Here is a 55,030-nt window from a genome sequence, read left to right on the forward strand (position 1 = left end):
TTTTCGTTGGAAATACGCGCCTCCTTCAGGCTCATACCTCGTTGGACAAGGCTCTCCTTTGACTTTTTTCTTCATCCGGTTCAGGATGGAGTAATGCACATCAAATTTTCACCCTCACTGTTTGCGGCAATTGCTGTTTCCATTTTCTTGCTCGGTTGCCAGTCCACGGGGCAACCCGCCGGCAAACCGCCCTTCGGTTCGTTGGCGCAAATCACGGCCATCTCGCCCGACACAAGCCAGGTCTTTCACCCGGGCCAACAAGTCAGGCTGAAGGTCGACGTCAGTTATGTCCTGACTTCGGCAACGGGAACGATCAAGCTGGTCGTTCTGGCTGCCGACAGTTCGGACCTTGGCCAGGATGTCAAGGTGATCACAAAGGGAAACGGAAAAGCCACGCTGGAAACCCAGTTCACCGTCCCGGCCACCACCGAAATTCGCGTGTTTGCCCCGTTGATTGTTCAGGGAGAAAGCTCGGGCTCCGCAGCGGATGGCCGATCCTACAAGGTGGTGCCCCGCTGAGGGGGGTTCCGGCATTTCCCGGCACCTGACTTCCGGGAATTCTTGTCAAGGATGTCGCTACGCTGACGTCACGGCCGCTTGGGCGGCTTCGCCACCTCCGCCTGCCTCGCCTTGGCAAACAGATCCCAGGCCGCCATGAACATCGCCGCGATCACGGGGCCGATGACAAAGCCGTTCAGCCCAAACAGCGCCATGCCGCCCAGCGTGGACACCAGCACCACGTAGTCGGGCATCTTGGTGTCCTTGCCGACCAGTATCGGGCGCAGGATGTTATCGACCAGGCCGATCACCAGCACGCCGAAGGCGATCAGCACCACGCCCTGGACGATGGCCCCCGTGGCAAGGAAATAAATTGCGACCGGCAGCCACACCATGGCGGCGCCGACAGCCGGCAACAGCGACAAGAAGGCCATCAGCGTGCCCCACAGCACCGGCGCATGCACGCCCAGCACCCACAGGATCAGGCCGCCCAGCGAGCCCTGGATCAGGGCCACCACGACGTTGCCCTTGACAGTGGCGCGAATGACCGTGGTGAACTTGGCTGCCAGCTTGCGCTTGACCTCTGCATTGAGCGGCACGGCATCCTTGATGCGCATGACCAGGGCCGAACCGTCGAGCAGCAGGAAGAACAGCAGGTAGAGCATGACAAAAAAACTGACGAAAAAGTCGAAGGTGCCCTGCCCGATGCTCAAGGCCTGTGTGGCAAAAAACTGGCTGCCCTTGGTCAGCCCTTCCGTGATCCGTTGCTGCACCAGCCCGAAGTTGTTCATGCCGAAGCGGTCAAGCAAACTGGTGATCCAGGCCGGCAGGGCATCGTAGACCTGCTGGAAGTAACGCGGTACGCTGAGTTCACCCGACTGCATGCGCTGGTAGACGCTGCCGCCTTCCTGGATCAGCAGCCCGGTCACGATGCCCACCGGCAAAATGACCGCCACCAGGATGACCAGCAGTGTGAGCAGCGCGGCGCCAACACGCCTGGCCGGCATGGCCCTGAGCACGCGCAGGTACAGCGGCTCGAACATGATGGCCAGCACCGCGCCCCAGAACACCGCCCCGTAAAACGGCCAGAGTATCCACAGGAAAGCCACCGAGACGGCCACCAGCAGAAGCAGGAAGGTCTTGTTTTCAAGCGCGGTGGATGTCGCTGCGTCGGGGAGGTTCATGGCTTGGCGGTTCCTGCTGGATGGGGGGTATCGCCCGCCGCACAGACGGCCACCGGGAAGTCCGGTTTTTTGTTTGCGCGGTGATGCTCTGCCTGATGATCGCCATTATCGAATGGTTCGCGCGCCAGCCCAGAGGTTTGCTACTTGTGGGACAGGTCGGACAGCTGCCGTCAGAGGGCAGCCCGAACGGCCTGGTCAGCGCAAAAAAAATGTGTCCCGTTGCCACAGGAATGTAAAGTCACGCAACACCGTGCAACCTTGCTGGCGCCAACTGGTCTATTGGCGTTCAATGGTACTCATGTTTACCCATACCGTCAGGAACCCCATGACTTTGACCACCGCCTCACGGGGCGCACCCCCTACCCACTTCGCCCTCGCCATCGCCACCGCAGCAGCGGCCTTGCTGGCGCCGGTGGCACACGCCCAGCCGGCGGCGGTTCAGGCCCAGTCCGCGCCGTCCACCTCCGTGGTATCGACGGTCTCGGCCGCCACCGAACCCAGATACACCGCCGGGGACATCGCGCGGGCATTCAGCTTCATGGACACCAACAAGGACGGCAAGATCAGCCGCGAAGAGGCGTCCGGCTTTCGCGGTGTGGCCAGGCACTTTGATGAAGCCGACACGAACAAGGACAGCACTCTGTCGCACCAGGAGTTCGAAAGCGCATTGAACCAGGCGAAAAGCCGCTGACGGGAAATTGAGAGGAGAACGCTCCCCGATTGATAGCGCCTCCCGCTTTCCTGTATTGGGCTGCAGCCCTTTTTGGCATCACGTTCCGCGACCTCCGGCATCCGCGCATCAGCGCTCTCGATCGGCAATTGCGATGACCTCAGCTGCCTGTGTGCCACAGGCTGTAAACCCTGGTGAGCGACTCGGCGCGCCTCGCGCGACCGGCTCCTGGCTGTAGGACAACATCGCAGGAAGACCCCATGTCAGCCAAAAGGCCAACGAAATCCAAGGTGACGCGTTATAAAGCAGTCACCCAAGCACCGGACCCAGGCCCGGCCGATTACCCAGCGACCAAGGTCACCTCATGAACATGAATCCATTGCATCCCCTTCGCGCGGTGCCCCTCGTTTTGGCGTTTGCGTTCTCGGCAGGTTCCACCTGGGCCCAGAAACCCGAATGGGCCGGCCAGGGCAAAGGCGGAAAGCAGGAGCAAAACGAACGTTCCGGCGGCAAGTCGGACAAAGCCGACCGCGGCGACAAGGGCAACGGCAACAACAAGGGAGCCCAGCAGGCCCGCCCGGTGCAACAGGATGTCCGGGTAGGCGCCTACTTCGGTGACCAGCAGCGCGTGGTGATCCGCGAGTACTACGGCAAGCAGTACAAGGCAGGTCGCTGCCCTCCCGGCTTGGCAAAGAAAAACAATGGCTGCATGCCTCCGGGCCAGGCTAAAAAGTGGGCCATGGGCCAGCCGCTGCCGCGTGACGTGGTTTTTTACCCGGTGCCCAATGCCGTGTTGATCCAGCTGGGAACTCCCCCTGCCGGCCACAAATATGTGCGCGTGGCCAGCGACATTCTGCTGATCGCCGTGGGCACCAGCATGGTGGTGGACGCCATCCAGGACCTGGGACGGCTGTAAACGCCCTGAGGCGGGCTTGCTGCTGCAGGCCCGCCGCCTGAAGGCGGCACCCTTCCTTCGATCAGCGCGTCTGGCTCAGGACCCGCTGCAGCGTCTGCAGCAGTTCAGCGTTCGAGGTTTGCGCCTTGACCAGCACGGCAGCCGCCCGGGTTCCCTGGGCGCGGTCCACCTCGCTGGCCGAGAAAACCACCACCGGCGGCGGCCGCTCCAGCGCTTCGATGTCGGCCAGCAGATCCCAACCTGATTCACCGGGCAGGGTCAGATCGAGCAGGACCAGGTCGTAGGTCCGCGCCAGCAGGCACGCGCGGGCTTCCTGCAGCGTGGCGGCAAATTCAAAGGTGGCGAAGTCCTGCACGATTGCTGCCGTGATGCGCTGGATATCCAGATCGTCTTCAACATGCAGGATGCGGGGCTTGCCCTCGGCCATGCCTGTTATCGCATGGCGCAGACTGCGGATCAGCAGGTTTTCATCAATCGGCTTTTCGAGCCAGTCGGAAACCGTCAGCGGCTGGTTGTTGAACTGGATCTGACCCTCCCCGGCCATGGCCGACACCACCACAATGGGCAGATCACGCGTGCCTTCCTGGCTACGCAGGGTGCGGATGAGTGTGACGCCATCCTGGTCGGGCAGCTTGAGGTCCAGCGTCATCGCTGCATACCGGTTGGCCGCCAGATGGGCCATCGCCTCGGAGGCGCTGTAAACCATGTCGCTGTCAAAGCCGCCCTTGTCCAGCATCATCGCGATCAGGCGGGCGATGTCTCTGTCGTCTTCGCAGATCAACACGCAGGGCCGGGTGAAGACCCCGGCTTGCGGGGGAAGGCGCGGCGCAGCTTCTTTCCACTCGGGAAGTTCAAAGAAAAAGGTGGAGCCCACGCCGACTTTGCTGTCAAAACCCACGCTGCCGCCAAGGCGTTCGACAATCGCCCTGGAAATATTCAGGCCCAGCCCGGTGCCGCCCTTCTGGCGCGTGTCGGACGAATCCGCCTGGGAGAATTTCTGGAAGATGCGCTTGCGGAATTCTTCCGGAATACCCGGCCCGTGGTCACGCACTTCCACCCGCACGCCGAGGCCTGCGCGTTTGACATGGACCTCGACCACCCCGCCCGGCGGTGAAAATTTCACCGCATTGGACAGCAGGTTGGTCACGACCTGGGCCAGGCGGTCGCTATCCACATGAACCCGCAGGTCACCCTCGGGGAAATCCAGGCGCAGGCTGACGTTTTGCGCCGCCCCAAAACCTTCGTTGGCCGCCAGCACCTGTGCCAGCAAGGGCTGGAGGTTGACCACCTGCAGGTCCAGGTGCATCTTGCCGGACTCGATTTTTTCGATGTCCAGGATGTCATTGATCAGACGGATCAGGCGCTCGCAGTTGTTCCTGGCAATGTCCACCAGGGTCTTGACGCGCGCCGGCAACTCGCCGGCCACGCCGCCGGAGATGAGCCCCAGCGAACCGCGGATGGAGGTAAGCGGCGTGCGCAGCTCGTGACTGACCGTGGAGACAAATTCGCTTTTCATGCGGTCGATGCGCTTGAGCTCGGTCACATCGGTCGCCAGCGAATAAAACCCGATGACCTCGCCTTCCTCCTTGCCGTCGCCGTAACGTGGAAAATAATTGACCACATAGTCGCGGTGGTCGCCGCGTGCGGTTTTCTGGGTGCGCTCGTAGACCACCGGGTAACCCGACAGGACCTCGTCTACCTGGGCGCGCACGACCTGGTAAAGCTCCTCGCCCATGACCTCGAGCAGGGTTTTGCCGTCGATCTGCTCATGCGACAGGCCAAACCCTTCTTCATAGGCCCGGTTGTGAAAGCGAAAGCGCTGCGCCTTGTCGACATAGGCGATCAGGGCCGGCACGGTGTCCGTGATCTCGCGCAACTGCATCTCGCTGTCCCGCAGCGCGTTACTGACGCGGCGCATCTCGGTGGTGTCGCGGCCGGTTCCGTGGTACCCGGTAAAACGACCGGACGAATCGAAGATCGGCTCCCCGCTGATGCTGATGTAACGAACATTTCCCTTGCGGTCAAGCAGGGAAATTTCCATGTCGCGAAAAACCTCGTGCCGCGCGAGCATTGCCTTGTGGCCCTCCCAGACACGGTTATCCATGTCCACATGGTTCAGCTCCCAGGGCGCCTTGCCGATGGCGTCGCGGGAAATTGCCGACAGCCGGGTCGCCTCGCCTGGAACCGGAACAAAACGGAAATTTTCATCCTGCTGCCAGAACCAGTCGGACGACAGCTCGGTCAGTGCGCGAAAGCGCTCTTCACTCTCGCGCAGGATGCGTTCGGCCTCTTTTCTCTCGGTGGTGTCCTGCACCTGGACAATGAAGTGCAGCGGCTTGCGGTCGGGGTCGCGCACCAGCGAACACGTCAGAGAGCCCCAGACAATATGTCCGGACTTGTGGATATAGCGCTTTTCCCGCTGGTAGGTTTCAATCTCGCCGTCCAGCGCCCTTTTTCGCTGCAGCAGATCCCATTCGATGTCGTCCGGATGGGTGAGGTCGTGCACGGTGCGGGCCAGCATCTCCGCTTCGGAGTAGCCGAGCATCTGGCAAAAGGCACTGTTGACCCGGATCCGGCGCGAGTTGATGGCGATCAGCGCCATGCCGATCGCTGCATGCTCGAAAGCACTGCTGAACTGCTGGTCACCGGCGGAAAAAATATCGTTGTCACTGCTGATCAGCGAACCCGCCGTATCCCGGGCCGCCGGGCCGGTGTCCCTGAACAGGTGGCGTGAGCGGGGCAGGGCCAGCGCAATGCCCACGTCTTCTCCGGAAACATCGTCACCCGGCAAGGCATTGCCCTGGTCGCTTCCGAGCGTGAAATAAAACGTGCTGCCCTCATCCAACACGGAACTTGCCCAGATCCGCCCGCCATGACGAATGATGATGCGTTTGACCGTGGCCAGGCCGATGCCGCTGCCGGCAAACTCTTCCGGCGAATGCAGGCGCTGAAAAGTGCCGAACAGCTTGTCGGCATAAGCCATGTCGAATCCCGCGCCCTTGTCCCGGACAAAATACACCGACGGTTGGTCGACAACGGTTTCCCTGCCGATCACGATTTCCGTGCGGCTCTTTTTCGCACTGAACTTCCAGGCGTTTCTGATCAGGTTCTCAAGTACCTGCCGGATCAGCGAGACGTCCGCCCTGACCAGCATGCCGGGCTCGACGGTCACCCGAACGTCGCGTCCGGGCTCGGCCTCCGACAATTGTGCGACGACCCGGGCCGCCTCGGCCCCGAGGTCCACGGTCTCCCAGTTCAAGCTGGTGCGCGACAGCTTGGCAAGCAGCAGCAGCCCGTCGGTCAGTTCACCCATGCGCCGCACACCGCCGCGTATCCGGTTCAGGTAGTGGCTCGGGCGTTCGTCGGCCTGCGGCGACACCGCCTTTTGCAGCAAGGCACAGTAGCCGTCGATGGAACTCAGCGGGGAACGCAGGTCGTGCGCCACGGAATAGGAAAAAGCCTCCAGTTCCGTGTTGGCCGCCTCCAGCTGGGCTGTCCTGCGCGAGACCCGGTTTTCCAGGTCGACGTTGAGCCGGACAATTTCCATCTCGGCGCGCTTACGCTCGGTGATGTCAGTGAAAGTGCTGACAAACCCGGACGGGGCGTCGCCGGCGCGGTCAAAGAGCGGCCTCACATTGATCAGTACCCACAGATCCCTGCCGTCGGGCTTGCGGTAACAGACCACCACGTTGGACTGCGGCAAGCCCGTGCGCTTGGCCACCGCACTGGGCCGTTCGTCCCCGGCCATCAACGAACCGTCTTCGCGCAGCGTCTGCCACGCCGGCCCCACCAGGGTCTGGCCTCGCATCTGGGCCAGAGTCAGGCCAAGAATGCGCTCGGCACTGGCATTGCAGTCGAGGATTCGCCCCTCGGCATCACGCATGATGACACCTTCAGCCAGCGCACCGACCACACTGCGAAAGCGTGCCTCGCTGGCCACCAGCGCTGCTTCGGTCTGCTTGCGCACAGTGATGTCGGTGCCCACGCCGCGGTAGCCCGTGAATTTACCGTCCATGTCAAACACGGGCTCGCCGCTGATGGAGAAAAAGATGCACTGGCCGTCCAGGTCCACGCGCTCGTATTCGAAGTCGCGGAAGGTTTCATGGTTATCCAGCTGCGCGCGATGCACCGCCCAGGCTGCCTTGTTGCGTGGGCTGTCGTCGATGTCCCAGCGTGTCCGGCCGATGTATTCGCTGATCCGGGCCTGGTCTCCCGGGCCGGCCGGAAGCCTGCCAAAGCGGGCCGCGCCGCTGGACATCCGGGTGAAGCGGAACTGGTCGTCCAGCTCCCAGTACCAGTCGGAAGAAAGCTGGGTCAGGCTGCGAAAACGTTCCTGGCTATAGCGCAGTCGGGCCTCGGCGGCCAAGCGTCCGGTGACATCCCCGCTGGTGACCAGAATATGGGTGACGGCCCCGCTGGCGTCCTTCAGCGGGACCTTGCGCATGTGAACGCGAATGGCGCCGCGGTGTTTTGTGGCGGCCTGCCGGTCGGGCAGGTCCTGCATGACGCCTGCTGCGATCAGCTCCAGGTCGGCGGCGTGCATGCGGTCTGCGTCCTCTTTCGGCCAGAGAGCGTGCACCGTGCGGCCCATCGCCTCTTCGCGGGTCACCCCGTACAGAGCCTCGGCTGCCTTGTTCCAGCCCACAATCCTGAATCCGTCCTGCACGGACTTCAGTTGCAGGGCAATCGGCAGGTTGTCAACCACCTCATCGAGGAAACCCGCGGCCTGCCGCCCGGCCTCTTCCGAGCGCTTGATCGCGCTGATGTCATGCACCGTCCCCCGGTAACCGAGGAAGCGGTTCTGGTCGTCAAAGACCGGGATGCCACTGACCGACAGGTAGCACGCCAAATCGTCGCCGAGCTTGCGCATGTATTCGAAATTGCGAAACGGCTGATGCGCATCCAGCAAAGCGCGGTGCGCCTCCCAGGACCCGCTGAGAGGCACCGCACCGGCGAGCTCCCAACGGCGCTTGCCGGTGTTGCTGTCCCGCTCAATGTCGAGATCGATGGCCGCCTGCCCGCCGGAAAAGCTGACGAAGCGATGCTCTGCATCCTGTTCCCAGTACCAGTCCGCCGATATCGTGGCCAGATCGCGCAATCCCTGCACACTGCTCCTGAGCAGTTCAGCCTGGCGCTTCTGTTCGTCAAGCTCAAGCCCCAGACGGTCCTTGTCGGCGGCCAGTTCGGCCAGGCGGGCCTGCAAGCGCGCGTTGGCGTCCAGCAGTTCCTCTTCACGGCTCATGGCTGGAGCCCCCTGTCGACCGCAGCACAGGAGGAGCCGGACAGGCCGGCTGACGAAGCAGGAAGAGATTGGTGGTGCATGGGTTACCTGATATCTCGTTGGAAATGCCGTGAAACCCAAGCATGGGGATTTGGGCAATTTAGAACCAAAGTATCCATCGCTCCCCGCCCGGTTGCTATCGGGGTAGTCCCCTGCATTTTTGTTGCTGGCAGGAATGTCGCAAACCGGCGGTCAGGGCACAAGCACTTCCCCTTGCCCGGGCAAGATCTGACAGCAAGGCTGCCACAGAGAGACAAACGCCCCTGTTTCGTTCAGTGTTTAACACGATGGAATGACACATATCCCCATATAACGGCTGAGTATGCGATTTTATGAAGCCTTTTTCATTCTTTTTTTCCGAAAGCCCGTCACAACACCAGCACCCTGGCCGAAGCGGAACTCAAGGCTGCAACGGAATCTTCATCGCACGATCAACAGGAACCGCCGCGACACTGTTTTGCGGCGAGCCTTCAATCACCCGGTCCGAGTACGTCAGGTACACCAGGGTGTTGCGGTCGGCATCGACCATGCGCACGATGCGTATCCTCTTGAAAACCAGCGATATCCTCTCGCTGAAAACCTCTTCCTGCTGCGGCAGCGGTTTGACAAACGAAACCGGCCCTACCTGGCGGCAATCAATGGATGCCTCAGATTTGTCTTCAGCCAAACCCACGGCCCCCTTGATGCCGCCGGTTTTGGCCCGAGACACGTAACAGGTGACACCCCTGACCTTGGGGTCATCATGGGCATTGACCACGATCTTGTGATCGGGTCCGATGAATTTGAACACGGTGTCCACCTCGCCGATGCTCTGGGCATGCACGGGTGACAACACGCCGAGCAAGAGCACGGACAACAACGGCGACAGGGCGGACTTTTTCATGGGGTTTCCTTCAGCGTGAACATGCCCCACTATAGCCACGCTGCCCCTCAATAGCGGCGCGGTTTTTCCGGCCGGCGCCCGGCAAGGGGCCAAGCGGCAAGGGAGTAGCATTGACCCTTCCGCCCCCCTCCCATCCATTGCCTCTGAGGAAGCCCTGATTGCGAAAACTGCTTTTCACTGCCTGCCTGCTCATGGCCGCTCCCCTGCTGCAGGCTGCCGGCGAGCCCGCGCCGGCGAACGCCCACCCCCTGACAGGCACCTGGTCCTGGTCGCTCTTCGGCGGCAGTTGCACCGAGACGTGGCAATACCGCAGCAACCGCACGGTGCTCAGCACCAGCGGACAGGAAGTAGCCGAAAAAACATACGTGGTCGCGAAGCTGCCCGACGCCAGCGGTTTCTACAAGCTCGTGGAAACCGTGGTCCGGCAAAACGACAAGAAGGATTGCTCAGGGGCGCTGCTGGACGGGCCGGGAGAACAGATCACCCGCTTCATCCAGTTCAACCCGCAGCGCAACAAGATGCTGGTCTGCGAGAAGGCCTCACTCAAGGCCTGCTTTGGGCCCGTGTCCAGGATGGAGTGATCGACACCGGCAGTGGCGAAATGCGAAGTGAAAATGCCCCGGCCCGTGAGGCCGGGACATGGTCTCAGCCCGGATCCCGCTGGACGCCCGCGCGCCGGCGCCGTGTCGCCGCTGGCCTGAGCGGCGTCACAGGCGGGCTGCGCCTGCTGGCGTAGTGGCGATAAAGCCTGGCCGCCAGCCCGGAGGTGATGGCGAAAACAAGCAGTTTACGCAGCATGAAGAACCTCCCCGACTTAAAAAACGCCGAACAACATCAGGAGGATGATGACGGTGATGGGGACACCGAGTAACCAGGCAATGATGGGCATGTGACTTTTCCTTGTTAAGTACGAAACCCAAAGATAAACACCTTCCGCAGACGCGGGTGCCGGAAGCGGACCCCAACAAAGGTAGGGCCAGACCTACATTGCAGCGTTGAACGCCACACCCGGTCGCTGGACGCGCCACAGAGCTTCGGTATATTGGGGGACTTCGCTCACCACCCTGCCCGGTCCGACTTTTCCCTTTTTGAAACCACCATGAAAAAGCTCTACAAATATTTCTTCCGCGGGCTGATCACCATCCTGCCGCTGGCCCTGACCCTGTACCTGCTCTTCATCATGCTGGCATGGATGGAGACCCTGACGCTGTGGATACTGCGGCCGCTGTTCGGCGACTTCTACATACCGGGCATGGGGCTGGTGGTCGGCATGCTCGGCATTGTGCTGATTGGTTACCTGGTATCCGACCCGCGCGTGCGCAAGGCGCTGCTGTTTGTCGAGCTGCCGTTCACCAACCTGCCTGTCGTGAAAAGCATTTACTCGTCGCTCAAGAGTTTTGCCGATTACTTTTCGCCCACAGGCAAGCAGGGCGAACAAAGTGTGGTGATCCTGCGCATGCCGGACAACGGGCTCGAAATTGTGGGACTGATCACGCGCCGCAGTTTTGCGGATCTGCCCGCGGGCTTTTTGCCGGGGGAACGTGTGGCGGTGTATTTGCCGATGGGCTACATGATTGGCGGTTACACCGTCTTTGTGCCTGTCGAATGGGTCCAACCGATTGCGATGACGGTTGAGGAAGCGATGCGCTCGTCGATGTTCGCATGGATGGCGCGGCCGCCGAGTTCTGCGGACAACGCGCCCCGGCCTTGAGCCGGCTTTTGACTGCTATCAATAAAATAGCTATTGGCGCCCGTCCTTCAAGGGCTGGCAGCCAATATGATCTAAAAAAACTTAGTGACTGCGCGAAGGGCCCGGGCCGCGGCCGGCAATGTGCCGGAACGTGATGCGGCCCTTGCTCAGGTCGTAAGGCGACAGTTCCAGCGACACCTGGTCGCCCGCCAGAATGCGGATGTGGTTCTTGCGCATCTTGCCGGAGGTGTAAGCCACCAGCTTGTGGCCGTTGTCCAGCGTCACGCGAAAGCGCGAGTCCGGCAGCACTTCGTTGACCAGTCCGTGCATTTCAATCAGTTCTTCTTTGGCCATGATGAAAACTCCTTGCGAATTTGAAAATAATCTGTGGTGCAGGCGATGGGGCTGAGCCTGTCAGGCGCAAACCGGCGACGTGCGCTCGTGAATCCAGCCGAGGGCGTGTTCCGTCGCGTAATGCACGGCAGCCGCCGCGCTGTCAAAAAGCCCGCTGAACCGCAGCACGCGGTCATGCGTGGCACTGCCGCGCCCGGAGCGGATGGAGACCGACGCCGCGTAAAGGCCTTCGCCCTGCGGTTTGGCGAGCGGGGAGACAAGGTACTTGCCCACCGCGATATTGGTGTGATCGATGTTCATAAAGTCTGTGCCGGGTATTTTTCCCGGCTTGATAAATAAGGAAATAACGGCTTGCAAGCAAGCCCGCGCGTGTTCGGGTCCTGACCGCCAGGCTTTACAAAAAAGGACTGGCTGGTTGAGCCTTGCGTGGGCACCGTTGGGGGAGGTGCTCGCCGGAAATGGAACAGTGTTTGAGAGGGTTCAGCGCTGTAGGGGCACTGAAAACACTGTGAATTCGGGCTCTTGGAAGCGCCGCATTTGAGAAGGAAGCCGCGTGGTAAAGGGGCTTCGATGTAAAAAGCTGATGCTTTACCGAATCCGCTATTGTAACCGTTACCACGCCAGCCTGCACAAAGCCGGTTCCAGGGCCAGAGGAAGCAATGTGCAGCGAGCATGCGCGGGGCTGGGCTCTTCAGGCCAGCCGGGGCCGCGGATCTGGCTCTGCCAGTCCGCAGGCGCAGCGGCCCCCGCGGGGCTGGAGCCTGCGGCTCCAAAGCTGCTTGAGCAGCTTTGGACAGGCGACAGAGGCGAAGCGTCTCGCGAGCCGCGGCCTGCAAGGCCTCGGGAGCTACGCGCAGCGAGCGACCGTGGGGGCCCCCGACCTCGGGGCGCTACTGTTCAAACTGCGGGTGCAGCAGCCGGATGCGGCTCATGGCCATGCCGGCCGCAGCCGTGCGGGTTTCCACCCCGAGTTTGGCAAACACCCGCTCCAGGTGTTTTTTCACCGTCATGGGGCTGGTGCCCAGAATGTCGCCGATATCCCGGTTGATCTTGCCCTTGACCACCCAGTACAGCACCTCGGCCTCGCGCGCGGTGAGCTTGAAGCTCAGGCTCATGGCCTGGATCACCGTGTCGTCGGACTCCTCGCGCATGATGATCAGCCAGTCGTCGTCGCCAGTCTGCTGATGCAGGCGAAAGGTCAGACGGCGCGCGACCGAGGCGGCACTCTCGCACACTAGCCGCGGCGGCTCGATCTGCCGTTCGGCATCGGCCAGGTTGCGCCGCAGCCAGGTCAGCACCGCTTCCGGCGTCTGCGGCGCGCAGGTAGAGTAATACTGCTGCAACAGCTCGCGCGCCAGCGGCGTCTGCCACATCAGCTTGCCGTCACTGGCGCGCACCGTGATGGTGGCGTAGCCGAAGGCATCCAGGGCGTTGCGCGCCTGGCGCTTTTCGCGCGCGCTCTGCAGGTGCACACCGATGCGCGCCAGCACTTCCTTGGGCTTGATCGGTTTGGTCACATAGTCGACGCCACCCGATTCCAGCGCGGCGACCAGGTACTCGGTCTCGGTCAGCCCGGTCATGAAGATGATGGGGATGTGCGCCGTGCGGGCATCGGCCTTCAGGCGCTTGGCCACCTCGAAGCCATCCATGCCCGGCATCATCGCGTCGAGCAGCACGATGTCGGGCAGCGCCTGGGCGGCGCGCTGCAACGCCGCCTCGCCGTGGGTGGCCACCAGCACGGTGTAGCCCGATTCATCGAGCGCATCGTGCAGCACCGACAGGTTGTCGGGCACGTCGTCGACGATCAGCACCACGTCGCTGTTGGCGCGGTCCAGGGTCTGCGCGAGCACACGGCCGTTCATGTCGGCACCTGGCTGAGCTGCTGGCTCATGGTCTCGAACTGGAACTGACGCGCCAGGCCGCGCATCTCGGCGGCAAAACCCGTGCTTTGCGGCTGTGATTTTTCGATCTCGTCCAGGGTGTTCATGATGCCGCGAAAATAACCGAGGTTGACCACCTCGCGCAAGGCGTCGAGTTGCGCCACGGGCGGGTAGATGCGCGGCAGCGCAGCCTGTCCCGGTGCGGCCGGCGCCTGCGGCGGCGCTTCCAGCCAGACAAGCGCCAGGCGCCGCTCCAGCCAGTCCAGCAGCTCACTGTGGCGCACCGGCTTGAGAATGAAGTCTTCCAGGCGGATGCCCACATCATTGTCCAGCCCCTTGTCGAAGGCGTTGGCCGACACAATCGCCAGGTGAATATCGGCATGGCCCGCCGCACGCACGCGGCGCAGGGTCTCCCAGCCGTCGATGCCGGGCATGGCCAGGTCCATCAGGATCGCCTCGGGCCGGTAACCTGCGGCCAGCAGGTCCAGGCAGTCGTGGCCGCTGGCGGCCGTGCGTATCTCGAAGCCCAGCGGCTGCAGCACATTGGCCAGCAGCTCGCGGTCGGCCTCCTCGTTGTCCACCACCAGCACGCGCCGGCGCGGCCCCGCATAGCCGTAACGCGCCTTGTGCGCGCGCGACGACGGCACCGGCAGCGCGGCGCCGGGTGCCAGCCGCACCTCGGGCAAAAACAGCTTGACGCGAAATACCGAGCCGACGTCCGGCTTGCTGGCCACCGTGAGTTCGCCGCCCATCAGGTCGGTCAGCATCTTGGCAATCGTCAGGCCCAGGCCCGCGCCGGGTGCGGCGGGGCCGGGTGTGGACGCGCGCGTGAAGGGTTCGAAAATGCGCTCGATCTCCTGCGCCGACAAACCGGGGCCGGTGTCCTCGATTTCGATGCTGGCCATCTCGCGCGCGTATTTCAGCCGCAGGCTGATGCGCCCTCTGGCCGTGAACTTGACGGCGTTGCCCAGCAGGTTGATCAGGATTTGCCGCACGCGTTTTTCATCGGCGCGCACCACCACCGGCAGCGTGCCTTCGGACTCGAAGTGAAAGCTCAGGCCCTTGGCCTGGGCTTCGAGTTCGAACATGCCGGTCATCTCCTGCACAAAATCCACAAAGTGCATGGGTTTGACATTGAGCGTGAGTTTGCCGCTTTCGATGCGCGCAATGTCCAGCGTTCCCTCGATCAGCGAGAGCAGGTGTTCGCCGCCGCGCTTGATGACGCCAACCGCCTGTTGGCGGTGCAGCGGAATCGACGTGTCTTCCCCCATGAGCTGGGCGTAACCCAAAATGCTGTTGAGCGGCGTGCGCAGCTCGTGGCTGATGGCGCTGATGTATCGGCTCTTGGCCTGGTTGGCGAGGTCCGCCACGCGTTTGGCCTGCTGCAGCGCCTCGTCGGTCTGGCGGTGCGACTCGATTTCTTTCATCAGCAAATGCGTCTGGCGATTCGACTCCTCCTGCGCCACCTGCCGGCTTTTGTGTGCCAGCACCAGCCACCAGGCCACCAGCCCGGCGATCACCAGCAGCGCCATATAGGCCTTCAGGAAGCCGGAGCGCAGCGCCGACTCGGAGGCGGCCTGCAGGTCCAGCAAGGCGCGCATTTCCTGGTGGTAGAGCAGGCCGAACACGCTGGCCAGCAGCGGCACGATGACCAACATGAGCAGCAGGAAGTGGCCCAGGCCGGTGTCCAGGTAAGGCCAGATGCGGCGCGGCAGCAGCCAGCGCAGGGTGGCCGACCATTGCGCCGACAGGCTGGCCTGCGGCTTGCACAAATCGCCGCAGCGCGCGTCCAGCGTGCAGCACAGCGAGCAGATGTGACCCTGGTAGGCCGGGCAATGCGCCATGTCCGGGCCTTCGTAGTCGCGCTCGCAGATCACGCAGCGCTTGAGTGCATAGGGTTTGTAGTGGCCCTGGGCATCGGCCTCGGGCGCTTCCCCCTGGCGGGCGATGTAATAACGCCCTTTCGTGGCCCAGGCAATCAGCGGCGAGGTGATGAAAGCCGTGCCCAGTGCAATGACCGCGGAGAAAGCCTGGGCCAACGGGCCGAACAGTCCCAGGTGGGCGCTCACCGACAGCAGCGAAGCCAGCGCCATCGCCCCCACACCGACCGGGTTGATGTCGTACAGGTGGGCGCGCTTGAACTCGATGCCCTTGGGCGACAGGCCCAGCGGTTTGTTGATGACGAGGTCGGCCACCACCGCCATCATCCAGGCAATCGCGATGTTGGAATACAGGCCCAGCACATCACCGAGGGCCTGGAACACATTCATCTCCATCAGCATGAAGGCGATCAACGTGTTGAACACCACCCAGACCACACGCCCCGGGTGGCTGTGCGTCAGGCGCGAGAAGAAGTTGGACCAGGCCAGTGATCCCGCATAGGCGTTGGTGACATTGATCTTGAGCTGCGAGATCACCACGAACAGCGCTGTGGCGGCCACGGCCCAGCCGTAGTGCGGAAACACGTATTCATAGGCCGCCAGGTACATCTGGTTGGGGTCCACCGCGCGCTCCAGCGGCACCATGTGCTGGATCGCCAGGTAAGCGAGAAAAGCGCCCCCCAGCATCTTGACCACGCCGAGCAACACCCAGCCGGGGCCGCCGGCCAGCACGCCGGCCCACCAGCGGCGGCGGTTGGCCGCCGTGCGCACCGGCATGAAACGCAGGTAGTCGGCCTGCTCACCCATTTGGGTGATCAGCGCAATACCCACCGTCAAGGCGGCACCAAACAAGTGCAGATCAAAGCCCGAATTCGCGCCCTTTTCACCTTTGTAGTGCGTTATTCCGGCAAACGCTCCCGGATCACGCACCAAAACATACACAAACGGCACGACCAGCATGATCAGCCAGAGCGGCTGTGTCCAGACCTGCAGCCGGCTGATGGCCGACACCCCGTGGGTGACCAGGGGAATCACCACCAGCGCGCAAATCAGGTAACCCCAGCTTGGCGGAATGCCCAGTGCCAGTTCCAGCGCATAGGCCATGACCGCCGCCTCGAGCGCAAAAAAGATGAAGGTGAAAGAGGCGTAAATCAACGAGGTCAGGGTCGAGCCGATATAGCCGAAGCCGGCGCCGCGCGTCAGCAGGTCCATGTCCACACCGTAACGCGCGGCATAAATGCTGATCGGCAGGCCGGCCATGAAAATGATCAGCCCGGTGGCGACGATGGCCCAGAAGGCGTTGGTGAAGCCGTACTGCACCAGCAGGGTGGCGCCCACCGCCTCCAGGATCAGAAACGAGGCCGCGCCGAAGGCGGTGTTGGCGACGCGCCACTCGGACCATTTGCGAAAACTCTGCGGCGTGAAACGCAGTGCGTAGTCTTCCATGGTTTCACTGGCGACCCAGCTGTTGTAGTCGCGCCTGACCTTGATGATGCGCTGCACCGGCGCCTCGGGCCCCGCCTGCGCAGGCACGGCAGGCGCCCACGGCGGAACCGCCGGGGTCGGCAGGGGCGGCGTGGCGGTGGCGTCCATGGGGTGTCAATACGTCATAAGGCGGAGCCTCTTCAAGTGCAGGTTCCATGCCACAGAGGGAAAACCAGTGCTGCGCGCCGTTCTCCTGTGGCACCATTCTTGCACCCCGGCAGAGCGCTCACTGCTGCAGCCGACCCCGGAGAACCCATGGAACTGACCCCCAGAGAAAAAGACAAGCTGCTCATTTTTACGGCCGCGCTGCTGGCCGAGCGGCGCCAGGCCAGAGGCCTGAAACTGAACTACCCCGAAGCCGTCGCGCTGATCAGCGCCGCCGTGATGGAAGGCGCACGCGACGGCAAAACCGTGGCCCAGCTCATGAGCGAAGGTCGCACGATCTTGACCCGCGCCGACGTGATGGACGGCATTGCCGAGCTGATCCCCGACATCCAGGTCGAAGCCACCTTTCCCGACGGCACCAAGCTGGTCACCGTGCACCAGCCGATTGTGTGAATCATCCACCCTTGCAAAAAGCCCGCACCATGAAAACCAGTTTTGCTCTCAAAACTATAGCTACTTGCGCAATAACAACGTGGGCTGGAGCCTCATTTGGCCATGACGGTCATCTGATGGCCGGCGCCCACTGGCATGCCACCGACGCCTGGGGTTTTGTGGCCCTTGGCGGCCTGGTTGTGCTGGCGATCTGGCTGTCCAACAAAGACAAGTGAGACGGTCATGATTCCAGGCGAAATATTCACCGATGGCCCTGACCATCCGCTCAATACCGGCCGCCGCACACTGAGCGTGGTGGTGCAAAACACCGCGGACCGGCCCATCCAGGTCGGCTCGCATTACCACTTTTCCGAGACCAATGGGGCGCTGGCCTTTGACCGAGCCGCCGCGCAGGGCATGCGGCTCAACATCGCGTCCGGCACGGCGGTGCGTTTCGAGCCAGGGCAGCAGCGCACGGTGGAGCTGGTGGACTTCGCCGGCGAACGAAAAATTTACGGCTTTCGCGGCCTGGTACAAGGAAAGATCTGATGCCCCCACGTTCATCACTTCGTGTATTCACTGCCCCCCGAGGGGGCGCTGGCCTCCCTTGGGGCGGCCCTACGGGAGTCCATTGATGGCCACGATCGGACGACAAGCCTATGCCGAAATGTTCGGCCCCACCGTGGGCGACCGCCTGCGCCTGGCCGACACCGAGCTGATGGTCGAGGTCGAGGCCGACTACACCCTGCGTGCCGGCAGCTACGGCGAAGAGGTGAAGTTCGGCGGCGGCAAGACGATTCGCGACGGCATGGCCCAGTCGCAGAAAACGCGGGCCGAAGGTGCGATGGACTGCGTGATGACCAACGCGCTGATCATCGACCACTGGGGCATCGTCAAGGCCGACATCGGCCTCAAGAGCGGGCGCATCGCGGCCATCGGTAAGGCCGGCAACCCCGACACCCAGCCCGGCGTCGAGATGATCATCGGCCCCGGCACCGAGATCATCAGCTGCGAAGGTTTGATCGTCACCGCCGGCGGCATCGACTCGCACATCCATTTCATCTGCCCGCAACAGATCGAGGAAGCGCTGACTTCGGGCATCACCACCATGCTGGGCGGCGGCACCGGCCCCGCCACCGGCACCTTCGCCACCACCTGCACACCGGGGCCTTGGAACATTGAGCGCATGCTGCAGTCGGCCGATGCTTTCACCATGAACCTGGGTTTTCTCGGCAAGGGCAATGCCAGCCTGCCGGCCGCGCTGCACGAGCAGGTCGATGCCGGCGTGATCGGCCTGAAGCTGCATGAGGACTGGGGCACGACGCCCGCCGCGATCAGCAACTGCCTGGACGTCGCCGAAGAAACCGATGTGCAGGTTGCCATCCACAGCGACACGCTCAATGAAAGCGGTTTTGTCGAAAACACGATTGCCGCCACCAAGGGCCGCACCCTGTGCGCCTTCCACACCGAAGGCGCGGGCGGCGGCCATGCACCCGACATCCTCAAGGTGGTCGGTGAGCAGAACTTCCTGCCGTCATCCACCAACCCGACCATGCCCTACACCGTCAACACGCTGGACGAACACGTGGACATGCTGATGGTCTGCCACCACCTGGATCCGGCGATTGCCGAGGACCTGGCTTTTGCCGAAAGCCGCATCCGCAAGGAAACGATTGCCGCCGAAGACGTGCTGCACGACCTGGGCGCCATCAGCATGATGAGCAGCGACAGCCAGGCCATGGGCCGCGTCGGCGAGGTCATCATCCGCACCTGGCAGACCGCGCACAAGATGAAAGTGCAGCGCGGCTGGCTGGCCCCATCAATTACCATCGCAGCCCCTCACCCTCCATCCCTCTCCCAAGGGGAGAGGGAAGCGTTCAGAGGTCAGCCGAGTACGGCAGACCACAGTGATCGGGCGGACAACTTCCGCGTCAAACGCTACATCAGCAAATACACCATCAACCCGGCGATTGCGCACGGCATCGCGCACGAGGTCGGCTCCATCGAACTCGGCAAGTGGGCCGATCTGGTGGTCTGGAAGCCGGCCTTCTTCGGCATCAAGCCGGCGCTGATCGTCAAGGGCGGCTTCATCGCCATGGCCGCCATGGGCGACCCGAACGCTTCCATCCCGACACCGCAGCCGGTGCACTACCGGCCGATGTTCGGCGGTTTCGGCGGCGCGATTGCCAGGGGCTCGCTGACTTTTGTCTCGCAGGCCGGCCTGGCCGGCGGCATCAAGGAGCGTTTCGGCCTGGCCAAGAACCTGGCGGCCGTGAAGAACATACGCGGCGTGCAGAAGCGGCACATGATCCACAATGACTACGCGCCGAAAATGGAGGTCGATGCACAGACCTACTCGGTGCGCGCCGACGGCCAGTTGCTCACTTGCGAACCAGCCGTCAGCCTGCCGATGACACAACGCTACTTTCTTTTCTGAACTGAATTACCGATGCTCCAGGCTTCCAAAATCATGCCGCAGGGCGCCGGCCTGGCACCCGTGTTGCTCAAACGCGCCGCCACGGTCGAACTCGACTGGGACATCCGCCAGAAAAGCCGCTTCGAAGCGACCGACTCGCTGGGCCGCCAGCTCGGCATCTTCTTGCCGCGCGGCACACTGGTGCGCGGCGGTGATGTGCTGGTGGCCGAAGATGGGTCCATGGTGAAAGTCATCGCCGCGCCGCAAACCGTGTTGCGCATCACCGCCTGCCCCACCCACGGCACGCCGTTCGACCTGACGCGCGCGGCCTACCACCTCGGCAACCGCCATGTGCCGATTGAACTGAAGCCCGACCACCTGAAGATAGAACCCGACCATGTGCTGGCCGACATGCTGCGCTCCATGCACCTGATCGTCAACGAAGTCAGCGAGTCCTTCGAGCCCGAAGGCGGCGCCTACAGCGCTGGCGGCCATGGCCACGCGCATGAGGGCGGAGATGCTCACCCGCACGCGCCGGTCGCGGCACCCGCGCCGCATGTGCACGGCCCAGACTGCAACCATGGCCACGCTCACGGCCATGAGCACAAGCACGACGAAGTGCGGCCGGTCGCGATCCAGATCCACCCACACAAGCCGCACAGCCATTGAGCACGACGGCCCAGCCCCTGCCGGCCGCCAGCCTGCTGCAGCTGATCTGGCTGGCCTCGCCAGCCTTGCCGGTCGGCGGATTCTCCTACTCAGAAGGGCTGGAAGCCGGCGTGGAACGGGCGGGAGTAGCTACCGAAAGCATAGCGTCTGACTGGCTCAGCGACCAGCTGCAGCTGAGCCTGGCGCGCGGCGACCTGGCGGTGATCGCACAGGCGATTCCGGCCTGGCGCAGCGGCACGCTCGACCAGGTGAAGGCCCTCAACGACTGGGTGCTGCAGACCCGTGAGGCCAGTGAACTGCGGGCGCAGGCCGAACAGATGGGGCGCTCCCTGCTGGAATGGCTGCGCAACCACCACAGCGTCAGCGAGGCGAATATCGACGCCTGCGCGAAGTTGCCACCGACCTACCCCGTCACCTTTGCACTCGCCGCCTCGCCGCTGACCGCCGGGGTGTCCGACTGCCTGACCGCCTACGCCTTCGGTTGGGCCGAAAACATGGTGCAGGCCGCGCTTAAATCGGTGCCACTGGGCCAGAGCGCCGGCCAGCGCATACTGGCCCGGCTGGCGGCGGAAATCCCGGCGGCCATTGCCACAGCCATGGCGCTTGAAGACCACGAACGCCAGGCCTTTTCGCCCATGCTGGCGATTCTTTCATCGCAACACGAAACCCAATACTCCAGATTGTTCCGCTCATGAGCATGCACCACATCGCCAACCGCACCAAGAAACTGCCACCACTGCGCGTCGGCATAGGCGGCCCCGTCGGCTCCGGCAAAACCACCTTGCTGGAAATGCTGTGCAAGGCCATGAAGGAGAAGTACGACCTGGTGGCGATTACCAACGACATTTACACCAAGGAAGACCAGCGCATCCTGACCGTCAGCGGCGCGCTGGCGGCCGAACGCATCATGGGTGTGGAAACCGGCGGCTGCCCGCACACCGCCATCCGCGAAGACGCGTCCATCAACCTCGAAGCGATTGACCGCATGCTGGAAGACTTTCCCGACGCCGACGTGGTGTTTGTCGAGTCCGGCGGCGACAACCTGGCCGCCACCTTCAGCCCCGAACTCAGTGACCTGACGATTTACGTGATCGACGTCGCCGCCGGCGAAAAAATCCCGCGCAAGGGCGGCCCCGGCATCACCAAAAGCGATCTGTTCGTGATCAACAAGACCGACCTCGCTCCCTACGTGGGCGCCGACCTGGCCGTGATGGAAGCCGACACCATACGCATGCGCACCACGGCCAAGGGCCTCAAGCCTTTTGTCATGACCAACCTGAAGACCAAGACGGGGCTGGCGGAAGTGGTGGCGTTTATTGAAAGCAAAGGCATGCTGCAAAGCGACTGAGTTCTTTTCCAGCGGCATTCAAAGGGACTGCCTCGACTGCAGTTAAAATAACAAGCTTGGAAGCGTGGCAGAGTGGTCGATTGCACCGGTCTTGAAAACCGGCAAAGGGAAACCTTTCGTGAGTTCGAATCTCACCGCTTCCGCCAGCTGCTGGTATTTCTTCAAGCCGGTGACAGCCCGGACCGGGCCCTCCCGAACACCTCCCCACTCGTTGGGAAGCCAACCTGCCAGCCTCGCATGCGTGACTATCTGGTGCTGGAGTCACCTACCGGAGCGACCCGGGCTGAGGCTTGTTTGCGCGAGGAATCCTGAACATCGTAAGAGCCGAAAACTTCACGGGCCGAGCGGGTTTCCGGCAATATATACACGATGCCATTGGTTCCGGTAAACGACGGGCTCACCACGGTTTCATAGAACTTGACGGGTACATTGATGCAACCAAAGGAAATGCGGTTGTCCAGTGGGCTCGGCGTGGCCAGGCGCTCTGCCCGGCGCTCCTTGGGCTGCCCCGCCACGACCCGGTGCAGCGACAGGGCACTGTCGTAGTCCACCCAGAGAACCTCTTGGCCGTGAATATCCCGGTCCAGTGAAGCCACGAAACGACCGGCAGGCGTGGTGCGCTCCGCTGGAAGAATGCTCGACAGCTTGCGCTGGCCAATGCCGGGAACGGTGTGGTCGCCCACGGCCAGCCCCAGCAGGGCAGCAGCAGCGCCTCGAAGCTGCCCTTGTGCATTGAACATGAACACACGGGCCTGTACCTTGTCGATAATCATGAAGGGCAACTTGCCATTGTCGGCTGAGTCGACCACCCAGTCGGCCAGTTTCCGGGACTCCGGCGAAGCCACTTCCTGCCCAAAATTGGCGAGCCTGACAAGCTCAACGGATGCGACCTGCGATTCGGCGGGTGCCGAGGCACTGGCATTGTCACGCGAGCCTGCGGCAGGGTCCAGCGTGCTCAAGGGGGGGGAGTTCGGCGCGGCCACGGCCGGAAGCAACAGTGTGTTCAAAGCGACTGCGCCGAGCAGTACCGCTCTGGCCAGAAATGCGGCCAACGAACGTGGGAAGCTGGCTTGCGACAACCCAGCCCAATACATGCGTTGATCTTTTTTTATCTGAGTTGCCATCGTGGTTTGCCTGTTCACGAGATAGTAACCTGTCAAGACGGGTTGGACCGTCGGATTGTGCAGCGTGACCCTGACAGGCCAGAGGCTTTTCCTGGCTTTTTATCCAATGGCAGAGAGCCCGACACAACCCCGAATGGCTCGTGTTGCTCTTTGTTCAGCCTGACCTTTTGCCGATTGCTGAATCAGCGGACATCCCGCCGCTTCAGCTCAAGCGAGGGGTCGCGGAAGTTTCCACCCCCGTGCCCCCCATACCTGACTTTAGTTGCGACCCTGTTTCGCCGGACGGGCTGGTGGCTCGTAAGCGGGCGGCGGAGCGACATAAACCGGGGCAGGTGGCGCCGGCGGAGCGACGTAAACCGGGGCCGGTGGCGCCGGCGGAGCGACGTAAACCGGGGCCGGTGGTACGTAGGCTTGCGCGACAGGGGTCTGGGCTTTGGGGCCAAAACGGTAGACCAGGCCAAGGGATGCCATGTCGATGTGGCCGCGGTTTCTGACCGGGTCATTGATGCGGTAGCGTTCCAGTTCGGCACGCACAGCCAGCGCTTCCGTGATGGCGTATTGCATGCCCAAGCCTACTTTAAGGTTGGTGTCGTTGCGACGCGGATTGGAGGTGTTCACAGGTACGGCGCCGGTGCTGTTGAAGCTGGCCCTGCTTTGCGCATAAGCGGCACCAACGCGGCCGAATACGGAGAAACGATCGGACACAGGCAGCATTCCTACCAGATCCAGGTTCAGACCACGAACGCGAGTTTCCCCGTTGAATGTGCCGGCTGCGTTATCGGTAACTCGGTTGGCGTTAACCGTGTAGCTTGACTTGCCCAAATCAAAATAACCACCTTCCACCGCGAAATTGCGGTTGAGCTGGTAGCCGCCGAAAAGCTTGTAGCCCGTGCCGCTGTTGTCCTCAGTCGCGGAACCGACCCTCAAGCCCTGACCGACCAGCGTTTGGTTGATGGAATCGTTGTTGAAGTTTGCGCGGGTGCGACCCACGTTGCCGCCAATGTACGGACCGGTGGTCTCGTCTTGCGCAACGACCCAGGAGCTGGAAACAGTTCCCAGTACCGCCAGAGCGATAAGCCCTAGCCCGCGCCTGGCTGATGGAAATTTTGATGCTGTCATGATATGTCGTCCTAAGGGTTGAGACAGGTTGTAAATTAAAGAGCTGGTGATTCATCGCTGGTCGGGCTCGTATTGACAAATTCGAGTCAAACCAAGAGTGAAATCAGTTGCCAATTTGCTCTTTCTTCCATCGTCCGTTTGTAGGAAGATGACTACGACCAGCGTCATTTTTCAAGAAAACAACAGTACTGAATCCGCAAAGGAATGCCTGGTCAGATGTCTTTCGGCGCGCATCTCCGGTCTGCGATGCCCTTCGTCAGGGACACCGCTTCCGTCAAATCCGGGCACCGCGCAAAAGGCGAAAACGGTTTTTACTGTCGGGACTCGAGAAACAGCATCTGCAGATCGTTCAGGAAGTCAAAACCGCGCTCTGTCGGCTTGATACGCGCAAAGTCGCGCTCGATCAGTCCCTTGCGTTCGGCCTCGTCCAGCCCGGCCTGGATCGCCGTCAACGGCAAGCCTGTTTTTTCGGCAAAGTCCTGCAGCTTGAAGCCCTCGCGCAGGCGCAGGGCGTTGAGCATGAACTCAAACGGCAGGTCGGCGCGGCTGACCTCGCCGTCCTGCGCCACCGGGGTTCCGGCGAGCGCCTTGTCCATGTAAAGCCTGGGCTCACGAAAGCGCACCTGGCGCACCACGCGGTGCGCAAAACTGAGCTTGCTGTGGGCGCCGGCGCCTATGCCGAGGTAGTCGCCGAACTTCCAGTAGTTCAGGTTGTGCAGGCAGCGGTGGCCGGGCTTGGCGTAAGCCGACACCTCGTACCGGTCCATGCCCGCCATACCGGTCAGCTCGGTGATGCGGTCCAGCATCGCGTAGGCGTCGTCGTCTTCCGGAAGCGCTGGCGGGTATTTGGCGAACCAGGTGTTGGGTTCGACCGTCAGGTGGTAAATCGAGATATGCGGCGGCTGCAGCGCCAGCGCCTGCTGCATGTCCTGCGCCAGGTTCTCCAGCGTCTGGCCCGGCAGCGCGTACATGATGTCGAGGTTGAAAGTATCAAAGGCCTGTGCGGCCTCTTCGACGGCGGCTATCGCCTGGGCGCGGTCATGCACGCGGCCCAGGGCTTTCAGGTGCCTGTCGTCAAAGCTCTGCACGCCAACCGACAGCCGCGTGACGCCGGCGCCGCGAAAGGCCTTGAAGCGGTGTTTCTCAAAGGTACCGGGGTTGGCTTCCAGCGTGATTTCGCAGTCCGGCTCCAGCCGCAGCCGCGCGCGGATGTCGCCCAGCAGGCGGTCGATGGCCTGCGGCGAGAACAGGCTGGGCGTGCCGCCGCCAATGAAGATGCTGTGCACCGTGCGGCCCCAGATCAGCGGCAGCGAGGCTTCGAGGTCGGCCATCAGCGCGTCGAGGTAACGCTGCTCGGGCAGTTCGCCGGAAACTTCATGCGAGTTGAAATCGCAGTAGGGACATTTCTTCAGGCACCAGGGCAGGTGCACGTAAAGCGACAGCGGCGGCAAGACGCTGAGCTGCAGCGTGCCGTCGCGCATGTAGTGCTGGATGTCCTTGAGCCCTGCCCCGGTTTCCTCCCCGGGCGACGCGCAGACAACAGGAATGGGGAAAGTCATAAGAAGAAACCGAAACTGCTCACAACCAGCGCTCGCGCATCAGGTCCATCATCTGGCGCGCCGCCATGCCGCGGTGGCTGTTGGCGTTTTTGACCTCAACCGGCAATTGCGCAAAGGTCTTGCCGAAGGCTGGAATGAACATCACCGGATCAAAACCAAAACCGTTGCTGCCCACCGGCTCGCGCGCGATCTCGCCGCTGACACGGCCCACCGCAATCAGGGGCTCGGGGTCGTCGGCTGAACGCACCGCCACCAGCGTGCTAACCAGCGCGGCGCGGCGCTGCTCCATGCCGGCCATCTGCTCGAGCAGGGCGCGCACGTTGTTGTCGTCGCCTTTGTCGTAGCCAAATTGCGTGGCGTAAAAAGCCGTGTCCACACCCGGCAGGCCGCCAAAGGCATCGACACACAGGCCGGCGTCGTCGGCCAGCGCCGGCAGGCCGCTCAAGCGCGACGCGTGACGCGCCTTGGCCAGGGCGTTTTCGACAAAGGTTCGAAAGGGTTCCTCTGCCTCCGGAATGCCCAGGCCGGACTGCTTGACCAGCGTCACGCCCAGGGGCGCCAGCATGGCTTGCAATTCGGCCAGTTTTCCGGGGTTGTTCGATGCAAGTACGATTTTCATAAGAAAAATATGGCTTCAGCCCAATCAGGACGGGCGCAAACAGCTATCAATTCAGGAGCGACTGCTGCTGCAGCGCGACCAGCTCGCTGATGCCTTTTTCAGCCAGCAGCAGCAGCGCGTCCATTTCCTGGCGCGAAAAGGCGGCACCTTCGGCGGTGCCCTGCACTTCGACGTAATGGCCGGCGCCGGTCATCACCACGTTCATGTCGGTATCGCAGCTCACGTCTTCAATGTATTCGAGGTCCAGCAAGGGCGTGCCCTGCACGATACCGACGGAAATGGCGGCCACGTGCCCGATGATCGGCGTTTCCTTGAGCTTGCCTTCGGCCAGCAGTTTGTTGACCGCGTCCTGCGCCGCAACAAAGGCGCCGGTGATGCTGGCCGTGCGTGTGCCGCCGTCGGCCTGGATCACGTCGCAGTCGAGGTGGATGGTGCGCTCGCCGAGTTTTTTCAGGTTAAACACCGCGCGCATCGAGCGGCCGATCAGGCGCTGGATTTCCTGCGTGCGTCCGCTCTGCTTGCCGCGCGCGGCCTCGCGGTCGCTGCGGGTGTGGGTGGCACGCGGCAACATGCCGTACTCGGCGGTGACCCAGCCCTCGCCGCTGCCTTTTTTGTGGCCCGGCACTTTCTCCTCGACCGAGGCCGTGCACAACACCCGGGTCGCGCCAAACTCGATCAGGACCGACCCTTCCGCATAGGCGGTGTAGGCACGGGTGATGCGCACCGGGCGCAACTGGTCGGCGGCACGGGCGCTGCTTCGCGAAAATGAACTCATGGTCAGGGCTTTCTGGCGTCGCTACGCCCGGGAGACAGAAAAAACAGGAAGCAGAAAAGAAGGAGAGAAAAGGGAAAAGTCAGGCACAAGGCAGCACCTGCAGCGGAAGCGACCAAGCGGGAACTCAGACCTTTTTTGCCGCAGAGCGGCGTATCGCCTCGTTGATTTCGGCGATGGAGCGTTCGATCGCCGCATCGTCAAGGTCTTCGACGCTGGAGTCGAGCACGCCGGCCTGGATGGTCGATGCAAAAACGCCGTCCATGATGCTGTCGGTCGATACGCCGCGCGTCGATTCGAAAGCGTCAGGTGTTTCCCACTCCATGGCCAGCACCGTGACGTTGTCGCTGTGCTCGCCGCCATTACGCAGCGCATGCTCGACCATGTCGGGCACAGCATCAGACACGCTGTTGCCAGCCATGTGGCGCACAATTTCAGCGTCGGTCAGTGTCCCCCACAGGCCGTCGGAGCACAGCATCAGTTTGTCGCCCTGCTGCAGGACTACCGGGCCGGCGATGTCAAACACCGGCTTGGACGGTGAACCCAGGCAGGTGAACAGGATGTTGCGATTCAGGCGCTCGAGTTTGATGATGCCCGCGTTTTGCTGCTCCAGGTAGGAGTGGTCGCGCGTGCGGGTCAGCAGCTCGCCGTCACGCACCACGTAGAGCCGCGAGTCGCCGCAATGGACCCAGGTCGCGCCCGAGCCCTGCAGGATGGCCGCCACCACCGTGGTGCGCGGTGTATCGAGCATGCCTTTTTCGCTGGCATAACGAATGATCTGGTGGTGCGCCGCCATCAGGGCCGACGAGAGGAATTCGGTGGTGTCCCTGACCAGTGGCCGGGCTTCCTTTTGATACAGCGCAGAAATGGTCTGCAGCGCCAGCTGGGCCGCGACCTCGCCTTCAGGGTGACCGCCCATGCCGTCGGCCAGCACAAACAGGCCCGACTCGCGCGTGTAGCAATACCCCATGCGGTCTTCGTTTTTCTCGCGACCGCCCTTGCGACTGACCTGAAAGACCGAGAATTTCATTTGAATTTCGTCGCAAAGCCAGTGGCCTTGCGCGCGGTTTTCTTGGTGTCTGACACCATGTTGTCAAACTGCAGCCGCATTTTCTCGCCGACCGTCAGCTTGGTGTAGCGCCGCTCACCCTCGCGGCTGAGTTCTTTCTGCAAGGCAAAAACCGATTGCGGCCGCGACAAGGGATCGAGTGACATGCACCATTCAACCACTTCAATGAGGTTGTCTGAATACACGCCGCGCAAACGGGAGAGTGCAAGCGACAGACGGTCTTTTTCCAGTCGTTGCGGCGCATCATTGGGCGGGTAGCCCTGCATGGTCGCGTAAATGCAGGCGCCGATGGCGTAAATGTCGGTCCACGGCCCCATCGACGAATCACGCCGGTACATCTCGGGCGCGGCGAAACCGGGGGTGTACATGGGGCGGATGAAGTTGCCTTCCTTGCTCAGCACCTCGCGGGCGGCGCCAAAATCAATCATCACGGCCTTGTTGTCGTCGGTCACGAAGATGTTGGCCGGCTTGATGTCCAGGTGCAGCATCTTGTGCTGGTGCACGATGCGCAAGCCCCGCAGGATCTCGTCAAACAGGGAGCGGATGGTCGACTCGCGAAACACCTTCTGTTTTTTGAGCTCGCGCGCGGTGATGATGAAATCCTGCAGGGTACCGCCCTCCAGGTAGTTCATCACCATGTAGACGGTTTCGTTTTCGCGGAAGAAATTAAGCACGCTCACCACGGACGCGTGCGAGATCTGGGCCAGCGAGCGCCCTTCCTCGAAGAAACTTTTCAGGCCCAGGCGGTACAGCGAGAGCTTTTCAGGCTGCACCTGGGGCAGCAATTCGCCCGGCGGGCGGCTGGCCAGCGAGGACGGCAGGTACTCCTTGATGGCGACCTGCTGGCCTTCGTTGTCAACAGCCAAGTAAACTACCCCAAACCCGCCGGCCGACAGCTTGCGCACGACGCGATAACCGCCAATGACTGTATCGGGTGGGAGTGGCGCGGGCTTGACCTTTGACATAATTCGGGATTAAGCAAGGTGACGGGATCACCAAGTCCTGTTTACTCTACGAAAAGCGTATTACTAAATGTCAGTTTACAGCATGACAGGCTATGCAGCCGTCCAATCCACCCCTGCGAGAAATACCCCGGAAACGGACGCCGGGACGGACGCCAGTGCACGCCTGGGTGTGGAGATACGCTCGGTCAACAGCCGCTTTCTGGATCTGGCCTTCCGCCTGCCCGATGAGCTGCGTCAGGCCGAGCCTGCCCTGCGTGAACTACTGACCGGCAAGCTCAAGCGCGGCAAGATTGAAATGCGCGTCTCGCTGGAGAGCAGCTCCGGCAGCAGCCTGCGTGCCCCGGCGGCAAGCACGCTGCAGCGACTGGGCTCCCTGGAAGACACGGTGAAATCGTGGCTGCCCCATGCCGCCGCCCTGAGTGTGGCCGATGTGCTGCGGCTGGCGGGCGGCGAAGACAAAACCACCCACGACTACAGTGACGAGTTGCTCAAGCTGTCCAAAAAAGCCCTGAAGGACCTGCTGGCGGCCCGGGAGCGCGAAGGCGCCCGGCTGGCGCAGATGCTGCTGGACCGCACAGCCCAGTTGCGGGTCCTGGCGGACTCGGCCGTGCCCATGGTGCCCAAGCTGGTCGAGCAGCAAAAAATCCGCTTCATGGAACGCTGGCAGGAAGCCATGGCGCTGGGCGGCGGCAGCACCCTGCCCGAAGCGGCACAGGACCGGGCCCTGACGGAAGCCACCTCCTTTGCGATACGCATTGATGTGGCGGAGGAAATCACGCGGCTGTCCTCCCACCTGGACGAAATCGACCGGCTGCTCGCCGCCGGCGGCGAAGTCGGCAAACGGCTGGACTTCCTGATCCAGGAGCTGCACCGCGAAGCCAACACGCTGGGTTCCAAATCCGGGTCGCTGGAACTCACCCATGTCTCGGTGGACATGAAGGTGCTGATCGAGCAGATCCGCGAGCAGGTCCAAAACATCGAATGAGGCCTGCCCGGCTCTGAATCAACTCATCTACAAGAACCTGACGCCATGGATTACCCCGGAAACCTGTTTGTTGTCGCTGCTCCCAGTGGGGCTGGCAAATCCAGCCTGGTCAAGGCCCTGATGGAGCTCGATGCGCGGGTGCAGCCGGCGGTGTCGCACACCACCCGGCCACCCCGCGGGCAGGAAAAACATGGCCGAGAATACTTCTTCATTTCGCCCGAGGAGTTTGACGGCATGGTGCTGCGGGACTCCTTCCTGGAATGGGCGCATGTCCATGGCCAGCGTTACGGCACGTCGCGCCAAACGATCGAGGAACGCGTGGCCACCGGTGCCGACGTCATTCTGGAAATCGACTTTCAGGGCGCGATCAACATCAAGCGTATTTTCAACAACGCGGTGCTGATCTTCATTCTGCCGCCCAGCTGGGAGGAGTTGCGCTCGCGGCTGGAGCGGCGCGGCGAGGATACGCCGGAAGTGATCGAACTGCGGCTTAAAAATGCGGCCATCGAGATGGCCCAGGCCCACGAATTCGATTTCGTTATAATCAACGAGTTATTTGAACGAGCAGTTTTCGACCTGAAAACCATTGTCCATGCCCAGCGGCTCAAGTTTGCAGCCCAAAGACGTGCCCGCGCCGAGACCTTCCAGGCCCTGCACATTGCCTGACTTGCTGCTTCATTCCCCTACTGCATTTAACCCGGAGATCATCATGGCCCGCATCACTGTTGAAGACTGCCTGGAAAAAATCCCCAACCGCTTCCAGCTCGTTCTGGCTGCGACCTATCGCGCGCGCATGCTCAGCCAGGGCCATGCACCCAAAATCGAGAGCAAGAACAAGCCTGGCGTGACCGCCTTGCGCGAAATCGCCGAAGGCAAAATCGGCCTCGAAATGCTGAAAAAAGTCCCCAGCTGAGGCTCCCTCCCCCTCCTCCAAAAAAGCACCGCCTGCGGTGCTTTTTTTTGTTTCCCCAAGGTCGTGTAATGCCCGCTTTTTGCATGTTTTATCGGCACCACGATACATTTAAGGCATGAGCGCCCTGGATTTCCCCATCGCAACCGTCACCTCCACCCCGGCTGCCGCCAACGCAGCCGCGGCGAGTTTTGCCGCGCTCACGGCGAAACTGGACTACATGAGCGCCGAGGACGTCAACAACGTCCGGACCGCCTACCGCTTTGCCGATGAAGCGCATCTGGGCCAGATACGCAACGGCGGCCTGCCCTACATCACCCACCCGATCGCCGTGGCGCAACAGTGCGCCGAATGGAAGCTCGACGCACAGGCCCTGATGGCCGCCCTGCTGCACGATGCAATCGAGGATTGCGGCGTCACCAAGCCCGAGCTGATCGAGCGTTTTGGCGCGCCTGTCGCGGAACTGGTGGACGGCCTGACCAAGCTGGAAAAGCTGGAATTCAACACCCGCGAGGAAAACCAGGCCGAATCGTTTCGCAAGATGCTGCTGGCAATGGCACGCGATGTGCGCGTCATCCTGATCAAGCTGGCCGACCGCAGCCACAACATGCGCACGCTCAGCGACGTGCCGCGCAGCAAGTGGAACCGCATCTCGCGCGAGACCCTGGACATCTATGCGCCGATCGCGCACCGCCTGGGCCTGAACGCAACCTACCGCGAGCTGCAGGACCTCGCTTTCCAGCACCTGTACCCCTGGCGTTACGCCACGCTGACCAAGGCCCTCGCCCGCGCCCGTGGCCGCCGGCGCGATGTGATCAAGCGGGTTCAGTCCGAAGTGGAAGCGGCGTTTGCCAGCGCCGGCATCCAGGTGCATATCTACGGGCGCGAAAAAGCGCTCTATTCGATCTATCGCAAGATGGATGAAAAACACCTGTCGTTTGCGCAGGTGACGGACATCTACGGCTTTCGCATCATCGTCGCCAGTGTCACGGCCTGCTACACCGCCATGGGCGTGCTGCACCAGCTCTACAAGCCGCTGCCGGGAAAATTCAAGGACTACATCGCGATCCCCAAGGTCAATGGCTACCAGTCGCTGCACACCACGCTGGTCGGCCCCTTCGGCACCAACATCGAATTCCAGATGCGCACCGAGGCCATGCACATCGTGGCTGAATCCGGCGTTGCCGCACACTGGCTCTACAAGGCCACCGCCCCGGAAAGCGACGCCTCGCAACGGCTGGGCACCCAGTGGCTGCAATCCCTGCTCGATATCCAGCACGAAACCCGCGATGCCGCCGAGTTCTGGGACCACGTCAAGATCGACCTGTTTCCCGACGCCGTCTATGTGTTCACACCGAAAAGCCAGATCATGGCCATGCCGCGCGGCGCAACGATTGTCGATTTTGCCTACGCCATCCACAGCGACGTGGGGCACCGCGCCGTGGCCGCCAAGGTCAATGGCGAGCAGGTTCCGCTGCGCTCGGAGCTGCACAACGGCGACGTGATCGAGATCATCACCGCGTCGGTCTCCAGCCCCAACCCCGCCTGGCTGGGTTTTGTGCGCACCGGCAAAGCCCGATCGAAGATTCGCCATCACCTCAAAACCATGGCCCTGAGCGAGTCGCAGGAACTGGGCGAAAAAATGCTGGCGCAAGCCTTGCGGGCCGAGGGCATAGACCGCGAGCGGCTGTCCGAGGACGACGACGCCCACCACGCCACGTGGGAAAAAATCCTGCGTTTCAGCGGCAACCGCACGCGCGCCGAGTTGCTCACCGATATCGGCCTGGGCAAACGGATCGCCAGCATGATCGCCAAGCGCATCGTCACGCTGCTGGCTGAAACCGGCGAAAAACCGGACCCCTTGCTGATGAGCCGGGAGCGTTACACCGCGCACGAATCGATTTCGCAAGGCGCGCTGGTGCTGGACGGCAGTGAAGGCGCCTCGGTCAAGTTTGCCGCATGTTGCCGGCCCATTCCGGGCGACGCCATCGTGGGTTATCTGGGGCGCGGTGAAGGCCTGGTGGTCCACACGGACGACTGCGCCATCGCCAAAAAACTGCAGCACCGCGACAGCGAGCGCTTCATTGCGGTCGATTGGTCGGACGAACCCACCCGTGCCTTTGAAACCGGCCTGCTGGTCACGGTCACCAATGGCAAAGGTGTGCTCGCCCGCGTGGCTTCGGCGCTGGCCGCCGCTGAGGCCGACATCACGCATGTGGACATGGGGCAGGAGCCGGCGCAGGATGCGACCGACCTGCGCTTTGACGTGGCCGTGCGTGACCGCATCCACCTGGCGTCCGTCATGCGCAGCGTCAAGCGTACCCCTTCGGTTTTGCGGGTCCAGCGCGCCAAACCCGGCGTCTGAGGGCGCGGCCCCCGGGGCTGTTTAGTTCATGTCAGCGCGGCCCACCGGGGGCCTCTGGCGCCGGATAACTGACCTGCACCACCTCGATGTCCTTGAGCCCGCCCGGGGTCGCCAGTTTCACTTCGTCGCCGACCCGCGCCTTGAGCAGCGCACGGGCAATCGGTGAGATCCAGCTGACCTGGTGGCGCGCACTGTCCGCCTCGTCAATGCCCAGAATGGTCACCGTCTGCCCGGAACCGCTGCTGTCGATGTAGCTGACGGTGGCGCCAAAAAACACCTGGTCGCTGCCATGGTGCACGGCCGGGTCGGAAATCTCGGCAATTTCAAGCCGCTTGGTCAGGAAACGGATGCGCCGGTCGATCTCGCGCAGTCGCTTCTTGCCGTAGTGGTAGTCGCCGTTTTCGGAGCGGTCGCCGTTGCTGGCGGCCCAGTGAACCACCTCCACCACCTTGGGACGCTCGTTGTCGATCAGGTCCAGCAGCTCGGCCTTGAGCCGGCCGTAGCCCTCGGGCGTGATGTAGTTTTTGCCGCCCGCGGGCAAAGGCGGCAACGACAACTCGTCATCGTCGTCCGCGTCGGTTTCTTTGGTGAAGGCTTTGCTCATGAGCGACTGAGGCAGTCAAAACGTGTCCATATCGGGACATCGTAACGAAAAAGCCCTGGAACCTTGCGGTTCCAGGGCTTGACGTTTGGTGCGGCTGGCAGGAATTGAACCCACGACCCCTTGGTTCGTAGCCAAGTACTCTATCCAACTGAGCTACAGCCGCTAAGCCTCGAATTATAGCCTACTAATTGGGTGGTAGGGCGTCACAGACTTGAACTGTGGACCAAAGGATTATGAGTCCTCTGCTCTAACCAACTGAGCTAACGCCCCACGTCGCCAGAGCAGATTGTACCGGCCCTACTTGCTGTGGCTCAGTGCGCTGCTGACCATCTTGGCCGTGATGTCGACGATCTGGATCATTTTTTCATAGGGCATGCGCATGGGCCCGATGACGCCCAGGGTGCCCACGACCTTGCCGTCCACCTCGTAGGGTGCGGTCACGATGGACAGTTCCTGGTAGGGCACGACCTGACTTTCGCCGCCGATATAAATGCGCACCCCCTCGGCCCGGCTGGACACATCGAGCAGGCGCATGAGCTGGGCTTTCTGCTCGAACAGGTCGAACAGCTTGCGCAGGTTGCCCATGTCGCTGGAGAAATCGCTGACCGCCAGCAGGTTGCGTTCGCCCGAGATCACCACCTCGTCGCGCGACTCGATCGCCTCGCTGCTGACCTGCACGGCCGCCTGCATCAGGATGGCGATCTCGCCGCGCAGGGCTTCCACCTCGCTCCCCAGCCGCTCGCGCACTTCCTCGATCGCCATGCCGGCGTAGTGCGAATTGAGGAAGTTGGCCGCTTCGATGAGCTGGCTCTGGGTGTAGTCGGTCTCGGTGAAGATCACGCGGTTCTGCACGTCGCCGTCGGGCGAGACGATGATGACCAGGATGCGTTTTTCGGACAGGCGCAGAAATTCGATGTGGCGGAACACGGACGTGCGGCGCGGGGCCATCACGACACCGACAAACTGCGACAGGTCCGACAGGATGTTGGCGGCGTTGCTGAAAACTTTCTGCGGCTGGTCCGGTGCCAGGCGGGGTGTGCCCAGCGCGGTGAGCGACGAATACTGGTCGCGCTGCATGGTCAGCATGGTGTCGACAAACAGGCGGTATCCGCGGGCGGTCGGGATGCGGCCGGCCGAGGTGTGCGGGCTGACGATCAGGCCCAGATCCTCCAGGTCGCTCATGACATTGCGTATGGTCGCCGGCGACAGGTCCAGTCCGGAGGCCTTGGACAAGGTGCGCGAGCCGACCGGTTGACCGTCGGCGATGTAGCGCTCCACAAGCGCTTTTAACAACAGTCGGGCACGTTCATCAAGCATGAAGCCATTCTACGAAGCTTGGCAAGGATGTTGTGATGTAATTTGGCGATGAAGTCGCAATTTCGTCACGTCGCCCTGATCGGGAAGTACCACGCACAGGGTTCACGCTCGGCGCTGGAGGAAATTGCCGGCTTCCTGCACACGCAGGGTTGCGAGGTCACGCTGGAAAAAGACACGGCCAGCAACACCGGCCTGACGCACTACCCGGTGCTTGATGTGGCCGGCGTCGGTGCGCATTGCGACCTGGCACTGGTGGTCGGTGGCGACGGCACCATGCTGGGCATAGGACGGCAGCTGGCCCAGTTCGGTGTGCCGCTGGTCGGCATCAACCAGGGCCGCCTGGGCTTCATCACCGACATCGCCTTCGAGGATTTCCAGACCGCGCTCGAGCCCATGCTGCGCGGCGAATACGAGGAAGACCGGCGCTGGATGATGCAGGCCGAGGTCATGCGTGACGGCCGCTGCGTCTTCAGCGCCACCGCCATGAACGACGTGGTTGTCAACCGCGGCGCCACCGCCGGCATGGTCGAGCTCAGGGTCGAAGTTGATGGCCGTTTTGTGGCCAACCAGCGCGCCGACGGCCTGATCATTTCCACGCCGACCGGCTCCACCGCCTATGCGCTGTCGGCGGGCGGTCCGCTGCTGCACCCCTCGATTTCCGGCTGGGTCATGGTGCCGATTGCGCCGCACACGCTGTCGAACCGGCCCATCGTGTTGCCCGACACGGGCGAGGTCACCGTGGAAATTGTCGCGGGCCGCGATGCCAGCGCCAATTTCGACATGCAGTCGCTGGCCACCCTGCTGCACGGCGACCGCATCACGGTGCGGCGCTCGGAATACCAGATGCGTTTCCTGCATCCCCGGGGCTGGAGCTACTTCGACACCCTGCGGAAAAAACTTCACTGGAATGAAGGTGCGGTATGAGTCTTAAAAACATCGCCCTGCGCGACTTTGTCATCGTGCGCGAACTCGCGCTGGACCTGGACAGCGGCTTCACCGTCCTCACCGGCGAGACCGGCGCCGGCAAATCGATCCTGATCGACGCCCTGCAACTGGCCTTGGGCGCACGCGCCGACGCCGGTGTGGTGCGCGAGGGCGCGCAGCGCTGCGAGATCAGTGCCACCTTCGACGCGCCGGCCGCGCTGGCCGGCTGGCTGGACCAGGCCGGCTTTGCCGCTGAAGACGACTTGCTGCTGCGCCGCACGATCGATGCCCAGGGCAAAAGCCGGGCCTGGATCAACGGCAGCCCGGCCACGGCCACCCAGTTGCGCGAGATCGCCGACCTGCTGGTCGACATCCACGGCCAGCATGCCTGGCAAAGCCTGACCCGTCCCGATGCGGTGCGCGGCCTGCTGGATGCCTACGCCGGCGTACCGGCCCAGGCCCTGGCGCAGCCGTGGCAGGCCTGGCGCAGCGCGCACAAGTCCCTGCTGGAAGCGCGCGAGGCGCAGGACAGCCTGCAGCGCGAGCGCGAACGCCTGGCCTGGCAGATCGGCGAGCTCGACAAGCTGGCACCGGGCGAGCACGAGTGGGAAGAACTCAACACCCAGCACAGTCGGCTGTCCAATGTGCAGGCCTTGCGCGACGCGGTGCAGACGGCGGTCGATGCGCTGCAGGAGTCCGACGACAACGCCACTGCCCTGCTGGGCCGCGCCCTCACCGCGCTACAAAATCAGGAGCGTATCGAGCCCGAATTCAAAGCGCTGACCGAGGTTTTAAGCAGTGCCCTGGCACAGATTGAAGATGCCGTGCATTCGCTGAACGGCTACGCGCGGCATGCCGAGCTGGACCCGCAACGCCTCGCCGAACTCGATGAGCGCCTCTCGCTCTGGGTCAGCCTGGCACGCCGCTACAAGCGCACGCCGGCCGAGTTGCCGGAACTGCTGGCCGGCTGGCGCAGCGAGCTGCAGAAACTCGATGCGGCGGCCGACCTCGTAGGTCTGGAAAAAACCGAGCAACTGGCCCAGGCCGCCTACATGGAAGCAGCGCGCCAGGTGTCTAAAGCCCGCAGCAAGGCCGCGCCCCTGCTCGCCAAGGCCATCACGCAGGCCATGCAAGGTCTGGGCATGCAGGGCGGCAAGTTCGAAGTGGCCCTCGGCAAGCTGGAGCAGCCCGCGCAGCATGGCCTGGAGCAGGCAGAATTTCTGGTGGCCGGCCACAGCGGCAGCACGCCACGCCCCGTCGGCAAGGTCGCCTCGGGCGGCGAGTTGTCGCGCATTGCGCTGGCCATCGCGGTGACCACCAGCCAGCTCGGGCAAGCACAGACCCTGATTTTTGACGAAGTGGATGCTGGCGTCGGCGGTGCCGTTGCCGAAACCGTGGGCCGATTGATGAAGCAGCTCGGCAAGGACCGGCAGGTCATGGCGGTCACCCACCTGCCCCAGGTCGCGGCCTGTGCCGACCATCACCTGATGGTGGCCAAACGCCCGGACAAGGGCCAGACCGTGAGCACCGTCGAGCTGGTCCACAGCGAGCAGCGGGTGGCCGAGGTGGCCCGCATGCTGGGCGGCGAAAAACTCTCTGGCACCACACTGGCCCACGCCAAGGAGATGCTGGGCCAATGAACGCCGCCACCGACCCCACCCCGGACATGGCCCCGGATATGGACATGGTACTGATCACCGGCATGTCCGGTTCCGGCAAATCCATCGCACTGCATGCCCTGGAAGACGCGGGCTACTACTGCGTGGACAACCTGCCGCCTGAGCTGTTGCTGCCTTTTGTGGCGCTGGAAAAGCAGCACGGCGCCAGCAAGGTGGCGATCGCGATGGACGTGCGCAGCGCCACCTCGCTGCCGCTGGTGCCACTGCAACTGGCGCAAATGAGGGAAGAGGGCGTGGCGGTGCAATCGGTGTTTCTCGACGCCAGCACGGACACGCTGGTGCGGCGCTTTTCGGAAACCCGACGCATGCACCCGCTGTCGCGGCGGGACGACCTGGACCAGCAGCGAGCCCTGGTCGATGCGATTGGCGAGGAGCGCGAGCTGCTCGGCGAGTTGCGCGAGCATGCCCATGTCATCGACACCAGCATGATCCGGCCGTCCCAGCTGCAGGGCTACGTGAAGGCGCTGATTTCCTCACCGGCCACCCAACTGACCCTGGTATTTGAATCGTTTGCCTTCAAGCGCGGCGTGCCCGTCGACGCCGACTACGTGTTTGATGTGCGCATGTTGCCCAATCCGCACTACGAACCGGAATTGCGTCGCCTGACCGGCAAGGACGAAGCGGTGGTGAGCTACCTGCAAGGCTACCCCGAGGTGGCCGACATGTTCCGCCACATCGAGCAGTTCATCGGCCACTGGCTGCAGGCGCTGGCCCGCGACCACCGCAGCTATGTGACGGTGGCCATCGGCTGCACCGGCGGCCAGCACCGCTCGGTCTACCTGGTCGAGCAGCTGGCGCAGGCCTTTGGCCCGCACTGGGTCACCCTCAAGCGCCACCGGGAACTCGACGCCGCGCCGTGAGCCTGGCCGCCGCAGGCTGGTTTACTCTCATTTTGATAGCTGCCTGCGCCCGCCCATCAAGGGCTGGAGGACTTTTTCATCAACAACCATGAAAAATCAGGACTCCCGCTGCGTGAGCAACTTCCTGATCGGTGCCGGCAGTCCCAGCGCCTCCCAGGTGTCCCGCGCAAACCAGGTACCCGTGCCCGGCAGGCGGGTGCTTCTGGCCTCCCGGGCCGACAGCGCCAGCACCATGGGCGACAGGCGCAAGTCCTTGTGGGTCAGCACATGCACAAAAGGCTTGATCGCTGTCAGGCGGGTCTGCAGGGACGCGGGCAAGGCCGCCAGCAGATCCTCTTCGCTGCCGAACACCGGAAAACAATAAAGGCCGCCCCAGATGCCGGGCGCAGCGCGGCGTTCCAGCCACACGCTGCCGTCGGATTTTTCTGCCCACAGCAGCGCGAGTGACTGCGCGCTGCGCTTGAGCTTGCGGGTCTTGACCGGGAAACTTTCCGGCATGCCGCTGGCCAAGCCCCGGCACATGCCCTGCAGCGGGCACAGCAGGCAGGAAGGCTGGCGGGTTGTGCAAATCGTGGCGCCCAAATCCATCAGGCCCTGGGTGTAACGCGGCATGGTTTCAGGCAGCTGGCGGCGCGGCAGCAGCTCGGTGGCGATGGCCCACAGCGCCCGCTCCTGCGCGCTGGACGCCAGGTCGCCGGAAAACGCGGTGACCCGTGTCAGCACCCGCTTGACGTTGCCGTCCAGAATGGCCACCCGCTGCGAAAAGCAGAAAGAGGCGATGGCCGCTGCGGTCGAAGGCCCGATGCCGGGCAGGGTTTGCAGCAGCTCCGCCGTCTGCGGAAACTGCCCGTCATGCAGGCGCACGACGTCCTGCGCACAGCGGTGCAGGTTTCTGGCCCGGCTGTAATAACCCAGCCCGCTCCACAAACCCAGCACATCGTCCTGCGCGGCAGCGGCCAGATCGGTCACCGCCGGAAACCGCGCCAGGAAACGCGTGTAGTAGTCGAGCACCGTGGCCACCTGCGTTTGCTGCAGCATGATCTCGGACAGCCAGACGCGGTAAGGGTCACGCGTGTTTTGCCAAGGCAGGCTGTGGCGTCCGTGGCTTTTCTGCCAGCGCACGACCTGCGTGGAAAACCGGCTCCCCAGTGCCGCCGCCTGCAAACCCGTTTCGGTCGCCCCGGAAAGCAGCGAGGGCACACCGGCGCCGGGTGTGGATGTCAGGGCCATGCCCGCGCTCAGGCGGCCTGGATCATTGCTGCGGCCGGGGCCGCCAGAGCCGGGTCATGCAGACTTGCCGGTGCATGCACGAGCTGGTCCGTCAGTACGTCGAGCTTGCCGTCGAGTTCATCGAGCGCCCGTTCATGAGCGGCAATTTCAGCAATGCGTTCGTCCAGGCCGGTGGCGGCCTGCTGGATGCGTTCGATCGCCTCGATACGGCGGCTGAAGTTTTTCCGGCGCTCCTTGAGCTGGGCATCGAGCTGGGAAGCGGCCGACTTGTTCCACAACTCGACCTCGCCCAGCGCGGTCTCGTAGACCACGCGCAGCCGCGTGGCCAGGGCCCGCACCAGCCGTTCGGAAAAATCCGGCTGCGCCAGCTTGAGGATGTTGGCCACGCCCAGGTATTGCAGGTGGCTGCGTTCGATCTGCTCCAGGTCCACCAGGAAACGGCTCATTTCGGGCTCTTTGGGCGCCTGCAGGGAAAAACCGAACTCTGCATTGAGCTGCTTGAACGATCCGCCCAGCATGCGCTGGATGTCAGCGCTGGTGGTTTGGGCTTTCTGCAGGCCTTCGCGCAGCCGCGCAAAGGTCTGGCCATAGGCTTTCTTGACGCCCAGCTTGATGCCGGGCTGCTTGAGCGCGTCAGTCAGTTCGGCCAGCTCCGTCTTGAGGGTCGGTGTGCCCAGCAGGTGGAACACTTCCCTGAGCAGCTTGAGGTGGATGGAACGCACGGCCTGTATCTTGGCGCCGCTGGCGTTGAATTCGGCCTGCTCCTGCTCGATGCGCGAACGCATGTGTTTGATGACCGAGTCGTTCTTGCCGCGCAAACCGCGCAGCTCGATCATCTGCTCGGCCAGGTCGCGGCGGCGGATGTGGATGACGCGGCCGGCTTCAGCGCGCAACTCGACAATGCCGGCGGCCACCGCAGAGCGCAGTATTTTCTGTCGCTGCCCCATCACGCCCTGCGCCAGGGCGAGTTCCAGCCCGGGCAGGCAGCTGGCCTGCAGCAGCTTGTCATCCCCTGTGACTTTGGCGACCAGGCCTTTCTGGGCCGAGACGGGAATGACCTGGGCCACCGGCAGCCCGAGAATTTCCGCCGAGCTTGCACGCTGGCGGTCGATCTGGGCCTGGATCTGCGCGGGCGAGCTCAGGGCGTCCCACAGGGTGTCGATCTTGTTAAGCACCACCAGGCGGGCATCGTTGTCGTCACCTTCGGTAATCAGGTGTTCACGCCAGATGGCCAGGTCGGATTTGGTCACGCCGGTGTCGGCCGCCAGGATGAAGACCACCGCATGGGCCTGCGGAATCAGGCTCACCGTGAGTTCCGGCTCGGCGCCGATGGCGTTGAGCCCCGGGGTATCCAGAATCACCAGCCCCTGCTTGAGCAGCGGGTGGGCGATATTGATCAGCGCATGGCGCCACTTGGGCACCTCGACCAGACCGTCGGCATTGACCCGCGGATTGTCCTGCGGCGCGTCGTCATGCCAGAACCCCAGCGCGCGCGCCTCGTCCTGCGTGACATGGCGGACTTCGGCCACCTTTTCCAGCGCCTTTGACAGCTTGACCGGATCGTTCACATCAAGGTCGACACGAGTCCATTTTTCGGGAACCATGCGCCATTCCATCAGGGCCTGCGGCTTGAGCCGGGTCTCGATGGGCAGCAGGCGCAGGCAGGGCGGCGAGTCCGCGTCGTAGCCCAGTTCGGTCGGGCACATGGTGGTGCGGCCGGCACTGGCCGGCATGATGCGCCGGCCGTAACCGGCGAAAAAGATCGCATTGATCAGCTCGGACTTACCGCGCGAAAATTCGGCGACAAAAGCCACCATGACCTTGTCAGAGCGCACCTGCGACTCCAGCCGAAGCAGGCGTTCTTCCACGGCGGCGTTGAGCAGATCGTGGCCCTTCATCCATTCGGACAAAAGCTTCAGACGCAAGGCAAACTCGCGCCGCCAGGCGCCGTGCTGGTCAAATTGTTGGTTAAAAGACATGGTGCGCCGTGGACATAGACCGATCAATATAGCATCGCCCACCGGAAACGGTCAGCCCCGGGCGGGACGGGTGTTCAGGGTTTCTGACAGTTGACACAGTAGAAAGTGGAACGTTGCCCCTGCCGGAGCATGCGGATCGGCGCCGCGCACAGCTTGCAGGGAAGGCCGGCCCGGTCGTAAACCATGGCTTCGAGCTGGAAGTAGCCGCTCTCGCCCATGGCGTTGGAAAAATCCTTCAGGGTGCTGCCGCCTTTTGCAAGCGCTTGTGCCAGCACGCTGCGAATCGCCGCATGCAGCCGGGCGGCGCGGGGCTTGCTCAGCCGCCCCGCACGCACGGTCGGACGGATGCCGGCCATGAACAGTGCTTCCGACGCATAGATGTTGCCGACTCCGACCACGATCTCGCCGGCCAGCAGCACCTGCTTGATCGCCGTTTTTCTGCCTTGCAGCGCGCGGTAGAAGGCCAGCGCGTCAAAACCGTCCGTCAGCGGCTCCACACCCAGCCGGCCCAGAAGTTTTTGCGCGGCAGCGTCGTGCTCGGCAGGCGCGTACACCACGGCGCCAAAGCGGCGCGGGTCGTGCAATCGCAAGGTGCCTGCCGTGGTGCGCAGGTCAAAATGGTCGTGTTTTCCAGGCGGCGGCAAGTCTGCAGCGAAACCCAGGCTGCCGGACATGCCCAGATGGATCAGCAGCAGGCCGCCGGTGGTGTCGAGCAGCAGGTATTTGCCGCGCCGGCGGACCTCGCGCACGGTGTGCCCGGTCAGACGCGCGGCATCGCAGCCCAGAGGCCAGCGCAGCGGCTTGCCCAACTGCAGGCCCAGTATTTTTGCACCGGCAATGCGACTGGCAAAACTCAGGCGGGTGACTTCGACTTCGGGCAATTCGGGCATGGGCAACTCGGGGCAATCAGGAAACACGCCTACATGGGCGCAGGGCTTCAATTATCATGGTCCGATGAAACAACTTATCAGCGTTTTCAGTGCACTTTGCCTGGCAGTTCCGGTGCTGTGGGCTCAGACCGCCCAGCCTGCCCCGGCCTTGCCACCCGCTGCCCAGCCTGAGGCGCCGGCCGCGGCCCAATCCCTCACCCCCGTGCCTTCCAGCCTGGACGGGGAGCTGTTCTACCAGGTACTGCTTGGTGAACTCACGGCACGCGAAGGTGATGCACCGAGCGGTTTTGCACTGATGCTGGACGCTGCCCGAAAAACCAACGACGCCCAGCTGTACCAGCGCGCGGCCGACATCGCCCTGCAATCGCGCTCGGGCGACGCGGCGCTGCAGGCGGCGCAGGCCTGGCGCCAGGCCCAGCCGGCCTCGCGGGAAGCCAATCGTTATGTGCTGCAAATCCTGCTGGCGCTGAATCGCATCACCGAGACCACGGAGCCGCTTAAAAACGAAGTGAAGCTCACGCCCCAGGTCGAACGCCCGCAGGCCATCACCAGCCTGCCACGATTTTTTGCCCGTGTCGGCGACAAAAAACTCGCCGCCAGCGTGCTCGAGCAGGCACTGGCCGACGAGCTCAAGGCCCCCGCCACGGGCGCAGCCGCCTGGACCGCCGTCGGGCGCATGCGGCTGGCCGCCGGCGAACAGCCCGGCGCGCTGGAGGCAGCCGAACGCGGGCAGGCCATCGACCCCGCGGCTGAAGGGCCGACCCTGCTGGCACTGGAACTGATGGACCCCAAACTGCCGCGCGCCGAGGCCCTGGTCCAGAAATACCTGGCGGGCAACCCCAAGGCCGTGCCTGAAATGCGCATGGCCTATGCCCGCGGCCTGCTCGATGCCCAGCGTTATGCCGAAGCCAGCGCGCAGCTGCTGCTGGTCACGCGCGACAAGCCCGAGTACCCCGAAGGCTGGCTGGTGCTGGGCTCCCTGCAGTTGCAGGACAACCAGCTGGCGGCAGCGCAGACTTCGCTGCTGCGCTATCTCGAACTGGCCGGCCAGGGTGAAGCCCAGCCACAGACCAGTCGCGGCCTGTCCCAGGCCTACCTGTCGCTCGCGCAGATTGCTGAAAAACGCAGGGATTTCGCCGCAGCGGAAAACTGGATCAACAAAATTCCCGATGCGCAGGAACTGGTCCAGGCCCAAGTGCGCCGCGCTTCACTGCTGGCCCGGCAGGGCAAACTCGCCGAGGCCCGCCAGCTGATCCGGAAATTGCCTGAGCGCAACGCCGATGACAAACGCATCAAGCTGATGGCCGAGGTCAACCTGCTGCGCGAGCAAAAGGAATACCGCAGCGCTTACGAGTTGCTGGCGCAGGCCGTCACGCAGTTCCCGGACGAACCCGAGCTTCTCTACGACCAGGCCATGATGGCCGAAAAGCTCAATGCGCTGCCGGAAATGGAACGCCTGCTGCGCCAGGTGGTGGAACGCAAGCCCGACTACCACCACGCCTACAACGCGCTGGGGTACTCGCTGGCCGATCGGAACGTGCGGCTGCCCGAGGCCAAACAACTGATCCTCAAGGCGCTGGAGTACGCGCCCGAGGACCCCTTCATCAAGGACAGCCTGGGCTGGGTGGAGTTCCGCATGGGCAACAAGGCCGAAGCCTTGAGAATTTTTGAGGCCGCCTACAAGGCCAAGCCCGACGCCGAGATCGCCGCGCACTTCGGCGAGGTGCTCTGGAGCCTGGGTCAGCGCGACAGGGCCTTGGCCATCTGGAAGGAAGGCATGCTGCTCAACGCCGAGAACGAGACGCTGCTCGAAACGCTCAAACGCCTTCGCGTCAGGCTGTAAGCCGCCATGCCCCTCTTTGACGCCCCGCTGCGCCGGTCGGCCGCTCTGCTGGTGAGCCTGCTATTTACTACATTTTTCATAGCTGGTTGCGCAAGCCCGCCAAGGGCTGCAGACCAAAATGATGAAAAAAAATCATTCTGGGCAGGCCGCATCAGCCTGCAGGTGCAAAGCGAGCCACCCCAGGCTTTTTTTGCCGGCTTCGAACTCAGGGGCAACCCCACGCAGGGCGAGTTGACGCTGAACAGCCCGCTGGGCAACAGCCTGGCCGTGCTGCGCTGGTCGCCGCGGGAGGCGGTGCTTGATTCCGGCAACCAGATCCAGCGCTTTGCCACGGTCGACGAACTGATTGAAAAAGCCACTGGCGCAGCCGTGCCGCTGCCCGCGCTGTTCGACTGGCTGGACGGCAAAAACACCGCCGCGGACGGCTGGAAGGCCGATCTGTCGCAACAGGCCGAGGGCCGTATCTCGGCCAGCCGGACGCTGCCGCAACCGCGCTCCGACCTGCGCATCGTACTGGCGGCGCCCTGATGCAAGCCGGACTGTCGCGCCCTGCTTCGGCCCCGCCGCTGAAGGCGATCTACGACGTCGCGGCGCCGGCCAAACTCAACCTGTTTCTGCACATCACCGGGCGCCGTCCCGACGGCTACCACCTGCTGCAGTCGGTCTTCATGCTGATCGACTGGTGTGACACCCTGCATTTCGAGTTGCGCCAGGATGGCCAGATCACACGCGCCGACCTTGGCAGCGAGGCCAGCGAGGCGCTGCCGGCCGAAGACCTGGTGGTGCGTGCTGCGCGCGCACTGCAACACGCGTCAGGCACCAAGCTGGGCGTGCACATCGGGCTGGAAAAACGTATTCCATCCCAGGCCGGCATGGGCGGCGGCTCCTCCGATGCGGCCAGTTGCCTCTTGAGCCTGCAGCGCCTGTGGGGCGTCAGGCTGCCGCCGGAGCAACTGCAGGCCATCGCTCTCGGCCTCGGTGCCGACGTGCCGTTTTTCCTCAGCGGCGGCCACGCCTGGGTGGAAGGTGTCGGTGAAAAGATCACGCCGCTGGCCCTGCCCGCCGCCCGTTTTGTCGTGGTCAAGCCCGCCGCCGGGCTGCCGACCGACGCCATTTTCCGCTCGCCCGGGCTCAAACGCGATACAGAAACTGCTACAATCCGAGGCTTTGCTGCAAACGCAAATGGCTCTGTTTACGAATTCGGCCATAACGACTTGCAGCCAGTCGCGCAGGCCTTGTGTCCGCAGGTTGGCCAATCACTCGATTGGCTGTCCATGCAGCATTTGCAAGGTCGCATGACTGGCTCGGGAAGTGCTGTATTTGCGCATATGCCGCACGAGATGGAACTCGCGGTCGCCCCGGGCGACTGGCAGGTCCGAAAGTGCAGCAACCTGGATGCACATCCTCTGGCCGGTTGGTAAGATAAGGGCCATGGAATGTGTTTCCAGAAACAACGATTAAAGGGTTGGTTGCCGGTCCCCTGACATCTGTCTTTGACAGTTTTCAGCTCCGACAATCTACCTGTGTAGGGGTGTCGCCAAGTTGGTTAAGGCACCGGATTTTGATTCCGGCATTCGCAGGTTCGAATCCTTCCACCCCTGCCAAAATTTTCGGGTCCCATGTGGGGCCCGTGTTTTTAGGCCACCCGACAACGGGGGCCGTGCTCGCTGACTGTTGAGTGTCTCCGGTGAAGGCTCTGCCTGCGCAATTCAGCCACTGAATTGGCTGGGCAGGAAATGGCCAGAAGCCGCATTGACATGGAACGGACACAGGGCGTCCGTGTTGTCAGTGCGCTTACTGCTTTTATCCATTCAGCAACGTTTTCTTCCTGGACACCCGCTGGGCCACACATGCAACCGCACCACTCCGACTTCATGCTTTTCACGGGCAATGCCAATCCGAGCATGGCATCCGAGATCGCCCAGCATCTGGGCATTTCGCTGGGAGCCGCCCATGTGGGACGTTTTTCCGACGGAGAAGTCACGGTCGAGATCCAGCAGAATGTGCGGGCGCGTGACGTGTTTGTGGTGCAGTCCACCTGCGCGCCGACCAATGAAAACCTGATGGAACTGCTGATCATGGTCGACGCGCTCAAGCGTGCCTCGGCCGAGCGCATTTCCGCGGTGATCCCCTACTTCGGCTACGCCCGGCAGGACCGCCGCCCGCGTTCGGCACGCGTGCCCATCAGCGCCAAGGTGGTGGCCAACATGCTGCAGGCCGTCGGTGTCTCGCGCGTGCTGACCATGGACCTGCACGCCGACCAGATCCAGGGCTTTTTTGACATCCCGGTGGACAACATCTACGCCTCGCCCGTGCTGCTGGGCGACCTGCGCCAGAAAAACTACAACGACCTGATGGTGGTGTCGCCCGACGTCGGCGGCGTGGTGCGTGCCCGCGCCCTGGCCAAACAGCTCGGCTGCGACATGGCGATCATCGACAAGCGCCGGCCCAAGGCCAATGTGTCGGAAGTCATGCACGTGATCGGCGACATCGACGGGCGCAACTGCGTCATCATGGACGACATGATCGACACGGCCGGCACGCTGGTCAAGGCCGCCGAGGTGCTCAAGGAGCGCGGCGCCAAAAAGGTGTACGCCTATTGCACGCACCCGATATTTTCGGGCCCCGCGATTGAACGCATTGCGCAGGGCGAAGCCCTCGACGAAGTGGTGATCACCAACACCATTCCCCTGAGCCAGGCCGCGCAGGACTGCAAGAAAATTCGCCAGCTCTCCGTGGCGCCGCTGATTGCCGAGACAATCCAGCGCATCGCCAACGGTGAGTCGGTCATGAGTTTGTTCTCGGACCAGGACAACCTGTTCTGATCCAGGACAAAAAGCCGGCTGCCGCAGCACCATGCTGCAGCAGCTTTTTTACGGAAAGTTTCAGAAATCCGGAACCGGATGGATGGAATTTTCCAATGTCGGGGTGAGCTGGTCGCGGCCCACCTCTTTTGGAGAAGATTATGAAATTCGTCGCTTTTGAGCGCGCCAAGCAGGGTACGGGTGCGAGCCGCCGTCTCCGCATCACGGGCCGCACGCCCGGTATCGTTTACGGTGGCACCGGTGAACCGTCGCTGATCGAACTCGATCACAACGCACTGTGGCACGCCATCAAGAAAGAAGCTTTCCACGCTTCCGTCCTCGAGATGGAACTGGAAGGCAAGACACAAAAGGTCTTGCTGCGCGATCTGCAGATGCACCCGTTCAAGCAACTGGTCCTGCACATCGACTTCCAGCGCGTCGACGCGAAGACCCGCCTGACCATGAAAGTGCCACTGCACTACAGCGGCCAGGAAGAGTCCCCTGCGGTCAAGGCCGAAAACTGCCTGGTCAACCACGTGCTGACCGAGCTGAGCATTTCCTGCCTGCCCAAAGACCTGCCTGAATTCATCGCCGTCGATCTGAGCGGCCTGAAAAAAGGCACTTCGCTGCACGTCAAGGACATCACGCTGCCCAAAGGCGTGAAGTTTGTCGCCAAAGGCGGCCTGGACAACCCGGTGCTGGTGTCGGTTTCTGCCGTTTCGGAAGAAGCTGAAGCCGATGCCGCCGCTGCTGCTGCTGCTGCCGCGCCTGTGGATCCCAAGGCCGCCAAGGCCGCTGCCGCCAAGGAAGCCAAAGCCGGCGCCAAGTCTGACGCTGCCAAGCCTGCTGCCAAGAAGTAATTCATGACGGCACTGGCCTGAAACGGCCCGCGGCCCTTGTCCTCCCCGGAGGTCAAGGGCCGTTTTTCTTGGGAGAAGGTCTTGCTGCACCCATAATCCGGTGGCGGGCCCCACCTGCAGACCGCTTTTTCCCTCTCATCACACAGCATGATCAAACTTTTTGTAGGCTTGGGAAACCCCGGCCCTGAATACGAGGCGACCCGCCACAACGCCGGTTTCTGGTGGACCGAGGCGCTGGCGCGCGAACTCAAGCTGAGCCTGGCACTCGACAAGAACTACCACGGCCGCGTCGGCCGCACCACCATCAAGGGCCAGACCGTCTGGCTGCTCGAGCCGCTGACCTTCATGAACCTGTCGGGCAAGTCGGTGGCGGCGCTGGCGCGTTTTTTCAAGATCGCGCCCGAAGAGATCCTGGTGGCCCATGACGAGCTCGACATCGTGCCCGGCCAGGCCAAGCTCAAGTTCGGCGGCAGCCACGCCGGGCACAACGGCCTGCGCGACATCCATGCCCAGCTGGGCACGGGCGACTACTGGCGCCTGCGCATAGGCGTCGGCCACCCGGGCGTGAAGTCCGAAGTCATCAACTGGGTGCTGAAAAAACCGTCCCAGGAACACCGCGCGGCGATCGAGGACAGCATCGCGCGCGCGCTCAAGGCCGTGCCCGACCTGCTGGCCGGCGAGATGGAAAAAGCCACCATGCTGATCCACACCAGCGCCCCGCAGCGGCCCAAGCCGCCGCGCAAGCCTGAGCCTGACGACTCCGTCAACGATTAGCGGCTTCACGCTGCGACAGCAGTCTGCCCCGGACAGTAGTTCCGACTCCCCACTCCCACCCCTCACCCCTGCCCTCGCCCCGCTGGGCGATGGAGGGGGACTTCATTGGCCGCGTGTGCTGCCACCGCGTGCAAACGTGGCGGCCGCTTGGCTCCGACATGACGCGCTTCGCGCGTCATGTCTCCCCGCACCCGATCCCGAGCCCGCATTTGTGCCCCCACCCGTCGGGCTGGGCCGAGGAGCGCAGGCAAAAGCGGATAAGGGCTCGCGATTGTCTGAGGCGAAGCCGAGTTCGAGCGAGGCCCCGCTTTTACCAAGCACCGGAGGTTGCCCGCAGCGAAGCGGAGGGACCCAGACCATCGGGTCGCCTTTTCTTTGGTGACTTTCTTTTGACGCAAAAGAAAGTTACTTGCCGCCGGGCAACCCCCGGCCAACAAGCATTAGCGAACTAAAAAGATTGAAGGAAAAAAGGCTTCGACCCTTCGGCAAGCTCGGCCCGAACGGAGTCAGAGGAGCGCCCCCATGGATCCCGGATCACGTCCGGGATGACAGATGCGGGAAGAGGTTGCTATGAATTCAATAGCCTCTTGCGCCCACCAGACAAGGGCTGGAGGCCAAAAAAACTATGAAGAACGCGATTCCACCGCCGCCACAGGCTGCTCCGCCTGCAAGCGCTGGTACTTCTGCCAGAGCGTTTCATGGTCTTCGATGAAGGCCGGGTTGACGGGAATACACGCCACCGGGCAGACCTGCACACATTGCGGCTCATCGAAATGCCCGACGCACTCGGTGCAGCGTTGCGGGTCGATCTCGTAGATTTCCTTGCCCAGGTAAATCGCCTGGTTCGGGCATTCGGGTTCGCACACGTCGCAGTTGATGCACTCGTCGGTGATCAGCAAGGCCATGGTCAGCCCTCTTTCTGCGCCTGCTGCAGGGCGATGGCGACATTGGCGCTGACCATCTGGCCCACATCGCCGCCGAGCTTGCTGATCTCGCGCACCAGCGTGCTGCTGATACATTGCAGCGGCGCGTCCGGCAGCAAAAACACGGTTTCCACCTGGGGCCGCAGCTTGCGGTTCATCGCGGCCATCTGCGCCTCGTAGTCAAAATCGGTGAGGTGGCGCACGCCGCGCACCACGGCCACGGCCTGCTGGGCCGCGCAAAAATCCATGATCAGGCCGTCGAACGGCAGGACGCTGACGTTGGCCATGCCCTGCGTTTCCTCGCGCACCTGCTGCAGGCGCGCATCCAGGCTGAACAGCGTTTTCTTGTGGTGCGCCACAGCCACACCGATGATGAGCCGGTCAAACAGCCCGGCCGCGCGGCGCACGATGTCCTGGTGCCCGAGCGTGAAGGGGTCGAAGGTGCCGGAATAAACCGCCACACGGGAACTCGGGGTGCTTGTCGCCATGCGGCAATTATGCCCGCCTGACCGTGGGGCCGCCTGTCCCTGCCGCCTGCAGGGCTACGCGCCTTCCAGCGAAACGCCCTTGCGGACCAGCAAGTGAAAGTGCACCGCGCCGGCCTTGCCGCTGCGATGCAGCTGCAGGCCGTAGTCGGCCAGTGCCTCATCGGTCCAGGCTTGCGGCGCCTCGAGGTAGACATAACCGGGCTCGGCCACCACCTGCGCCGCCGCCTTGAGCGCAGGCTCGAACAGCGGCGAGTCAAACGGCGGGTCCAGGAACACCAGTTGCATGCTGCCGGGGGACAGGCGCCGGAGAACGGAAACGCCGTCGCCGCGCTCCACCCGCACCATGTCGGCGTGCAGCCTGGCCTGCAGAGCCTTGAGCTGGTCCACCAGACCGGCATCCTGCTCGCACAGCAGCACCTCGGCAGCGCCGCGCGAGGCGGCTTCAAAACCCAGCACGCCGGTGCCGGCAAACACGTCGATGCAGCGCCAGCCGGTCAGGTCCTGGCCCAGCCAGTTGAACAGGGTCTCGCGCACGCGGTCGGGCGTCGGGCGCAGGCCGGGTTTGTTGGCCACCGGCAGCTTGGTGCGTTTGTACTGCCCGCCGATGATGCGGATCTCGCCCGGCGGCACGGACTTGCGGCCCACCACCTTGCCCGATTTCGGGCGCGGGGCGGCAGTCTTGGGGGTTTTGTTGTCGGAAGCTGGGGTGTATTTCATGTGCGGCGCTTGGGAACGATCCCAAAAAAGGACGTGCCGTTTACTGGGAAGCAGACCCTAGGATAACAGTCACCATTTTTTCAGGCTGCAGCTTGCGCGCAAACGCGGCCTTGACCTCCGCCACACTGACTTTGGCGATGCGGTCGGTCCAGGTGTCCAGGTAATCGAGCGGCAAGTCGTTCCAGGCGATGTTGGCCAGGTTGCCGAGCAGCTTGCGGTTACTATCGATCAGCAGCGGGAAGCCGCCTATCAGGTTGTCCTTGGCGGCCTGGAGCTCGGCCTGTGTCGGGCCTTCGGCGACAAATTTCGCAATCACCTCACGGGCGACCCCGGTGGCCTGCGCGGCCTGGTCGGGTCGCGTCTGCAGGCCCACGGTGAACGCACCGGCATGGCGGCCCGGCGAAAAATAGCTGGAGACGCTGTAGCTGAGGCCGCGTTTTTCGCGCACCTCTTCGGTCAGGCGCGAGACAAAGCCGCCACCGCCCAGCACATAGTTGCCCAGGGTGAGGGCATAAAAATCAGGGTCGTTGCGCTTGTAGCCGGGCTGGCCCATCAGCACATGCGCCTGGGCCGAGTCAAACGGGATGGTGATCACCTGCCCGCGCTCCAGCGGCGCCACCTCGGCCACCGCCGGCAGCGGCGGCACTGCCGCACAGTCGCCTTGGGGCAGGCGCGCGAGCAGCCCCGTCACCAGCGTGTCGGCCTGCGCGCGTGTCAATGCCCCCACAATGCTGACCCGGGCGTGGCAGGGCGTGATGTAGCGCGCATGAAAGGCCCGCATGTCGGCCACGCTGACGCGCCCCAGGCTGGCTTCGCTGATTTCATGGCCGTAGGGATGGCTGCCGTACACCGCTTCTGAAAAAGCGCGGGCCACCCGGTAGCCGGGCCGGGTGTAGGCCTCCTTGAGCTGGGCCAGCATGCGCTGGCGGTCGCGCTGCCACACCGGGTCCGGAAACGAGGGTTCCGCGATCTGACGCGCGGCCAGCCGCATGGCCTGGCTCAGCAGGTCCGGCTCGGTCAGGCTGCGCAGTGAAAAGCTGAAACGGTCGGAGCCCGCCGATGCGCCGAACTGCGCGCCGAGATCGGCCCAGGCTTCGCCCAGCGCATTTTCATCGAGCGCGGGCTCGCCGCCGCGTGCCGCCACGCCCTTGGAAAGCAGCGACGCCGTGATCCCGGCCAGACCGGCCTGGTCGGCCGCGACACGCCGGCTGCCGGCATCGAAGTCCAGCTGCACATCGACCATGGCGATGGCCGGGCTTTCGACCAGGTAAACCCGGGCGCCGCCGGGCTGCGTCCAGTGCTGCACAGGAATCGCAGCCCATGAAAACACGGGAGTAAATATGGCTGCAGCCCCTATCAGCAGGGCGCAAACAGCTCTTTTTTTGATAGCACTTGTCACAGGAGTTCCCGGAGAAATCAGGATGGAAGAAAACGCCAGTCGCGGGCGGACCGCGCTCAATGCCGCAGCCCCGCGGCAGGCACACGTTTGACGCGCCCCGGATCGGGCGGCTGCGGCAGCAAGTTGGCGAGGGTCAGCTGGTCGTCGCTGAAATAACGCGCCGCCACGGCCCGCACTTCGGCGCTGCTGATGCTGCGCAGCTGGCTGATCAGGCGCTCGTCGGTGTCGAGCGGCAGGCCGTTGACCCAGTAGGCACCCAGTCCGCGGGCCTGGCTGAACAGTGCATCGAGTTTGTAGGTCTCACTGGCCACCCACTGGGTCTTGACACGTTGGAGTTCGGCCTCGCTGACGCCTTCGCGGGCAATCAGCGCCACCTGCTGGCGCAGGGCGTCGGCCACCTGGTCAGCGGTTTTTCCGGCGGCCGGCACGCCATCGAGCACAAAGACCTGCGGGCCGCGGCCGATCAGGCCGTTGGACGCGCCGGCACTGTCGGCAAGCCGGTTGTCACCCTGGGTCAGGGCGCGTTCCAGCCGCGCGCCGCTGTAACCGTCGAGCACGGCGGCCAGCACCGTCAGGGCCAGCGCATCGCGGTTGAAGGCGTCCCCCGTTCCCGGCGCGGCATCCACCGGCGACTGCAAACCCGGCACCTTGTAGGACAAGCTCACATAGGCCTGGCTGGCCGGTGCCTTGAAGTCCATCCTGCGCAGGCCGGTCTGCACCGGCTCGATGCGCGGCTTGCGCGGCGGCACCGGACGGGCCGCCGCGGCGCCATAGTATTTTTCCGCCAGTCGCCGCACCTGCGCCACATCCACATCCCCGGCAATCACCACGGCCGCATTGGCCGGTACATACCAGCGCCGGTAAAACGCACGGGCATCGTCGGGCGTCATGGCCTCGAGGTCGCTCATCCAGCCCACGACCGGGCGCCGGTAAGGCGACGCCACGAAGGTCATGGCGTTGGCGGCTTCATGCATCAGCGCGCGCGGCGAGTCTTCGGTGCGCAGGCGGCGTTCTTCCTTGACGACCTCGAGTTCCCTGGTGAACTCCTCGTCGGCCCACTGGTTGCGGGCAAACCGGTCGGCCTCCAGGCGCATCACCTCTTCGAGCTTGCCCGAAGGGATTTGCTGGTAATAACCAGTGGCATCCCGGGAAGTGAACGCGTTTTCGCGACCACCGAGCGCCGCGACACGGCGTGAAAACTCACCCGGCTTCAGGCTGGGTGTGCCCTTGAACATCATGTGTTCCAGCACATGGGCCACGCCGGTGGTGCCGTCAACTTCGTCCATGGAGCCGACCCGCACCCAGAGCATGTGCGCCGCGGTGGGTGCACGCCGGTCGGTCTTGACGATGACGGTGAGGCCATTGGCCAGCTGGAACTGGGTGACGGGGGTGGCTGGAGCTGCGGTCTGGGCCAACGCGGGGCTGGCCAGAAAGAAGCTGAGGAGCAGGGGGAAAAGAGGGAAAAGAAGGAGAAGAGGAGCGTTGCGCGAGGGTGCCGGAAACCGGATAAACGTGCCCATGAAATCCTGTGTGGTGTGTTTCATAGAATAGTGTGACTCCAAAGCACAACCAATGTTCAGTTTCTTCAAGAAAAAAAAGCCCCCTGCCCCCCCGGAGGCCACGCCGGCAGCGGCGTCACCCCCTGCCCTGCCTGGCAGCGCGGCGCCCGCTGCGCCTCCCGCCGCGGCCACACCGGCGCTGCCCGGCGGCGGCCTGATCGGCAGTGCGCTGGTCACACCCATCGACATTCCGTTGCCCGGCGCAGTGCCGGCGAACCGCGAGCACTGGGTCAGCAAGCTGCGCTCGGGCCTGCACAAGACCGGCGCCAGCATTTCCGGCGTATTCACCGGCAACCGCATCGACGACGCGCTGTATGAAGACCTGGAGTCGGCCCTGCTGATGGCCGACGCCGGCACCGGCGCCACCGCCTACCTGCTCGATGAAGTCAGGCGACGCGTGAAAGACAGCGGCGTCACGCACCCGGTGGCCGTGAAAAACATCCTGACCGAAGCGCTCACCCAACTGCTCAAGCCGCTGGAGCAGCCCCTGGTGATCGGCGAGTACAAACCCACGGTCATCATGGTGGCCGGTGTCAACGGTGCGGGCAAGACGACATCCATCGGCAAACTCACGCACCACCTGGCCAACGAAGGCGCGTCGGTGCTGCTGGCCGCAGCCGACACCTTCCGTGCCGCTGCGCGGGAGCAGCTCGAAGCCTGGGCCAACCGGAACATGGTGGAAATCGTCAGCCAGGAAGGGGGCGATCCGGCCGCTGTGAGTTTCGATGCGGTCAGCGCCGGCAAGGCACGCGGCAAGGACGTGGTACTGGTGGACACCGCCGGGCGCCTGCCGACGCAACTGCACCTGATGGAAGAGCTGCGCAAGATCAAACGTGTCGTCAGCAAGGCCGATGCCACGGCACCCCACGAAATACTTCTTGTCATTGACGGCAACACCGGGCAGAACGCGCTGAGCCAGGTCAAGGCCTTCGACGAGACCCTGCAGTTGACCGGCCTGATCGTGACCAAACTCGACGGCACGGCCAAAGGCGGCGTGCTGGC

49 protein-coding genes and 4 tRNA genes are annotated in these 55,030 nt (G+C 63.2%); 27 read left to right on the top strand and 26 right to left on the bottom strand.

Annotated elements, in window-relative coordinates:
- On the top strand, window positions 1-519 hold a 519-nt coding region (locus PSV40_RS05465; protein WP_300535218.1), incomplete at its 5' end, for a hypothetical protein.
- Window positions 520-587: 68 nt separating this feature from the next.
- Here the strand turns inward: PSV40_RS05465 and PSV40_RS05470 are convergent.
- Window positions 588-1,682, bottom strand: coding sequence for an AI-2E family transporter (locus tag PSV40_RS05470; RefSeq protein ID WP_300535221.1), 1,095 nt, complete (start codon window positions 1,680-1,682; stop codon window positions 588-590).
- A gap of 325 nt (window positions 1,683-2,007) precedes the next feature.
- Between PSV40_RS05470 and PSV40_RS05475 the strand changes: the two genes are divergently transcribed.
- Window positions 2,008-2,373, top strand: coding sequence for an EF-hand domain-containing protein (locus tag PSV40_RS05475; RefSeq protein ID WP_300535224.1), 366 nt, complete (start codon window positions 2,008-2,010; stop codon window positions 2,371-2,373).
- Between the two features lie 349 nt (window positions 2,374-2,722).
- Window positions 2,723-3,268 (top strand): hypothetical protein, encoded by a 546-nt coding sequence (locus PSV40_RS05480; RefSeq protein ID WP_300535227.1) that lies wholly within the window; start codon window positions 2,723-2,725, stop codon window positions 3,266-3,268.
- A 61-nt stretch (window positions 3,269-3,329) separates the two neighbouring features.
- On the opposite strand, the gene PSV40_RS05485 is transcribed toward PSV40_RS05480, so the two are convergent.
- Window positions 3,330-8,510 carry a PAS domain S-box protein gene (locus PSV40_RS05485; protein ID WP_300535230.1) on the bottom strand — a complete coding sequence of 1,727 codons (5,181 nt, stop codon included), beginning with the start codon at window positions 8,508-8,510 and terminating at the stop codon, window positions 3,330-3,332.
- 439 nt (window positions 8,511-8,949) lie between these two features.
- On the bottom strand, window positions 8,950-9,432 hold the full coding sequence (locus PSV40_RS05490; RefSeq protein WP_300535233.1) for a CreA family protein: 483 nt from the start codon (window positions 9,430-9,432) through the stop codon (window positions 8,950-8,952).
- Between the two features lie 158 nt (window positions 9,433-9,590).
- Here PSV40_RS05490 and PSV40_RS05495 point away from each other — a divergent pair, with 158 nt between their 5' ends.
- The gene (locus tag PSV40_RS05495) at window positions 9,591-10,013 is read left to right on the top strand and encodes a hypothetical protein (RefSeq protein WP_300535236.1); all 423 of its coding nucleotides are present in this window, start codon (window positions 9,591-9,593) and stop codon (window positions 10,011-10,013) included.
- Window positions 10,014-10,531: 518 nt separating this feature from the next.
- Window positions 10,532-11,143: a DUF502 domain-containing protein gene (locus tag PSV40_RS05500; protein WP_300535239.1), complete on the top strand. Its 612-nt coding sequence runs from the start codon at window positions 10,532-10,534 to the stop codon at window positions 11,141-11,143.
- 81 nt (window positions 11,144-11,224) lie between these two features.
- Here PSV40_RS05500 and infA read toward each other — a convergent pair whose 3' ends face one another.
- The 4 genes from infA to PSV40_RS05520 form a co-directional block, all read right to left on the bottom strand.
- Window positions 11,225-11,476 carry a translation initiation factor IF-1 gene (gene infA / locus PSV40_RS05505; protein ID WP_096662987.1) on the bottom strand — a complete coding sequence of 84 codons (252 nt, stop codon included), beginning with the start codon at window positions 11,474-11,476 and terminating at the stop codon, window positions 11,225-11,227.
- Window positions 11,477-11,536: 60 nt separating this feature from the next.
- Window positions 11,537-11,776 carry a hypothetical protein gene (locus PSV40_RS05510; RefSeq protein ID WP_096695462.1) on the bottom strand — a complete coding sequence of 80 codons (240 nt, stop codon included), beginning with the start codon at window positions 11,774-11,776 and terminating at the stop codon, window positions 11,537-11,539.
- Window positions 11,777-12,366: 590 nt separating this feature from the next.
- Complete coding sequence (locus tag PSV40_RS05515; RefSeq protein WP_300535243.1) at window positions 12,367-13,338, bottom strand: response regulator transcription factor; 972 nt, start codon at window positions 13,336-13,338, stop codon at window positions 12,367-12,369.
- A complete protein-coding gene (locus PSV40_RS05520; protein ID WP_300535246.1) occupies window positions 13,335-16,829 on the bottom strand; it encodes an ATP-binding protein in 3,495 nt (1,164 codons plus the stop codon). The genes PSV40_RS05515 and PSV40_RS05520 overlap by 4 nt, the downstream gene beginning before the upstream one ends.
- Window positions 16,830-16,976: 147 nt before the next feature.
- On the opposite strand from PSV40_RS05520, the gene PSV40_RS05525 reads away from it, so the two are divergent.
- The 7 genes from PSV40_RS05525 to PSV40_RS05555 all read left to right on the top strand — a co-directional run bounded on the left by PSV40_RS05525 (window position 16,977) and on the right by PSV40_RS05555 (window position 21,837).
- Complete coding sequence (locus PSV40_RS05525) at window positions 16,977-17,279, top strand: urease subunit gamma (protein WP_300535249.1); 303 nt, start codon at window positions 16,977-16,979, stop codon at window positions 17,277-17,279.
- A 222-nt stretch (window positions 17,280-17,501) separates the two neighbouring features.
- Entirely contained in the window at window positions 17,502-17,807 is a 306-nt protein-coding gene (locus tag PSV40_RS05530) for an urease subunit beta (RefSeq protein WP_300535252.1), read from the top strand.
- An 85-nt stretch (window positions 17,808-17,892) separates the two neighbouring features.
- Complete coding sequence (locus tag PSV40_RS05535) at window positions 17,893-19,695, top strand: urease subunit alpha (protein WP_300535255.1); 1,803 nt, start codon at window positions 17,893-17,895, stop codon at window positions 19,693-19,695.
- Window positions 19,696-19,707: 12 nt separating this feature from the next.
- Window positions 19,708-20,343 (top strand): urease accessory protein UreE, encoded by a 636-nt coding sequence (gene ureE, locus PSV40_RS05540; RefSeq protein WP_300535257.1) that lies wholly within the window; start codon window positions 19,708-19,710, stop codon window positions 20,341-20,343.
- Window positions 20,340-21,038: an urease accessory UreF family protein gene (locus PSV40_RS05545; RefSeq protein WP_300535260.1), complete on the top strand. Its 699-nt coding sequence runs from the start codon at window positions 20,340-20,342 to the stop codon at window positions 21,036-21,038. The genes ureE and PSV40_RS05545 overlap by 4 nt, the downstream gene beginning before the upstream one ends.
- Window positions 21,035-21,691: an urease accessory protein UreG gene (gene ureG / locus PSV40_RS05550; protein WP_300535263.1), complete on the top strand. Its 657-nt coding sequence runs from the start codon at window positions 21,035-21,037 to the stop codon at window positions 21,689-21,691. The genes PSV40_RS05545 and ureG overlap by 4 nt, the downstream gene beginning before the upstream one ends.
- Before the next feature lie 58 nt (window positions 21,692-21,749).
- Window positions 21,750-21,837 (top strand) — tRNA-Ser (locus PSV40_RS05555).
- 99 nt (window positions 21,838-21,936) lie between these two features.
- On the opposite strand, the gene PSV40_RS05560 is transcribed toward PSV40_RS05555, so the two are convergent.
- From PSV40_RS05560 to PSV40_RS05590, 7 genes are all read right to left on the bottom strand, one after another.
- Complete coding sequence (locus PSV40_RS05560) at window positions 21,937-22,851, bottom strand: hypothetical protein (RefSeq protein WP_300535266.1); 915 nt, start codon at window positions 22,849-22,851, stop codon at window positions 21,937-21,939.
- 222 nt (window positions 22,852-23,073) lie between these two features.
- Window positions 23,074-23,934: an outer membrane beta-barrel protein gene (locus PSV40_RS05565; protein ID WP_300535269.1), complete on the bottom strand. Its 861-nt coding sequence runs from the start codon at window positions 23,932-23,934 to the stop codon at window positions 23,074-23,076.
- Between the two features lie 311 nt (window positions 23,935-24,245).
- Window positions 24,246-25,493: a radical SAM family heme chaperone HemW gene (gene hemW, locus PSV40_RS05570; protein ID WP_300535271.1), complete on the bottom strand. Its 1,248-nt coding sequence runs from the start codon at window positions 25,491-25,493 to the stop codon at window positions 24,246-24,248.
- 19 nt (window positions 25,494-25,512) lie between these two features.
- Window positions 25,513-26,112, bottom strand: a complete 600-nt coding sequence (gene rdgB / locus PSV40_RS05575; RefSeq protein ID WP_300535273.1) for an RdgB/HAM1 family non-canonical purine NTP pyrophosphatase — start codon at window positions 26,110-26,112, stop codon at window positions 25,513-25,515.
- A gap of 46 nt (window positions 26,113-26,158) precedes the next feature.
- Window positions 26,159-26,887, bottom strand: coding sequence for a ribonuclease PH (rph, locus tag PSV40_RS05580; RefSeq protein ID WP_300535276.1), 729 nt, complete (start codon window positions 26,885-26,887; stop codon window positions 26,159-26,161).
- A gap of 124 nt (window positions 26,888-27,011) precedes the next feature.
- The gene (locus PSV40_RS05585) at window positions 27,012-27,914 is read right to left on the bottom strand and encodes a PP2C family serine/threonine-protein phosphatase (RefSeq protein WP_300535279.1); all 903 of its coding nucleotides are present in this window, start codon (window positions 27,912-27,914) and stop codon (window positions 27,012-27,014) included.
- Complete coding sequence (locus PSV40_RS05590; RefSeq protein ID WP_077592949.1) at window positions 27,911-28,918, bottom strand: serine/threonine-protein kinase; 1,008 nt, start codon at window positions 28,916-28,918, stop codon at window positions 27,911-27,913. The genes PSV40_RS05585 and PSV40_RS05590 overlap by 4 nt, the downstream gene beginning before the upstream one ends.
- 67 nt (window positions 28,919-28,985) lie before the next feature.
- Here PSV40_RS05590 and PSV40_RS05595 point away from each other — a divergent pair, with 67 nt between their 5' ends.
- From PSV40_RS05595 to PSV40_RS05610, 4 genes are all read left to right on the top strand, one after another.
- Window positions 28,986-29,903 carry a YicC/YloC family endoribonuclease gene (locus PSV40_RS05595; protein ID WP_300535282.1) on the top strand — a complete coding sequence of 306 codons (918 nt, stop codon included), beginning with the start codon at window positions 28,986-28,988 and terminating at the stop codon, window positions 29,901-29,903.
- 45 nt (window positions 29,904-29,948) lie between these two features.
- On the top strand, window positions 29,949-30,569 hold the full coding sequence (gene gmk, locus PSV40_RS05600; RefSeq protein ID WP_293592988.1) for a guanylate kinase: 621 nt from the start codon (window positions 29,949-29,951) through the stop codon (window positions 30,567-30,569).
- Window positions 30,570-30,612: 43 nt separating this feature from the next.
- Window positions 30,613-30,816, top strand: coding sequence for a DNA-directed RNA polymerase subunit omega (rpoZ, locus tag PSV40_RS05605; protein ID WP_096662930.1), 204 nt, complete (start codon window positions 30,613-30,615; stop codon window positions 30,814-30,816).
- A gap of 115 nt (window positions 30,817-30,931) precedes the next feature.
- Window positions 30,932-33,178, top strand: a complete 2,247-nt coding sequence (locus PSV40_RS05610) for a bifunctional (p)ppGpp synthetase/guanosine-3',5'-bis(diphosphate) 3'-pyrophosphohydrolase (RefSeq protein WP_300535287.1) — start codon at window positions 30,932-30,934, stop codon at window positions 33,176-33,178.
- Window positions 33,179-33,209: 31 nt separating this feature from the next.
- Here the strand turns inward: PSV40_RS05610 and greB are convergent, their stop codons facing one another.
- The 4 genes from greB to hrcA form a co-directional block, all read right to left on the bottom strand.
- The gene (gene greB, locus PSV40_RS05615; RefSeq protein ID WP_300535289.1) at window positions 33,210-33,782 is read right to left on the bottom strand and encodes a transcription elongation factor GreB; all 573 of its coding nucleotides are present in this window, start codon (window positions 33,780-33,782) and stop codon (window positions 33,210-33,212) included.
- 86 nt (window positions 33,783-33,868) lie between these two features.
- Window positions 33,869-33,945: transfer RNA gene (locus tag PSV40_RS05620), tRNA-Arg, on the bottom strand.
- Between the two features lie 30 nt (window positions 33,946-33,975).
- A tRNA-Ile gene (locus PSV40_RS05625) sits at window positions 33,976-34,052 on the bottom strand.
- A gap of 27 nt (window positions 34,053-34,079) precedes the next feature.
- Window positions 34,080-35,099, bottom strand: a complete 1,020-nt coding sequence (hrcA, locus tag PSV40_RS05630; protein WP_300535292.1) for a heat-inducible transcriptional repressor HrcA — start codon at window positions 35,097-35,099, stop codon at window positions 34,080-34,082.
- A gap of 48 nt (window positions 35,100-35,147) precedes the next feature.
- Here hrcA and PSV40_RS05635 point away from each other — a divergent pair, with 48 nt between their 5' ends.
- From PSV40_RS05635 to rapZ, 3 genes are read left to right on the top strand one after another with little or no spacing between them, the layout of a single operon-like run.
- Window positions 35,148-36,023 (top strand): NAD kinase, encoded by an 876-nt coding sequence (locus PSV40_RS05635; protein WP_300514087.1) that lies wholly within the window; start codon window positions 35,148-35,150, stop codon window positions 36,021-36,023.
- Window positions 36,020-37,663 carry a DNA repair protein RecN gene (gene recN / locus PSV40_RS05640; RefSeq protein ID WP_300535294.1) on the top strand — a complete coding sequence of 548 codons (1,644 nt, stop codon included), beginning with the start codon at window positions 36,020-36,022 and terminating at the stop codon, window positions 37,661-37,663. Before PSV40_RS05635 ends, recN begins: the two co-directional genes overlap by 4 nt.
- Window positions 37,664-37,689: 26 nt before the next feature.
- On the top strand, window positions 37,690-38,562 hold the full coding sequence (gene rapZ, locus PSV40_RS05645) for an RNase adapter RapZ (protein ID WP_300535331.1): 873 nt from the start codon (window positions 37,690-37,692) through the stop codon (window positions 38,560-38,562).
- Window positions 38,563-38,658: 96 nt separating this feature from the next.
- Here rapZ and mutY read toward each other — a convergent pair whose 3' ends face one another.
- From mutY to mutM, 3 genes are all read right to left on the bottom strand, one after another.
- Window positions 38,659-39,711 (bottom strand): A/G-specific adenine glycosylase, encoded by a 1,053-nt coding sequence (mutY, locus tag PSV40_RS05650; RefSeq protein ID WP_300535333.1) that lies wholly within the window; start codon window positions 39,709-39,711, stop codon window positions 38,659-38,661.
- 89 nt (window positions 39,712-39,800) lie between these two features.
- Complete coding sequence (locus tag PSV40_RS05655; RefSeq protein ID WP_300535296.1) at window positions 39,801-41,771, bottom strand: dynamin family protein; 1,971 nt, start codon at window positions 41,769-41,771, stop codon at window positions 39,801-39,803.
- Window positions 41,772-41,845: 74 nt separating this feature from the next.
- Window positions 41,846-42,661: a bifunctional DNA-formamidopyrimidine glycosylase/DNA-(apurinic or apyrimidinic site) lyase gene (gene mutM / locus PSV40_RS05660; protein ID WP_300535299.1), complete on the bottom strand. Its 816-nt coding sequence runs from the start codon at window positions 42,659-42,661 to the stop codon at window positions 41,846-41,848.
- A 64-nt stretch (window positions 42,662-42,725) separates the two neighbouring features.
- On the opposite strand from mutM, the gene PSV40_RS05665 reads away from it, so the two are divergent.
- From PSV40_RS05665 to pth, 7 genes are all read left to right on the top strand, one after another.
- Entirely contained in the window at window positions 42,726-44,504 is a 1,779-nt protein-coding gene (locus PSV40_RS05665; RefSeq protein WP_300535302.1) for a tetratricopeptide repeat protein, read from the top strand.
- A 6-nt stretch (window positions 44,505-44,510) separates the two neighbouring features.
- Window positions 44,511-45,032: a lipoprotein insertase outer membrane protein LolB gene (locus PSV40_RS05670; protein WP_300535304.1), complete on the top strand. Its 522-nt coding sequence runs from the start codon at window positions 44,511-44,513 to the stop codon at window positions 45,030-45,032.
- Window positions 45,032-45,925, top strand: coding sequence for a 4-(cytidine 5'-diphospho)-2-C-methyl-D-erythritol kinase (ispE, locus tag PSV40_RS05675; RefSeq protein ID WP_300535307.1), 894 nt, complete (start codon window positions 45,032-45,034; stop codon window positions 45,923-45,925). Before PSV40_RS05670 ends, ispE begins: the two co-directional genes overlap by 1 nt.
- A 106-nt stretch (window positions 45,926-46,031) precedes the next feature.
- Window positions 46,032-46,108 (top strand) — tRNA-Gln (locus PSV40_RS05680).
- 246 nt (window positions 46,109-46,354) lie between these two features.
- Window positions 46,355-47,329 (top strand): ribose-phosphate pyrophosphokinase, encoded by a 975-nt coding sequence (locus PSV40_RS05685; RefSeq protein WP_293594927.1) that lies wholly within the window; start codon window positions 46,355-46,357, stop codon window positions 47,327-47,329.
- 140 nt (window positions 47,330-47,469) lie between these two features.
- Window positions 47,470-48,168, top strand: coding sequence for a 50S ribosomal protein L25/general stress protein Ctc (locus PSV40_RS05690; RefSeq protein ID WP_300535309.1), 699 nt, complete (start codon window positions 47,470-47,472; stop codon window positions 48,166-48,168).
- A gap of 147 nt (window positions 48,169-48,315) precedes the next feature.
- Window positions 48,316-48,942 carry an aminoacyl-tRNA hydrolase gene (pth, locus tag PSV40_RS05695; protein ID WP_300535312.1) on the top strand — a complete coding sequence of 209 codons (627 nt, stop codon included), beginning with the start codon at window positions 48,316-48,318 and terminating at the stop codon, window positions 48,940-48,942.
- Between the two features lie 623 nt (window positions 48,943-49,565).
- Here the strand turns inward: pth and PSV40_RS05700 are convergent.
- The 5 genes from PSV40_RS05700 to PSV40_RS05720 form a co-directional block, all read right to left on the bottom strand.
- Window positions 49,566-49,847: a YfhL family 4Fe-4S dicluster ferredoxin gene (locus PSV40_RS05700; RefSeq protein WP_300535315.1), complete on the bottom strand. Its 282-nt coding sequence runs from the start codon at window positions 49,845-49,847 to the stop codon at window positions 49,566-49,568.
- Between the two features lie 2 nt (window positions 49,848-49,849).
- A complete protein-coding gene (gene coaD / locus PSV40_RS05705; protein ID WP_300535317.1) occupies window positions 49,850-50,353 on the bottom strand; it encodes a pantetheine-phosphate adenylyltransferase in 504 nt (167 codons plus the stop codon).
- 54 nt (window positions 50,354-50,407) lie between these two features.
- On the bottom strand, window positions 50,408-51,070 hold the full coding sequence (gene rsmD / locus PSV40_RS05710; protein ID WP_300535320.1) for a 16S rRNA (guanine(966)-N(2))-methyltransferase RsmD: 663 nt from the start codon (window positions 51,068-51,070) through the stop codon (window positions 50,408-50,410).
- Window positions 51,071-51,110: 40 nt separating this feature from the next.
- On the bottom strand, window positions 51,111-52,400 hold the full coding sequence (locus PSV40_RS05715) for a pitrilysin family protein (RefSeq protein ID WP_300535323.1): 1,290 nt from the start codon (window positions 52,398-52,400) through the stop codon (window positions 51,111-51,113).
- 125 nt (window positions 52,401-52,525) lie between these two features.
- Complete coding sequence (locus PSV40_RS05720; protein ID WP_300535326.1) at window positions 52,526-54,013, bottom strand: pitrilysin family protein; 1,488 nt, start codon at window positions 54,011-54,013, stop codon at window positions 52,526-52,528.
- 28 nt (window positions 54,014-54,041) lie between these two features.
- On the opposite strand from PSV40_RS05720, the gene ftsY reads away from it, so the two are divergent.
- Window positions 54,042-55,030 (top strand): signal recognition particle-docking protein FtsY (gene ftsY, locus PSV40_RS05725; RefSeq protein WP_300535328.1); only part of this gene is annotated, 989 nt, incomplete at its 3' end.

Source organism: Polaromonas sp. (genome assembly GCF_029945925.1).
Lineage (GTDB): Bacteria > Pseudomonadota > Gammaproteobacteria > Burkholderiales > Burkholderiaceae_C > Polaromonas.

What these genes read in the sequence shown, in the direction of transcription:
- coaD (WP_300535317.1), bottom strand. Translation starts at nt 50,353, where the DNA reads ATGGCGACAAGCACCCCGAGTTCCCGTGTGGCGGTTTATTCCGGCACC.
- PSV40_RS05475 (WP_300535224.1), top strand. Translation starts at nt 2,008, where the DNA reads ATGACTTTGACCACCGCCTCACGGGGCGCACCCCCTACCCACTTCGCC.
- ureE (WP_300535257.1), top strand. Translation starts at nt 19,708, where the DNA reads ATGCTCCAGGCTTCCAAAATCATGCCGCAGGGCGCCGGCCTGGCACCC.
- PSV40_RS05665 (WP_300535302.1), top strand. Translation starts at nt 42,726, where the DNA reads ATGAAACAACTTATCAGCGTTTTCAGTGCACTTTGCCTGGCAGTTCCG.
- pth (WP_300535312.1), top strand. Translation starts at nt 48,316, where the DNA reads ATGATCAAACTTTTTGTAGGCTTGGGAAACCCCGGCCCTGAATACGAG.
- PSV40_RS05635 (WP_300514087.1), top strand. Translation starts at nt 35,148, where the DNA reads ATGAAGTCGCAATTTCGTCACGTCGCCCTGATCGGGAAGTACCACGCA.
- hemW (WP_300535271.1), bottom strand. Translation starts at nt 25,493, where the DNA reads ATGACTTTCCCCATTCCTGTTGTCTGCGCGTCGCCCGGGGAGGAAACC.
- ispE (WP_300535307.1), top strand. Translation starts at nt 45,032, where the DNA reads ATGCAAGCCGGACTGTCGCGCCCTGCTTCGGCCCCGCCGCTGAAGGCG.
- PSV40_RS05515 (WP_300535243.1), bottom strand. Translation starts at nt 13,338, where the DNA reads ATGAACGGCCGTGTGCTCGCGCAGACCCTGGACCGCGCCAACAGCGAC.
- PSV40_RS05690 (WP_300535309.1), top strand. Translation starts at nt 47,470, where the DNA reads ATGAAATTCGTCGCTTTTGAGCGCGCCAAGCAGGGTACGGGTGCGAGC.
- PSV40_RS05510 (WP_096695462.1), bottom strand. Translation starts at nt 11,776, where the DNA reads ATGAACATCGATCACACCAATATCGCGGTGGGCAAGTACCTTGTCTCC.
- PSV40_RS05480 (WP_300535227.1), top strand. Translation starts at nt 2,723, where the DNA reads ATGAATCCATTGCATCCCCTTCGCGCGGTGCCCCTCGTTTTGGCGTTT.
- PSV40_RS05530 (WP_300535252.1), top strand. Translation starts at nt 17,502, where the DNA reads ATGATTCCAGGCGAAATATTCACCGATGGCCCTGACCATCCGCTCAAT.
- PSV40_RS05655 (WP_300535296.1), bottom strand. Translation starts at nt 41,771, where the DNA reads ATGTCTTTTAACCAACAATTTGACCAGCACGGCGCCTGGCGGCGCGAG.
- rpoZ (WP_096662930.1), top strand. Translation starts at nt 30,613, where the DNA reads ATGGCCCGCATCACTGTTGAAGACTGCCTGGAAAAAATCCCCAACCGC.
- PSV40_RS05700 (WP_300535315.1), bottom strand. Translation starts at nt 49,847, where the DNA reads ATGGCCTTGCTGATCACCGACGAGTGCATCAACTGCGACGTGTGCGAA.
- PSV40_RS05470 (WP_300535221.1), bottom strand. Translation starts at nt 1,682, where the DNA reads ATGAACCTCCCCGACGCAGCGACATCCACCGCGCTTGAAAACAAGACC.
- greB (WP_300535289.1), bottom strand. Translation starts at nt 33,782, where the DNA reads ATGAGCAAAGCCTTCACCAAAGAAACCGACGCGGACGACGATGACGAG.
- PSV40_RS05565 (WP_300535269.1), bottom strand. Translation starts at nt 23,934, where the DNA reads ATGACAGCATCAAAATTTCCATCAGCCAGGCGCGGGCTAGGGCTTATC.
- PSV40_RS05610 (WP_300535287.1), top strand. Translation starts at nt 30,932, where the DNA reads ATGAGCGCCCTGGATTTCCCCATCGCAACCGTCACCTCCACCCCGGCT.
- infA (WP_096662987.1), bottom strand. Translation starts at nt 11,476, where the DNA reads ATGGCCAAAGAAGAACTGATTGAAATGCACGGACTGGTCAACGAAGTG.
- gmk (WP_293592988.1), top strand. Translation starts at nt 29,949, where the DNA reads ATGGATTACCCCGGAAACCTGTTTGTTGTCGCTGCTCCCAGTGGGGCT.
- rapZ (WP_300535331.1), top strand. Translation starts at nt 37,690, where the DNA reads ATGGCCCCGGATATGGACATGGTACTGATCACCGGCATGTCCGGTTCC.
- PSV40_RS05525 (WP_300535249.1), top strand. Translation starts at nt 16,977, where the DNA reads ATGGAACTGACCCCCAGAGAAAAAGACAAGCTGCTCATTTTTACGGCC.
- ureG (WP_300535263.1), top strand. Translation starts at nt 21,035, where the DNA reads ATGAGCATGCACCACATCGCCAACCGCACCAAGAAACTGCCACCACTG.
- rdgB (WP_300535273.1), bottom strand. Translation starts at nt 26,112, where the DNA reads ATGAAAATCGTACTTGCATCGAACAACCCCGGAAAACTGGCCGAATTG.
- PSV40_RS05585 (WP_300535279.1), bottom strand. Translation starts at nt 27,914, where the DNA reads ATGAAATTCTCGGTCTTTCAGGTCAGTCGCAAGGGCGGTCGCGAGAAA.
- PSV40_RS05670 (WP_300535304.1), top strand. Translation starts at nt 44,511, where the DNA reads ATGCCCCTCTTTGACGCCCCGCTGCGCCGGTCGGCCGCTCTGCTGGTG.
- PSV40_RS05520 (WP_300535246.1), bottom strand. Translation starts at nt 16,829, where the DNA reads ATGGACGCCACCGCCACGCCGCCCCTGCCGACCCCGGCGGTTCCGCCG.
- PSV40_RS05500 (WP_300535239.1), top strand. Translation starts at nt 10,532, where the DNA reads ATGAAAAAGCTCTACAAATATTTCTTCCGCGGGCTGATCACCATCCTG.
- rsmD (WP_300535320.1), bottom strand. Translation starts at nt 51,070, where the DNA reads ATGAAATACACCCCAGCTTCCGACAACAAAACCCCCAAGACTGCCGCC.
- PSV40_RS05685 (WP_293594927.1), top strand. Translation starts at nt 46,355, where the DNA reads ATGCAACCGCACCACTCCGACTTCATGCTTTTCACGGGCAATGCCAAT.
- rph (WP_300535276.1), bottom strand. Translation starts at nt 26,887, where the DNA reads ATGAGTTCATTTTCGCGAAGCAGCGCCCGTGCCGCCGACCAGTTGCGC.
- PSV40_RS05720 (WP_300535326.1), bottom strand. Translation starts at nt 54,013, where the DNA reads ATGAAACACACCACACAGGATTTCATGGGCACGTTTATCCGGTTTCCG.
- PSV40_RS05485 (WP_300535230.1), bottom strand. Translation starts at nt 8,510, where the DNA reads ATGAGCCGTGAAGAGGAACTGCTGGACGCCAACGCGCGCTTGCAGGCC.
- PSV40_RS05490 (WP_300535233.1), bottom strand. Translation starts at nt 9,432, where the DNA reads ATGAAAAAGTCCGCCCTGTCGCCGTTGTTGTCCGTGCTCTTGCTCGGC.
- recN (WP_300535294.1), top strand. Translation starts at nt 36,020, where the DNA reads ATGAGTCTTAAAAACATCGCCCTGCGCGACTTTGTCATCGTGCGCGAA.
- PSV40_RS05535 (WP_300535255.1), top strand. Translation starts at nt 17,893, where the DNA reads ATGGCCACGATCGGACGACAAGCCTATGCCGAAATGTTCGGCCCCACC.
- mutM (WP_300535299.1), bottom strand. Translation starts at nt 42,661, where the DNA reads ATGCCCGAATTGCCCGAAGTCGAAGTCACCCGCCTGAGTTTTGCCAGT.
- PSV40_RS05595 (WP_300535282.1), top strand. Translation starts at nt 28,986, where the DNA reads ATGTCAGTTTACAGCATGACAGGCTATGCAGCCGTCCAATCCACCCCT.
- PSV40_RS05590 (WP_077592949.1), bottom strand. Translation starts at nt 28,918, where the DNA reads ATGTCAAAGGTCAAGCCCGCGCCACTCCCACCCGATACAGTCATTGGC.
- hrcA (WP_300535292.1), bottom strand. Translation starts at nt 35,099, where the DNA reads ATGCTTGATGAACGTGCCCGACTGTTGTTAAAAGCGCTTGTGGAGCGC.